Source organism: Guyparkeria sp., assembly GCF_041687595.1.
GTDB lineage: Bacteria > Pseudomonadota > Gammaproteobacteria > Halothiobacillales > Halothiobacillaceae > Guyparkeria.
On record NZ_JAWLBP010000007.1, the window covers coordinates 1 to 48467 of the forward strand.

Here is a 48467-nt window from a genome sequence, read left to right on the forward strand (position 1 = left end):
AGCTGGTTGACGTCGGCGGTGGCGTTGATGATGCGCTTTTCCGAGACGTCGACGCGCCCGGCGTTGGCGTCGATGCCACCCAGGCCGGTCTGGTCGGCGGCTTCGGCCGCGCCGGGCTCGAAGTGGTTCGCGTCGGCCGACTGGCCCTCGTCCCAGGACGTGGGCATGGCGGTGTTCTCGGTTTGCGTGTTCTTCTTCAGCGGGTCGTTCCAATCGAGCATGGTCTTCCTCCGTTCGATTCCGGCGCTTTCGCCGGGCTGGGCCGGGCAGGGTGGCTGCCCGGCTGCTGTCAGATGGTGTTCGGTCGTTCCGTCGTCCCGCGAGGCCTTACTGGCAGGCCTCGCACTCGGGGTCGTCGATCGAGCAGGCCTTGGGGCCGGCCGCGGCGGACGGGTCCGCCGAGACGCCGCGGAGCTTGCCGTCGAGCTTGTTCATGGTGGTCTTCTCCACCCGGGTCTTGGACGCGGCGCGCAGGTAGTAGGTGGTCTTGAGGCCACGGACCCAGGCGAGCTTGTACATGTTGTCGATCTTCGGGCCCGAGGGCTCGGCCATGTACAGGTTCAGGGACTGGGCCTGGTCGATCCACTTCTGGCGGCGCGAGCCGGCCTCGATCAGCCAGCGCGGGTCGATCTCGAAGGCGGTGGCGTAGAGCGTCTTGATCGAGTCGGGCACGCGGTCGATCTGCTGCACCGAGCCGTCGAAGTACTTGAGGTCGTTGACCATGACCTCGTCCCAGAGCCCCAGGTCCTTCAGGTCGCGCACCAGGTACGGGTTGACCACGGTGAACTCGCCCGAGAGGTTGGACTTGACGAACAGGTTCTCGAAGGTCGGCTCGATCGACTGGGAGACGCCGCAGATGTTCGAGATGGTCGCGGTCGGGGCGATGGCCATGGTGTTGGAATTGCGCATGCCGTGCTCGCGGACCTTCTCGCGCAGGGCGTCCCAGTCCATGGTCTGCTCGCGGTTCATGTCCAGGTAGTCGCCGCGCGACTCGGCCAGCAGCTCGATGGAGTCGATCGGCAGGATGCCGCGGCTCCACAGCGAGCCCTCGTAGCTCTCGTAGTGACCACGCTCGGCGGCGAGATCCGCGGAAGCGGAAATCGCGTGGTAGCTGACCATCTCCATGGAGCGGTCGGCGAAGGCCACGGCCTCCTCGGAGGAGTAGGGCAGCTTCTGCTTGTAGAGGGCATCCTGGAAGCCCATGATCCCGAGGCCTACCGGGCGGTGGCGCAGGTTGGAATTGCGCGCCTGCGGCACCGAGTAGTAGTTGTACTCGATCACGTTGTCGAGCATGCGCATGGCGGTCTTGATGGTGCGCTGGACCTTCTCCTCGTCGAGGCCGTTCTCGGTGACGTGCTGGGCGAGGTTGACCGAGCCGAGGTTGCACACGGCGATCTCGGAGTCGTTGGTGTGCAGGGTGATCTCGGTGCAGAGGTTCGAGCTGTGCACCACGCCGGCATGCTGGTTGGTGTAGCGCAGGTTGCAGGGGTCCTTGAACGCGATCCACGGGTGGCCGGTCTCGAACAGCATCGAGAGCATGCGGCGCCACAGGTTCACCGCAGGTATCCGGCGGAAGTTCTTGATTTCACCGCGTTCGGCCTTCGCCTCGTACTCGACGTACGCCTTCTCGAAGGCCTGGCCGGTCAGGTCGTGCAGGTCCGGCACGTCCGACGGCGAGAACAGGGTCCACTGGCCTTCCTCGGCCACCCGCTTCATGAACAGGTCCGGGATCCAGTTGGCGGTGTTCATGTCGTGGGTGCGGCGGCGGTCGTCGCCGGTGTTCTTGCGGAGATCCAGGAATTCCTCGATGTCCAGGTGCCAGGTCTCCAGGTACGCGCAGACCGCGCCCTTGCGCTTGCCGCCCTGGTTGACGGCCACGGCGGTGTCGTTGGCCACCTTGAGGAACGGCACCACGCCCTGCGACTTGCCGTTGGTGCCCTTGATGTGGCTGCCCAGCGCGCGGACGCGGGTCCAGTCGTTGCCCAGACCGCCGGCGAACTTGGAGAGCAGGGCGTTGTCGCGGATCGAGCCGTAGATGCCGTCCAGGTGGTCCGGCACCGTGGTCAGGTAGCAGGAGGACAGCTGCGGACGCAGGGTGCCGGAGTTGAACAGCGTCGGGGTGCTGCTCATGAAGTCGAACGACGACAGCAGGCGGTAGAACTCGATCGCCCGTGCCTCGCGCTCGACCTCGTTGATCGCCAGGCCCATGGCCACGCGCATGAAGAACGCCTGCGGCAGCTCGATGCGGGTGTCGTCGTAGTGCAGGAAGTAGCGGTCGTAGAGCGTCTGCAGCCCTAAGTAGGTGAACTGCAGGTCACGCTCGTGGTCCAGCGCCTGGCCCAGGGCGTCCAGGTCGTACTGCTGCAGGGTCGGGTCGAGCAGTTCGTGCTCGATGCCGACCTTGATGTATTCCTTGAAGTAGTCCGGGTAGATGTTTGCCATCTCGGACTGCGTGCAGGTCGTCACCGGGTTGTGCACGAAGCGCAGCGCCTCGGTGCGCATGGAATCGAGCAGCAGGCGGGCGGCGACCTGGGAGTAGGCCGGGTCGACCTCGATCAGGGTACGCGCGCTCATCACCAGCGCGGTGCTCACCTCGTGCTCGGCCACGCCGTCGTAGAGGTTGCGGATGGTCTCGTCGACGATGCGCCGGTTGTCGACGCTGGCCAGCCCGTGGCAGGCCTCGTCGACCAGGCGGGTCAGGCGCTCGGTGTCGAGCGGCTCCTGCGTGCCGTCATAGCGGGTGACGCGCAGTTCGCTGCGCGGGGCCTCGACCTGGGCGGCCGGCTGCTCGGCGGCACGCTTCTGCGCCTGCTGCTCGCGGTAGAGGACGTAGGCACGGGCGACCTTGTGGTGCCCTTCACGCATCAGCGCCAGCTCGACCTGGTCCTGGATGTCCTCGATGTGGACGGTGCCACCGCCGGGCATGCGGCGGTTGAGCACGCGATCGATGTTGTCGACCAGCGTCTCGACCGTCTCGTGCACGCGGGAAGAGGCGGCCGCGCCACCCCCTTCCACGGCCAGGAAGGCCTTGGTCATGGCCACCTTGATCTTGGACGGATCGTAGGCGGTCAGCTTGCCGTTGCGCCGGATGACGCGGATCTGGCCGGGAGTGGCGGCGGCCGTCTCGATGCTGTCGCCGGGCTGGCCGGACCGGGTGTCGTGGTAGGGAGTGGAGGTGGTCGTCTGTTCGGTGCTCATGCCGCAATCCGTCCTCTGTGGCAGTGGAAACGGTGGCGGTCGCCTCGGTGCTTGTCGGGCGTCCGCTTCCTGGTGTCTGGGTGTCTGTTCGTTCGCATTCGCGGCACCGACGGTGTGTCGGTCCTCTCGATCCGCCCGCGTCGTTCCCTTGTGGCTGACCGGGGTCGCTGTCGGCACGCCGGTCTCGGTCTCGGAACGGGGCGGAACCGGTCGTGGGATCGGGCCGCGAATCGATGGATAGATTGTGGTTCGTGAGGGGGGAAAGTCAACCGCAAAAATGGCGAAATATCACAACCCCATGTACGGTTCGTGCAATTCAGGCACAACATATTGTGGACAGCTGTGTGGGCGACCTGAGGGGAACAAGTGGATCCCGGGTTGAAATCCTGTGGATAAGATTCGGGACAACCGGTCCATGGTCAGTACTGGCGCGCCTCCCGGACCGATCGCGGGTCGGTCATAAGCGGAACGGGGATCGATCGAGAAAATTTTTCTTCTCCCAGCGCTGGTGGTCGAGGCCGTCGCGGCAACCGCCGGCCGGTTGGTTGCCCGGTTGGTTGCCTCGGCCGGCACAGGCATAATCACCCCGGACCGACGGTCGGGCTGGCTCGGAAGGCAATCGGGCCGGAAGGACTTCGCCGGGAAGCGAAGGGTCATCCCCGACGGTCGACCGTTCCCTTACACTGCCATGGAGCACTCATGCGGATTCTGGTTACCGGTGCCGCCGGTTTTATCGGTTCGGCGCTCGCCGCGCGGTTGCTGGCTCGGGGCGACACCGTCGTCGGGCTGGACAACCTGAACGACTACTACGACGTCAACCTCAAGAAGGCGCGTCTCGCCCGCCTGACCGGTCAGGACGGCTTTTCCTTCGAGCGGATGGACGTGGCCGACCGTGCCGGCATGGCCGATCTGTTCGAGCGCATCGGCGTCGACAGGGTGGTTCACCTGGCCGCCCAGGCCGGTGTCCGGTACTCGATCGAGAACCCGCATGCCTACGTCGACAGCAACCTCGTTGGCTTCACCAACATCCTCGAGGGCTGCCGGCACAACGGGGTCGAGCACCTGGTGTACGCGTCCTCGAGCTCGGTGTACGGGGCGAACAGCGAGATGCCGTTCTCGGTGCATCACAACGTCGACCATCCGCTGTCGCTGTACGCGGCCACCAAGAAGGCCAACGAGCTGATGGCGCACACCTACGCCTCGCTCTACGATCTGCCCACGACCGGCCTGCGCTTCTTCACCGTCTACGGTCCCTGGGGCCGGCCGGACATGGCCCTGTTCAAGTTCACCAAGAACATTCTCGAAGGCAAGCCGATCGACGTGTACAACTACGGGCGTCACCGGCGCGACTTCACCTACATCGACGACATCGTCGAAGGCGTGATCCGCACGCTGGACCACACCGCCACCGTCAATCCGGACTGGGATTCGGCCGCCCCCGACCCGGGCACCTCGCGGGCGCCCTGGCGTGTCTACAATATCGGCAGCCACCGGCCGATCGAGCTTCTGCGCTACATCGAGCTGATCGAGGAGGCCACCGGCCGCAAGGCCGAGCTCAACCTGCTGCCCATGCAGCCGGGCGACGTGCCCGATACCTACGCCGACGTCGAGGACCTGAAGAACGACGTGGGCTACGCGCCGGAAACCCCGGTCGAGGAAGGGGTGAAACGCTTCGTGGAGTGGTATCGCGACTACTACGCCCTCTGACCGGCCGACCACGCCTCACGGCAAGGAGCCCCACATGGCCGCGGAACTCTGGGAAATACGGGATTTCATCGCCGGGGTGACGGCGTTCGAGGGGCTGCCCGCCGAAGCGCTCGACAGCCTGCCGCCTCGGCTGACCGTGCGCTACCTGCGTCGGGGGCGCTCGTTTCCGCCCGGGGATGCCGGCCCAGGGCTCTGGGTGGTGCGCAGCGGCGCCGTCGTGGTCCACGATGCCGAGGGGGAACTGGTCGACAAGCTCGGGGAGGCGGACCTGTTTCTCGACGAGGGCGGGGCACAAGGGAATCGACGTACCGAGCTGATCGAGGACAGCCTGTTCTACTTCCTGCCGCGAGAGGCCTTCGAGCAGCTTCTCGGTGCCCATCCGTCGTTCGCCTGGCGATTCGAGCAGTCGCGACGCGAGCGGCTCGAGCACGCCCTCGAACGGCTGGCCGAGCAGCGTGGCCACGCCGACGTGCTGATGGCGACCACGGTCGATTCCCTGTTGCGCCGCGCCCCGGTCACCGCCGGGCCGGACAGTTCCATCCGTGAAGCGGCGGAGCGCATGACCGACGAGCAGGTGTCGTCCCTGCTGATCGTCGAGGACGGCCGGCTGGTGGGGCTGGTGACCGACCGGGACCTGCGCCGGCGCTGCATCGCCGATGGGCGTTCCACCAGCGATCCGGTCCGCTCCATCATGACCGGGGAGCTCGTCACCGTGGCGCCGGGCGCCCTGGCCTTCGAGGCCTCCCTGCTGTTCTCCCGCCATAACATCCACCACCTGCCGGTGGTCGATGCCGATGGGGATCTCGTCGGCATTCTCTCCACCTCGGACCTGCTGCGCCACCAGGGGACGCATGCCGTGCACCTCGTCCGTGACGCGCTCGCCGCCCCCGACTTGGAGGCCATCGCCCGGGTGGGTGCCCGCCTTCCGGATCTTCAGAGCCAGCTGGTGGCCATGGGGGCGGAGGCCGAGCCCCTGGGCGAGGCGATGGTCACCGTCACCGACGCGCTCACCCGCCGGCTGACCGAGCTGGCCGAGCGGCAACTGGGCCCCGCACCGGTGCCCTGGGCCTGGGCGGCGCTGGGCAGCCAGGGGCGCCGCGAGCAGACCGCCCACTCCGATCAGGACAGCGCGCTGATCATCGACGACGCCTTCGAGCCGGACCGCCACGGGGAGTGGTTCGGCGAACTGGCGCGCTTCGTGACCGACGGGCTTGCCGCGGCAGGGCTCGAGTACTGCCCCGGGGAGACCATGGCGGCGACCCCCGCCTGGCGCCAGCCGCTGTCGGGCTGGACGCGCACTTTCCGCGACTGGATCGAGCAGCCCGAGCCGCACTCGCTCATGCTGGCGACGAACTTCTTCGACATGCGGGTGGTCGCCGGCCGAGCGGAGTTGCTCGAGCGACTCTGGGCGGGCGTGCGTCCGCTGGCCGTCAACAACACCATCTTCCAGCGCCTGCTGGTCGGCAACGCCCTGGCGATCCACATGCCGCTGGGATTCTTCCGGCGACTGGTGGTGGTGGACGACGAGCGCCACGACGAACGGCTGGATATCAAGCGCTACGGGCTGTTGCCGATCGCCGACATCGCGCGCGTGCACGCCGTGCGGCTGGGGCTGGGCGAACTGCATACCGTGCGCCGACTGCAGGCGGCGGCCGCGGCCGGCGGGCTGTCGTCCGAGGCCGCGGCGGAACTGGAGGACGCCTGGCGTTTCTTCTACGTGCTGCGCGCTCGCCACCAGGCGGCCCAGGTCCGGCGGGGTGAAGCGATGGACAACCTGCTCGATCCCCGGGTCATCTCGGGACTGGAGCGCGACCACCTGCGTGACGCCTTCCGCGTGGTGGACGACCACCAGCGCTGGATGCGTCGCCATTTCGATATCAGCGGCTCGCGCTGACATGCTGTCGGCCTGGTTCCCGCACCGTTTGTGGCTTTCGTGGCGTCGCCGGCGGCTGCGGCGGCGGGCCCGCGACATCTCGCCGCTGACCCGGCTGCTGGACAGCCCGCTGCCGGACCTGTCGGTTCCCTGGGAAGGACTGGACTACGTGGTGCTGGACTTCGAGACCACCGGCCTCGACAGCCGAGAGGATCGACTGCTCAGCGTCGGCTGGGTGACGATGAAGGGGCCGACGATCGACCTCGGAACGGCGCATCACCAGGTGATCCGTCCCGACATGGAGATCCCGGAGGCCAGTGCCGTGATTCACTGCATCACGGATGACCACGCGGCCGAGGGGATTTCGGAGATCGAGGCACTGGAATCCCTGCTGAACGTCATGGCCGGCCGGGTCCTGGTCGCGCACAATGCCCGCTTCGAGCTGGCCTTTCTCAACGCCGCCTGCCGTCGCCATTTCGGCAGCGCGGTGGCCGTGCCGGTCATCGACACGCTTCACCTGGCTCGGCGCAGTTTCGAGCGGCGTCATCTCGCGCACGGTCCCGGCGAGCTGCGTCTCGACAGCCTGCGCCAGCGTTACCACCTGCCTCGCTACCACGCCCACCACGCGCTGGTCGACGCGCTCGGGACGGCCGAGCTGTTCTCGGCGCTGTGCCAGGATCGTGCGGGGCCGGGCGAGCGGCTGCCGGCCAGCCGGCTACTGAAAGCGCTTTAAGCCTGCCGCGGCGCCCGCGCCACGCGCGGGTCGAGCTTCGATCACGCCGGCTGGTCCTGTCGCGTCGATCCGGGGGCGACCTGCTCGCGGAGCGATTCGCGCAGGGAGAGCAGGGCGGGGATGACCAGCAGCACCAGCAGGGTGGAATAGCCCAGGCCGAAGGCGATCGAGGTCGCCATGGGGATCAGGAACTGCGCCTGCAGCGAGGTCTCGAACAGCAGCGGGGTCAGCCCGCCGATGGTGGTCAGCGAGGTGAGCAGCACGGCGCGCAGGCGGCGGGTGGCGGCTTCCTCTAGGGCGTCGGTCACCGACAGGCCGGCCCGGCGCTGCTCGTTGTAGAAGGCGACCAGGATGATGGCGTTGTTGACCACGATCCCCGCCAGGCCGAACAGGCCGAACATCGACAGGATGGTCAGGTCGAGATTCATCACCCAGTGACCGAAGATCGCGCCGACCAGGCCGAAGGGAATGATCATCATCACGATGAAGGGCGTGGTCCAGGCGGCGAACACCCACACCAGCACGATGTACATCAGCACCAGCCCGAGATAGAGCCCGAACTTCATGTCGGCCATGGTCTCGCGCTGGTCGGCCTGCTTGCCTTCGAAGGTATAGCTGACCTGGTAGTCGGCCATGAGCTCGGGTAGGGCGTCGCGCTCGAGCGACTCGACCAGGTTGTCCGCGGAGGTCAGGCGGTTGTCGATGTCCACCATGACCTCGACGGCCCGCTCGGCCGCGGCGTGTCGGATGGCCTCGAAGCCGCGGCGGGCGTCGAAGTCGACCACCTGGCCAAGGGGAACGAAGGCCCCCTCGGGCGTGCGCACCTGGATCTCGCCGAGCACGGAGAGGCGATCGCGCTCGTGCTCCGGCAGCAGGACCCGCACCTCGATCTCGTCGCGCCCCGACTGGAAGATCTGCACCAGCTCGCCGTCGAAGGCCGCCCGCAACTGCCGGCCGATGTCCACCGTGTTCAGGCCCAGTGATTCGCCGCGGCTATTGAGCGAGTAGGTGATCTGCTCCCGCCCGTAGGGCAGGTCGTCGCTGACGTCGAGCACGCCGGTGACGCCCGCGAGCGTGTTGCTCAGGTCCATGGCCGCCCGCTTGAGATTGTCGGCCGAGCCGCCGGTGAGACGGACGGTCAGGTCCGAGCCCGGCGGCCCCCCTTCGCGCGCGGTCACCGAGAAGCTCTCCAGCCCGGTCGGCAGTGGCGTGTTCTCCTTCCAGCGGGCGATGAAATCCTCGTTGCGCACGTCCCGGTCGTCCGGGGCGACCAGTTCGATCAGCATCGAGCCGAGCTGGTCCCCCGTGGTGCCGGACTGGGCGCCCGTCGTCGCGCCGGAACGGCGGACGGCGTGGGCGATCAGGTTGCCGCCCAGCTCGCTTTCGGTCCGATCGAGGCTCTCGGCCATTTCGTCCAGGAACGTATCCACCCGGGACCGGTCGGTGCCGGCGACGAAGGTGGCATTGGCGTAGAGGATGGTCGGTTCGGGCGTCGGGAAGAACGTGAAGCCGATCCGCCCGCCGGCGATCAGACCGACGGCGAGCAGGATGGTGGCCACCGCCGTGCCCAGGGTCACGCCACGATAGGTGATGGCGAACCGGACGATGTTGCGGAACGGCCTCTGGCGGAAGGCCTCGAAGCCGCGATCGAAACGTCGTTTCACCGCGCCGATGCGCCAGAGCAGGGTCTGCCACCGTGACTGCCCGCTCTGGACGAAGGCGCGCCGGAGGTGTCCGGGCAGCACGAGAAAGCTTTCCACCAGCGAGGCGATGATCACGCAGATCATCACCACCGGGATGTCGTAGAGAATCTTGCCGATGGTGCCGCCCACGGCCAGCAGCGGCATGAACGCGGCCACGGTGGTGGCCGAGGAGGCGACCACCGGCCAGAACATGCGGTGGGCCGCTCCTTCCGAGGCGAGCAGGGGCTTTTCCCCCTGTCGGAAGTGGGCATCGGCGTCCTCGCCGACCACGATGGCGTCGTCGACGATCACCCCCAGGGCCATGATCAGGGCGAAAAGCGAGATCATGTTGATGCTGCCCCCGATCAGCCACAGCACGGCCAGCGCGGCGAGGAAGGCCGACGGAATGCCCACGGCCACCCAGAAGGCGACCCGGGCGGGCAGGAACAGGTAGAGCAGCACCAGTACCAGCAGCAGGCCGCCGGCCCCGTTGTAGACGAGCAGATTGATGCGGTCGCGGATGAGTTGCCATGACTGGTCGTAGACGGTGATCGACAGCGAGTCCGGCAACGCCGGGCGCACGTCTTCCAGCCACTGTTGCAGGGCGCGTGCCGAGTCGAGCGAGTCGCCCTGCTCGGAGCGCTGCAGTTCCAGTTCGACGGCCGGCAGGCCCTCGTAGGTCAGCGTCGTCTGGTGGCGACGGTCCTCGCGCTGGATGTCGGCGATCTCGCCCAGCCCTATCCGGGTCTGTTCGTCCTGGATCAGCGGCAGGTCGGCAAAGGCCTGCGGGTCACGAGCCTGCTCGACCGCGCGCAGTTCCCGCCCGCCGTCCAGGTCGCCGAATTGCCCCGCCGGGAGATCGCGGGACTGCGAGTTGACGACGTCGGCGATCTGGTCGAGCGAGAGTCGGTTCTCGTAGAGCGCGTCGGTAGACACGTGGATGCCGATCTGCTGCTCGGGCAGGCCGTTGACGTTGACGCGGTCGACCCCGTAGCTCAAAAGGTCGCGTTCGAAGCGGTCCACCCATTCGCGCAGGTCATCCCGGTGCACGTCGCCGTAGAGGACGACGCGGGCGATCGGGTCGAACCGGGGGATGCGGTTGACCTGGGGTTTTTCCGCATCCGCGGGGAAGTTGCGGAAGGTGTCTACCTCGTTGCGCACGTCGTCCAGTGCCAGTACCGGGTCGGTGCCTTCGCGGAACTCGATGGTGATCGTGGAAACGCCCTGGGCCGAGGTCGAGGTGATCTCCTTGAGGTTCTCGATCGAGCGCAGACGCTGTTCGAGCGGGTCGGTGATGCCGCGCTCCACGTCCTCCGCCGACGCGCCCGACCACACCACGGAGACGTTGACCACGTCGAGGGCGAAGTTGGGGAAGAACTGGACGTTCATGCGCGAGATGGCGAACAGGCCGCTGACGATCATCAGCAGCATGATCACGTGCGCGGCCACCCGGTGGCGCGCGAAGCGCCCGAGGATGCTGACGTTGCCGTCGCTCATGAATCGTCTCGATCCGCCGCGTCGTCCCTGGCCTCGACCCGCAGCCCGTCGATGGCGTTGGGCAGGTGCGTGGTCGCGATCCGGTCACCGGGGCGCAGGTCCGGCGACTCGACCAGCACCCAGCGGCCTTCGCCGGAGCCCTGGTGATCGCCCAGCACCGAGACCTCGACCCGCTCGAGTCGGCCGTCGACGACGCGGTAGACGCGACTGTTGCCGTAAAGCGCGCTGTAGGGCACCGGGACGCTTTCGCCCCTTGCCGGACGGACGACGTCGAGGCGCAGTACGTCTCCCAGGCGCAGGGAGGCAGGAGACGCATCGAAGGTGAAGATGGCGGTGAGACCCTCTCCGCTGGCCTGGCCGGCGAACCGTTCCAGCGTGAGATCGAGGGTCTGGCCGCCGTGACGGGCGCGGGCGGTGGTGGGTTCGTCGTCGGCGCGGCCGAGCAGTTCGTTGGCGTGGCGGGCCGGGATCGTCGCTCGCAGCTCCAGAGAGTCGAGCGAGTAGATCTCGACCACGTCGGTGTTGGCGGCCACCTGGTCGCCGGCCGTGGCGGTCACGCTGCCGACGATGCCGTCGAAGGGCGCGGTGGCGGTGGCGCGCTCGAGGTCGCGCTCGGCGCGGGCCAGTTCCGCGGCGGCACTCTCGCGGCTGGCCTGCAGCGAGGCCAGCCGGGCCGGGAAGGTTTCGATGGCCTGTTCCCGGCTGTTGCGCGCGAGCTGCGCCTGGTTGAGCGCGTCCCGAGCGTTGTCGAGATCGCTGCTGGAGGCCAGATCCCGATCGGAAAGACTGCGGGTGCGTTCCAGCGTTCGTCGTGCATTCTCGACGATGGACCGTTCCATCTCCAGTGCGGCTCGGTCGAACTCGAGTCCCTGTCGTTCGCGCTCGATCTGGGCCTCGACGTCGGCGAGGGTGGCGCGGGCCGCTTGAACCGCCGGCTCGAAGTCGGCCGGGTCGAACGCCACGAGCAGCTCACCCTCTTTGACCGTCTGGCCGTCGCGCACCGGGAGACGCTCGATACGGGCCGTGGCGGGGGCACTGACCTGCAGGCGGTCCGGCGAGGTGATCTGGCCATGGAGCAGCAGGCGAGGATGGTGCCGGCCGGGTGCCACGTCGATGACGTCGACCTGCCAGACGCGCTCTTCGGGCGTGGCCGGAGGGGGTGTCGGGCGGCTGGACTTCAGATACTGAAACGCGACAACGCCGGCGGCCACGATCAGGATCGGGACCACCCATCCGGCCGTCGTTCGCGCCCATCCCCGGGATCCTGAAGATTGATCGTTTTCCTCGGTCATCGGTGCCGTGCCATCCCGTTGTTGCACCCCGGGCAAGGGGGCTTGCGTCGGAAGTTATGCCTCATCAGCGCATTTTGTGACGGAAGCTGAGCATAGCAGATCCGTTAGCTGCCAAACGAACCTGCGCATCACCCTAGCGTGATCCCAGCATGGCGCGGATCGTCGCCATGGCTTCCTGGGCCGTCGCGCGCGTTTCCTCTTCGCTCTTTTTTACACCGATGCCTTCCCAGCGCAACAGTTGCGGTTCGATCTCCTCGAGGAACCGGCTGGGCGTGATGTCGCGCCACTGGCCATAGCGTCGGCGACGGCGGGTGAGGGTGAAGGTGAGGCTGCGCTGGGCGCGGGTGATGCCGACGAAGCAGAGGCGTCGCTCTTCGGCCAGGCGGTCGTCTTCCTGGCAGTCCTGGTGCGGCAGGAGATCTTCCTCCATGCCGGTGAGGTAGACGTGCGGAAACTCCAGCCCCTTGGCCGCGTGCAGGGTGAGCAGTCGCACCGCGTCGTCGTTCTGGTCCCGGGTCTTCTGCTCCAGGATGCCCAGCAGGCTCATCTTCTGCACCAGCTCGGCCAGTGAAAGCGACTTGCCGGTCTCGGCGTCCTCGGCGATTCGCTCGGTCCACTCGAGCCAGTCCTGCAGGTTCTCCCAGCGTCGCTCGGCGGCACGCGCGCTGCTTTCCTGCTCGCGAAGGTAGCCGAAGTAGTCGATCTCCTCGAGCAGGCGCCGCATGGCATCGACCGCCGGCTCGGAGGCCATGCGTTGCCGTGTGGCTTCCAGCCAGTCGAGAAACTGGTCGAGCTGGTGGCGTACCCGCGGGTCGATCCGCTGTTCGGCGGCCACGGAGCGGGCCGCGGCCGCGAGGTGCATGTCCCGGTCGCGGGCGATCTCGCCGAGCCGTTCGAGGGTGGTCGGCCCGATGCCTCGCCTCGGGGTGTTGATGATCCGCAGCAGCGCGGCGTCGTCCGAGGGGTTGGCCAGCAGGCGCAGGTAGGCCATGGCGTCCTTGACCTCGGCACGTTCGAAGAACGACTGGCCGCCGGTCAGCACGTAGGGGATCGAGAGCTTGCGTAGTTGCTGCTCGATCAGCCGGGCCTGGTGGTTGCCCCGGAACAGGATGGCGAAGTAGCGGTAGGCCGAACCGTCCTTGAAGTGGCGGTGCAGGATGTCGGTGGCGATGCGCTCGGCCTCGTCCTCGGCCGTGTCGCAGACCAGCACGCGGTGCGATTCGCCGGCTCCCACCGCGCTCCAGAGATTCTTGGGCTGCGTGGTCGGGTCGTGGGCGATCAGCTGATTGGCCGCATCGAGCACGGTGGCCACCGAACGGTAGTTCTGCTCGAGCTTGATGGTCTCCAGCCGCGGAAAGTCGCGCTTGAGGTGTTGCAGGTTCTCGGGCCTGGCCCCGCGCCAGGCGTAGATCGACTGGTGGTCGTCGCCCACGGCGGTCAGTCGACCGACCGGACCGACCAGCAGGCGCACGAGCTCGTACTGGCTGGCGTTGGTGTCCTGGTATTCGTCGACCAGCAGGTAGCGGACTCGCCGCTGCCAGCGCTCGCGAGCCTCGGGATCGTCCCTCAGCAGTTCCACTGGCCGCTTGATCAGGTCGTCGAAATCCAGGGCGTTGCAGGCAGCCAGTTGCCGGCTGTAGTCGGCGTACAGGCTGGCGCAGGCGGCCTCGACGGGGTCGTCGCCGGCCGCCTCGGCGGCGGTTTGCGGAGTGGCCAGGTCGTTCTTCCACTGCGATATGCGCCCCTGTGCCTCCTTGGGCTCGAGCAGGCCGGCGGCCTGTTCGTTCAGTTGCAGCAGCGACTTGATCAGGTTGAGGCTGTCTTCGGCGTCGAGCACGGTAAATCCGGGCCGCAAGCCGAGGGTGCGCGTCTCGCGCCGGATCAGGTTCAGTCCCAGCGTGTGGAAGGTGGAGATGTTCAACCCCCGGCGACGCTCGGAGGGCAGACGCTGACCGATCCGTTCGCCCATCTCCCGGGCGGCCTTGTTGGTGAACGTGACCGCCCAGATGCCCCGCGGAGGCAGGTCCCGGTCCTCGATCAGGTGCACGATCTTTTCCACGATCACGCGCGTCTTGCCGGAACCGGCGCCGGCCAGCACCAGCAGCGGCGTGTCGTAGTGGCGAACCGCGGCCTGTTGCTGGGGATTCAGCCCTTGCATGGTGCGGCAAGCTCGGGTTGGCGACGGTGGGCGCTGGCTGCCTCGAGCAACGCGGCACTGAGGATCAGGGCGCCGCCAATCCAGATGTTCAGCCCGTGGACGCGGTCGCCGAGCCAGGCGGCCGAGGCCACGGCGACAAGCAGTTCCAGCGTCATCAGGATCGCGGTGCGCGAGGCGGGCAGTCGCTCGACGGCATACTGCGTGGCCAGTACGGCCGCGAGCAGCATGGTCACGCCGTAGAGCGCGCTGCTACCTACTGCCTCCAGGGTGGGAACGACACCGAACTCGCTTGAGAACAGCCAGGCGACCAGGCCGAGCAGCACGGTCGAGCCCTGCATCAGGGTCAGCTTGATCGGGATGGGCTGCTCGGCGAGGAAGCGGAACAGGGTGTTGGCGGCGGCCAGCGAGAACCCGGCGATCAGCGCGAACCAGTCGGCCGCGAGCAGCCCGTCGCCGAAGTCGGGCCCCAGGATCAGGAAGGCACCGGCGATGGCGCTGATCACCGCGGCGATCCGGCCCGGCGAGAGCGGCTCCTTGAGGAACAGCCGACCGAAGAGCACCCCCCAGGCGGGGATCAGGAAGAAGAGCATCATCGAACGGACGACGTCGCCGTAGACCATGGCCATGGTGAATCCGACACCGGAGACACCGGCTGCGAAGGCAAGGAGCCCGAGCCATTCCCAGTTCAGCCGCGAGATGGCCGGTCGATGCGGATCCGTCCAGGCGCGCCAGGCGAACGGGGCGACCACCAGCCACTGCGCGGCGTAGGCGACCACCGAGAGCAGGATGGGGCCGATGCCGAGTTCGGCGGCGTACTTGAGCCAGATCCAGGTCAGCCCCCACAGCGTGGAGCCCGACATCAGGATCAGGCTGGGCGGGACGCGCTCACCGAAACCGACCCCTGGACCCACGTCAGCCGTCGACCCAGACTCGCGCGTTCTCGAACAGGCGCAGCCACGGGCCGCGATCGGTCTCCGGGTCCTGCATGGCATCCGACCAGCGTGCCGGCTTCCACGAGAACTGGCTGGCGCGCCAGACCCGCTCCGGGTGCGGCATCATGATGGTGAAGCGTCCGTCCTCGGTGGTGAAGCCGGTCTCGCCCGCGGCCGACCCGTTCGGGTTGGCCGGGTACGTTTCCGTGGCGATGCCGTGTCCGTCGACGTAGCGCAGCGCGGTGAAGGCCTGCTCGGCATCCTCGGGCCGGCGGTAGGCCACCCGGCCCTCGCCGTGGGCCACGGTGATCGGCAGGCGGCTGCCGGCCATGCCGGCGAGCAGGATCGAGGGCGACTGCGGGATTTCCACCAGCGACAGGCGGGCCTCGAACTGCTCGGAGCGATTGCGCAGGAAACGCGGCCAGTGCTCGGCACCCGGGATCATGTCGGCGAGTTGCGAGAACATCTGGCAACCGTTGCACACGCCCAGGCCGAAGGTGTCCTTGCGCTCGAAGAAGGCGTTGAACGCGTCACTGGCCCGCGAGTTGTAGCGGATGGCGTGCGCCCAGCCGGAACCGGCACCCAGCACGTCACCGAAGGAGAAGCCGCCGCAGGCGACCAGCCCCTTCATGTCGGCGAGATCGTGCCGCCCGGCGATCAGGTCGGCCATGTGGACGTCCACCGCGTCGAAGCCGGCGGCGGTGAAGGCCGCGGCCATCTCGACCTCGCCGTTGACGCCCTGTTCGCGCAGGATCGCGATCCGCGGCCGTTCGCCCCGGCTGATCATCGGCGCGGCGACGGGCTCGCTGACGTCGAAGGTGGCCTTCGTGCCGGCCAGTTGCGGGTCCGAGAAGTCGGTAGTCGCGCGGTAGGCTTCCTCGGCCGTCGCGGGGTTGTCCCGCAGGGCGCTCATGTGGAAGCTCGTCGACGACCAGATGCCCTTGAGTTCGGCCAGGTCACGGTCGACAACCGTCTTGCCACGCCACTGGACGTGAACGCGCGGCGTTTCCACCGCCTCGCCGAGGTCGATCACAGCCTCACCCAGGCCCGCCTTCTCGAACTGTTCGCGCACGAAGTCCGCGTCGTCGCCCTCGACCTGTATGACGGCGCCGGCTTCCTCGGCGAACAGCCCGGCGAGCGGATCGCCGCCAAGGTCGTCGATGGAAAGCTCCAGCCCGCAGCGACCGACGAAGGCCATTTCCAGCAGCGTGACGATGGCACCGCCGTCGCTGCGATCGTGGTAGGCGATCAGGTGACCCAGTCGGTTGAGCTCCTGGATCGTGTCGAAGAACGCTTTCAGCGGGGCCGGCGCGATGTCAGGCACCTTTGTGCCGGTCGCGCTGAAGACCTGGGCGAGTGCCGAGCCGCCGAGCCGGTTGCGCCCTTCGCCCAGATCGACGAGGAAGAGCCGATTCGGTCGGTCGGCGCGGATCTCCGGCGTGAGGGTACGACGCACGTCGCTGACCGGGGCGAACCCGGTGACCACCAGCGACACGGGCGAGACGACGGCCTTCTCGGTGCCGGCATCGCTCCAGCGCGTCTTCATGGAGAGCGAGTCCTTGCCGACCGGGATGCTGATGCCCAGATCCGGGCAGAAATCCATGCCCACGGTGCGGACCGTGTCGTAGAGGCGGGCGTCCTCGCCGTCGTGGCCGCAGGCGGCCATCCAGTTCGCCGACAGCTTGATGCGATCGGTCGACCCGATCGGCGTGCCGGCGAGGTTGGTGACCACCTCGGCCACCGCCAGCCGGGCCGAGGCGGGTGCGTCGAGCAGGGCGACCGGGGCGCGCTCGCCCATGGCCATGGCCTCGCCGTGATGGTGGTAGAAGTCGGTCGAGGTGACCGCGCTGTCGGCCACCGGCACCTGGGCCGGCCCGACCATCTGGTCGCGCGCCACCAGCCCGCCCACGGAGCGGTCGCCGATGGTGATCAAGAAGCTCTTGTCGCCGACGCCCGGCAGGGCGAGCACCCGCTCGAGGGCTGCCTCGACCTCGATGCCGTCGGTCTCGAGCGCCACCGAGGTGCCGGGAACGCGCTTGACGTCCCGGTGCATCTTCGGCGGGTGGCCGAACAGGGTCTGCATGGGCAGATTGACGGGATCGTTGCCGAAGTGCGGATCCTCGACACGCAGGTGCTGCTCGGCCGTGGCGGTCCCCACCACCGCGAACGGGGCGCGCTCGCGATCGCAGATCGCCTGGAAGCGGGGCAGGTCGTCGGGCTGGATCGCCAACACGTAGCGTTCCTGGGATTCGTTGCACCAGATCGCCAGCGGGGACATGCCCGGCTCGTCATTGGGCACCTTGCGCAGGTCGAAGTGGCCGCCCATGCCGGCGTCGTTGATCAGCTCGGGCAAGGCATTGGACAGACCGCCGGCGCCCACGTCGTGGGCGGAAACGATCGGGTTGGTGTCACCCAGCGCGATGCAGCGGTCGATGACTTCCTGGACGCGGCGCTCCATTTCCGGGTTGGCCCGCTGCACGGAGGCGAAATCGAGTTCGGCGCTGCCGGTGCCGGAGGCCTGCGACGAGGCTGCACCGCCGCCCAGTCCGATCTGCATGGCCGGCCCGCCCAGCACGATCAGCAGGTGACCGGGGGCGATGGGTTCCTTCTCGATCAGACCGGGGCGGATGACGCCGACGCCGCCGGCGATCATGATGGGCTTGTGGTAGCCCCAGACCGTGCGCTGCTCACCCTCGCCGGTGCCCGTCTCGATCTCTAGCGTGCGGAAGTACCCCCCAAGGGCCGGGCGGCCGAACTCGTTGTTGAACGCCGCCGCGCCGATCGGCCCCTCGAGCATGATCTCCAGCGGACTGACGATGCGGTCGGGGCGACCGAGATCCTCGGTGGGCTTCTCCCAGGGCTGCGGGGCGGCCGGGATGCGCAGGTTGGAGACCGAGAAACCGGTCAGGCCGGCCTTCGGCTTGCCGCCCCGGCCGGTGGCGCCCTCGTCGCGGATCTCGCCACCGGCCCCGGTGGCCGCGCCCGGATCGGGTGAGATGGCCGTCGGGTGGTTGTGGGTCTCGACCTTGGCGAGGAAGTCGATGCGCTCGTCGACCGTCTCGTAGTGACCGGTCTCCGGGTTGACCGAGAAGCGCCGCCCGTCGGCTCCCTGGAGGACCGCAGCGTTGTCCTTGTAGGCACTCAGCGTGCCCTCGGGGTTGCGCTTGTGGGTGTTGCGGATCATGGCGAACAGAGAGAGGTCGCGGTCCTCGCCGTCGATGGTCCAGTCCGCGTTGAATATCTTGTGTCGGCAGTGCTCTGAGTTCGCCTGGGCGAACATCATCAGCTCGACATCGGTCGGGTCACGCCCCAGATCGGCGTAGGCCTCGGCGAGATAGGCGATCTCGTCCTCGCTCAGGGCAAGGCCCATACGCGCGTTGGCCTCCGCGAGCGCCCGGCGACCGTCCGTGCCGAGCTCGACGTGCCCCAGCGGGGCGGGGGAGGCATGTTGAAACAGGGCTTGCAGCTGGGCTGGGTCCTGGTAGACGCTCTCGGTCATCCGATCGTGGAGTACCTCGAGCATGGCGGGTGTCCAGTCGAAGGCCCGGGTGTCGAGGTCCTTGCCGGTGACCGTGAACTCGATGCCACGCTCGATGCGGGCCACGGCGTCCAGACCACAGATATGGGCGATATCGGTCGCCTTGCTCGACCATGGCGAGATGGTGCCCGCCCGCGGTGCCACGATGATTGCAGGCCCGTCCTCCGGCCAGTCGGCCGCCGGCTCCCCGTAGTCGAGCAGTTCCTGCAGCCGCTCCTCGGCCAAGTCCGCGCCCGGCTTCTCGTCGACCAGGTGCACGAACCGGGCGTGGACCGCCTCGATCCCGGGATGATGCTCGCGCAGCAGGTCGGTGAGTTTGGCGAGACGGAACGGGGAGCGGGCAGCGTTGCCGGTAATGATTCGCATAGGTCGGTCGGGCGCTTTGCTTTGGTGACGGGTAGGGGTGGGGCCCACGCCGGACAGTGCTTTCAGACAGCGCCCGGGTGGCCGACACGGCAGGCGGGATTGTACAACAGCCGACCGGCAATTCCGCACCGGGCAGAGAGGGACTGCCCGCACTCGACCGGGGTGGCTCAGGCGAGAAAGAGTGCCCGCCAGTCGCGATTGTCGTTGGGCTGATCTTTATCCGCCGGATGGTTCGGCGGGAGCAGCTCGATGCCGAGCTGTGTCTGTCCGTCGTCCACCGGACCCTGCCAGGCTACCTCGCCTGCCAGGTAGAAGGGTTCGGTCATCTCGTCGAGGCGGGCGACGACGTCGACGCGCATCCCGATCTCGATCCGGCCAGCCCAGTCGGCGTTGCAGAACAGGTTGAGGCCGTTGGCGCTGATGTCCTCGATGCGACCACTGCCCACGGGCAGGTCCTCTCCCTGGATGCGCAGCAGGGCCATGCCGCTGTTGGTGAGCCTGGCGAAGTCCCGGCGATCCCGCGGATGCTCGTCCTGCCCGCCCTGGCGCGTTCTTCTAGTTGTCATTGCCTTGTTCCTCCAGCTGTTCGCGCAGCCGTTCCAGGGCCTGGGAGTAACGCGGGTTCTCGAAGACCGGGCGGGTACGGTCGTCAAGCAGGTCCTCGATCACCTGTGCCACGGGCAGCGTCAGCTTGATCTGTCCGGTGCGGTTGGCGAAGTTCAGGACACCGTTCTCCTCATCGAGGTTCAGCATCTTCAGACGGCGCAGCGCGCGGCCGGGACCGGTATGGACCTCGAACCACTCCTCGCCGCGAATCTGGTGCCGGAAAAACGCCTGGACCCCCTCCATCGAGGCCAGCACCAGACCGTCCTGCGGTATGCGGGATTCCGCGTCGGATGCCTCTTCGTCCGTTTCCCTCAGATCCTGCCCGGCGTCCGAGGACGCTGTGCCCTCCGCTTCGGGGAGTTCTCCCTCGTCCTCTTTCCCGGTTCTGGCGGCTGTCTTGTCGTTCGACTCCGGTTCGTCGGTGACCTCGGTTGTGTCGGCAGGCGTGTCCGCTGCCGCTTTCCCCGAGGTGTCGTTCACCGGCGAGTCCGTGTCGAAAACTGAAGCATTTTCCGTGCCGTCAGGTTCCACGATCGACTCGGTCGTATCGGCGTGGTCGTCATCGACGGGGGCATCCAACGCCGCCTTGCGCGGCGTCGGCATGGGGATCGCCTTTTCGGATTGGTGACGCAGATAGGCGACGAAGGTGTCGAGTACCTTGCGCTCCTTGTTCTGCAGCCCCTCGGTATAAGGCGCGTCGAACAGGGTGGCGATGCGGTCCTCCAGTGCGGTGACATCCTGCGGTTCGATGGTCGGATCCATCTGCAGGGTCAGTGCCTCCTCGAGCAGACCCACGACTCCGTTCCAGCCGGCGCTCTGTCGACCCTGGTTGATCATGGTCCGCACCATGAAGGGCGTGAAGAACTTCTCGAGCAACGTGTAGGTCGGTTTCTGAATCGGGAGGTCTTTCGTCTGGGCGGCCAGCATCTTCTCCACCCGGAGACGGCAGCGCTGCTCGACCTGGACGAGGCGGTTTCGGGCCGGGGCGACCTCGTTTTCCGCCACCTGCTCGGCCTTGCCGTGGGAGAAGTCGTGCAGTTGACGGGCTATGAGGTCCAGCTGGTCGGGGTTCTCCAGGATGGCTTCCTGAATGGGCCGAAGCAGCGCCTCGACGGGGCCGGTCTCCCGGTTGAGATCCGGGTCCGACCCCACCAGCGCGATCAGGTTGATGATGTGCCGCAACGGATGGTCGGCATCGGAGAAGAAATGTCGGTTGCCTGCGGCGAAATACAGCACGGCGAGCTGCAGTTCGGCCACGAGTCGCCGGTGGCGGGCATTGATGACCGGGTCGTTGAGCACGTCGCTGAGCGTGACGCCGACCAGGCGAATCAGCTCGCGGGTCTTCGGCAACCAGCTCGAGCGTGGGCGTGAGGGATCGACCTGGTCCATGACGAACAGCGTGAAGTCCTCGGCACGCCAGTCCGCGTCCCTCTGGAAGCGATACAGGTGCCGATCGTCCCCGTCCATGGTGGTGCGCACCATGGGCGCCAGGCGTTCGGTAAGTTCCTGGATCGAGGGACCGGGCTTGACGGTCTTGGGGGCGGCGGGCGTTGTCTTGGCAGGTTCGGCGGCAGGCCGGGCACGGGGCCGCGGCACGTCGGTGGATTCGTCACGCAGGCGCTTGATGCCGGGAAGCACGCCGGCATGGACCAGGTAGTCGTTCAGCACGGCGTAGACAGGGGCCAACGCGAAGAGAGTCCGCTCTGGCCAGCCCTCGATCAGTCGCGTCTTCAGCGATGAGGGGAAATCGCGAATGCTGCCGAGGAACACTCGGGTGATCGCCTCGAGGGTGTACAGGTCCGCCTGGGTCGCCTCGGGGTCATCGGAATGCAACTGGCGGATACGTGCCTCGAACTGGGTGTGCTCCGTGTCGCATAGCTCGTGTGCCCTGGCCAGGGCATCTTCCACGCGAACGCCCGACGCACGATCGCCGGTCAGGACATGCCATTCCCGGTCGAACTCGTCGGGGGGCTGAAGCAACCGCGCCTTGAAGTCCCGCAGAAAGGCGTCCTTGCGTGCGCGGTTGAATGCCACGGCCTGGAAGAGTTCGGCCCGCGTCTCGCCGTCCTGTTCGGCGGCTTCGTCAAAGAGCTCGCGCTCGACGTGGGCGAAAAGCCGTTTGATCCCTTCATCGAGGGGCGATTCCATCAGGCGCGCGAGTTCCCTGCGTGCCTCGACGGGTCGAGTCCGGTTTCGGTTCATCATTGCGTGTCAACGTTCCTTGTCAGCGCGTCGTGATTTCTTCGTAGAGCGAAAGGTAGGAGCGAGCACTGGCATCCCAGTCGTAGTGCTGCGCCATTGCCTGTCGGCGTACGGCGTCAAGCTCGTCGTCCCGATCGAAGAGGCGGATGAAGGCGTCGAATGCCCAGAGGATGGCATTCACGTCCAGGTGGTCCATGACGATGCCGGTGGCCGTGCCGTTTCGCAGCGTTTCCTGGCTTACCGGCGTGACGGTATCGGCCAGCCCGCCGACACTGTGCACGATCGGCACCGTGCCGTACTTGAGACTGTAGAGCTGGTTCAGGCCGCAGGGCTCGAAGCGGCTGGGCATGATGAAGGCGTCACCGCCGCCCTCGAGGCGATGCGCCAGACCCTCGTCGTAGCCGATGCGCACCGCGATGCGTTCCGGGTCCGCCTCGGCCCGGGCACGCAGTGCCTGTTCGAAACGGGTCTCGCCGCTGCCGAGGCAGGCGAACTGCACGTCGCGCTGGTCGAGCATGCTCAGTGCCTGGATCAGCAGGTCGGTTCCCTTCTGTTCCACCAGTCGACCGACGTGCACGATCAGCGGGACATCGTCGCGCACCGGGAGGCCAAGCTCCTTCTGCAAGGCCGCCTTGTTGACCGCCTTGCCGTCGAGGTCCTTGATGGAATAGGGCGTGTGCAGGGCGGGGTCGTGCGACGGATCCCAGTCGGACCCGATGCCGTTGAGGATGCCCACGAGCGCGTCGCGGCGATGCCGCAGCAGCCCGTCGAGTCCGTAGCCGAACGCCGGGGTCTGGATCTCCTGGGCGTAGTTCGGGCTGACGGTCGTGATCCGGTCGGCAAAGACGATACCGCCCTTGATGAACGACATGTTGCCCCAGAATTCCAATCCGTCCGGACGCCACAGGCTCCAGGGAAGCCCGAGCCTCTCGAAGGTGGAACGGTCGAACACGCCTTGGTAGGCCAGGTTGTGCAGCGTGAAGACCGTCTTGATGCTGTCGGCCTCGTGCAGAAGCGCCGGGATCAGGCCGGTCTGCCAGTCATTGGCGTGAACAACGTCCGGCTGCCAGTCCGCGTCGACCTCGGCCGTGGCCAGGGAAACGGCGGCGCGGGCGAACAGGGCGAAGCGATCCGGGTTGTCGTGCCAGGAATTGCCGTCGGGACCCATGTAGGGGTTGCCCTGACGCGCGGAAAAGGTCGGATGGTCGACGAGATACACCATCACCCCGCTGTCGGGCATGACGGTCTGCAGGATGTCGACCGGCTGGCCGAGGACATCGATCCGGGAAACGTGCTCGGTCGTCTGATCCTCCCGCAGGGCGAGATCGCCGTATCGCGGCAACACGATGCGGACGTCCACACCGAGTTCGATCAGGGCCGCGGGGAGCGCGCCGGACACGTCCGCCAGCCCCCCGGTCTTGATCAGGGGGTAGGCTTCACTGGTCGCGAACAGAACTGACAGCGACACGTCGGTATCTCCTCGTTGAGCTGGATGGGACCACAGCGGCGCAGTATCTCACGTTAGGCAAATTTGTGCCGACGAGTGTGCCCGTGTTTTGGCACATTTTGACAAAAACCGCGTGCGGATCCGACAACCGTCCGTCAGTCACCCGCCGGCTTGAGGATGACCGCCGAGAGACCCGGCAAGTCGATCGTCAGACTGCAGGGCTGGCCGTGGAACGGACCGTCCTCGGCCGCGGTGGGGGCGGGGTTGCGTCCCGATCCGCCGAAACCCTCGCTGTCGGTGCTCAGCATCACCTGGTAGCGGCCGGGACGGGGCGCGCCGACGCGGTACCCGGGACGATCGACGGGGGTGAAGTTGAACACGACGAGCAGCGTCTGGAAGTGGCCGTGGCGCAGGAAGCTGATCACGGACTGGTTCCGGTCGTTGCAGTCGACCCACTCGAAGCCGCCGGGCTCGAAGTCCCGTTCGTGCAGGGTCGGCTCGTGGCGGTAGGTGAAGTTCAACTGGTCGACCAGCGCCTGGATGCCCTGGTGGAGGGGGTAGTCCAGCATCCACCAGTCCAGCTCGCGGGCGTGGGACCATTCGTTGCCCTGACCGAATTCCGTGCCCATGAACAGGAGCTTCTTCCCGGGAAAGGTGTATTGCCAGGCAAGGAGCAGGCGCAGGTTGGCGAATCGCTGGTGTTCGTCGCCGGGCATCTTCGCCGGCAGGGCGCGCTTGCCGTGGACCACCTCGTCGTGCGAAAGCGGCAGGATGAAGTTTTCCGAGAACGCGTACAGCAGGCTGAAGGTCAGCAGGTTGTGGTGGTGGGGGCGATTGATCGGATCCTCGCTGAAGTAGCTCAGCGAATCGTTCATCCAGCCCATGTTCCATTTCAAGGAAAAGCCGAGGCCACCCATCTCCGGCGGTTTCGACACCATTGGCCAGGCCGTGGACTCCTCGGCCATCACCAGCGTGCCGGGGTTGCGCGAGAGGATGGTGTGGTTGAGTGTCTGCAGGAACTCGATCGCCTCGAGATTCTCCCGACCGCCGTGCTGGTTGGGCAGCCAGTCGCCGGCGTTGCGCGAGTAATCGAGGTAGAGCATGGAGGCGACGGCATCGACGCGCAGCCCGTCGACGTGCAACTGTTCGATCCAGTACTGGGCCGAGGCGATCAGGAAATTCTGCACCTCGCGGCGCCCGAAGTTGAAGATCAGCGTGCCCCAGTCGCGGTGTTCGCCGCGCCTCGGGTCCTCGTGCTCGTACAGTGCGCTGCCGTCGAACCGGGCCAGGGCGAACTCGTCGCGCGGGAAATGCGCCGGCACCCAGTCGAGAATCACCCCGATGCCGGCGGCATGCGCCCGGTCGACGAAGCGGCAGAACGCGTCCGGGCTGCCGAACCGGCTGGTGGGGGCGAAGTAGCCCGTCGTCTGGTAGCCCCACGACCCGTCGAAGGGGTGTTCGGTCACGGGCATCAGTTCGATGTGGGTGAAGCCGCGCTCCTGGACGTAGGGGATGAGCTGGTCGGCAAGCTCGTCGTAGCTGAGGAAGTCCCCGTCCCGTCGACGCCATGAGCCCAGATGCACCTCGTAGATGGAGAGGGGCTGCCGGTCCCATTGCCAGTGCTCGCGGCGGTTGAGCCAGTCCTCGTCGCTCCACTCGAACGGGTGGAAGTCCGGCACGATCGCGGCGGTGTCCGGACGCATCTCGAACGCCCGGCCGACCGGGTCGGTCCGCAGGGTCGTCTCGCCGGTGAGCCGGCTGTGGATTTCGTATTTGTAGAGGTCTCCCACGGCCAGGCCGGGGATGAAGATTTCCCACACCCCGCTGCCGCCGAGCACCCGCATCGGGTGGCGTCGGCCATCCCAGTCGTTGAAGCTGCCGACGACGCTGACCCGTTCGGCATTCGGTGCCCAGACGGCAAAGCGCACGCCGACCACGTCGTCCACCGACAGGACCTGCGCGCCGAGCATCTGCCAGAGCTGCAGGTGTTTACCCTCGGCGAACAGGTGCAGGTCGAGCTCGCCGACGGTCGGCATGAAGCTGTAGGGGTCGACGATCTCGTAGGTGTGTCCGTTAGGCAGGCTGATCTCGAAGCGGGGATGGTCCGGCACCCAGTTCCGCGGGAGCGTGGCCTGGAAGATCCCCGGAAAGTCGGTGGATGCGCTCAGCGAGATGCGTTCCCCGTCGCGATCGAAGGTATCCACGCCGGTGGCCTGCGGCTGGTATGTCGTCAGGCGCAGATTTTCGTCATCGACGGCATGCACGCCGAGGACACGATGGGGGTCGTGATGGCGTGATTCGATTATGGCTCGCAGGTCGTTGTCCATGCTGTTCTGATCCATGCTGTCTGGTGGTGCCCAATTGCTTCCGGCTCGGAGCGCCACAGGGTGTGGAGACAGCCCGACTATGGCACAGGCACTGATGCCTCGCGAGCCTCGCAAGCCTCGGGAGGCGACGGGCCTGTGCAGAAGATCGTGTCGCAAAATTGTTACGTGACGGTAAGACGATTGAGCTACGCTCTGTGTCGTCTGGTCGCCTGCGCCGAGACAGGGCGGGCGGCCCGTGAACGAGCTGACTCAAGGTTGAGGAGTTTAAGGATGATCGTCGACAGCCCCAAGCGTCTGGTAAGCCGCATCACGCGCGACACCCTGGCCCTCGTGCTGGCCGGGGGGAGGGGGTCGCGGCTCAAACAGCTGACCGACTGGCGGGCCAAGCCGGCGGTTCCCTTCGGCGGCAAGTTCCGCATCATCGACTTTCCCCTGTCGAACTGCGTCAACTCGGGCATCCGCCGGATGGGCGTGCTCACGCAGTACAAGGCCCATTCCCTGATCAAGCACGTCCAGCTCGGTTGGGGCGGGAACCACGTCGCCCGTGGCGAGTTCGTGGAGCTGCTGCCAGCCCAGCAGCGCATGAACGACCAATCGTGGTACGGCGGCACGGCCGACGCGGTCTACCAGAACATCGACATCCTGCGGGCCCACGAGGCGGAATACACGCTGATCCTTGCCGGCGACCACGTCTACAAGATGGACTACGGCCCCATGATCGCCTACCACGTGGAAAAGGACGCCGACCTGACCATCGGCTGCATTCAGGTGCCCGTGGATCAGGCCCGCGCCTTCGGCGTGATGGGGATCGAGGAGGGCGGCCGCATCGAGTCGTTCGTCGAGAAACCCGACGACCCGCCCACGATTCCCAACTCGCCGGGCGAGTCACTCGCCTCCATGGGTATCTACGTGTTCCGGACCGACTTTCTGTTCGAACAGCTCATCCGCGACGCCGACGATCCGGATTCGGAGCACGACTTCGGCAAGAACGTCATCCCGCGCCTGATCGAGGAGCACAAGGTCTACGCCTACCCGTTCCGGGAACCCGGGGCGGATGTCCAGTCCTACTGGCGCGACGTGGGCACGATCGATGCCTACTGGTCGGCCAACCTGGAGCTGATCGGCGTGCAGCCGGATCTCAACCTCTACGATACCCAATGGCCCATCTGGACCTACCAGGAGCAGCTGCCACCGGCCAAGTTCGTCTTCGACGAGGACGGACGTCGCGGCATGGCCATCGACTCGATGGTCAGCGGCGGCTGCATCATTTCGGGCGCCATCGTCCGGCATTCGCTGCTTTTCTCCAACGTCATGGTCCGTGAGCAGGCCTATGTCGAGGACTCGGTGGTGCTGCCCAACGTCCAGGTCGGCGAGGGCGCGGAGGTACGGCGGGCGGTGATCGACAAGGGCTGCATCATCCCGCCGGGCATGACGATCGGGGTCGACGAGGTGGCCGATCGGGAACGCTTCGAGGTCAGCCCCGGCGGGGTGGTGCTCGTCACCCCGCAGATGCTGGGACAGAAGCTTCACATGGTGCGATAACCCGGGGCCCGATGGCCCCATGACCACCGGCCCGGCCGGAGGTGGACCCGATGGCAGCAAAACTTCCCGTGGTGCTCTGCTGGCACATGCACCAGCCCGAGTATCGTGATCCCCGCGACGGGGTGTTCCAGCAGCCGTGGACGTACCTGCACGCCATCAAGGACTACGTCGACATGGCGGCCCACCTCGAACGCTGGCCCGCGGCCCGGGCGGTGGTCAACTTCGTCCCCATCCTGCTCGAACAACTCGAGGACTACGTCAAGCAGATCGATGCCTACCGGCGCGATGGCAACGTCAGCGAGCTTCGTGATCCGCTGCTCATCGGCCTGATTCGCCCGGGAGACCTGCAGGGGGAGGCGAGGGTCGAGCTCGCGCGGGCGCTGATGCGGGCACAACGCGAACGACTCGTCGAGCGTTTCGCGCCCTTCGCCCGGCTGGTGCACGCCACGGAATCGCTGCTCGAACACGAGCATGCCGCAGACTACTTGAGCGATCGGCTGCTCGCGGACCTGGCGGTCTGGTATCACCTCGCCTGGTCCGGCGAGACCCTGCGCCAGGACGACCCGCTCATCCGTGGCATGCTCGAGCGCGAGGGCGGCTTCGAAGCCGACGAGCGCGAGGCGCTGCTGATCCGCATCGGCGAGCTGACCGGTTCGGTCTTCGGTCGTTACCGTCGACTCGCGGAAGCCGGCCAGGTCGAGCTTTCGATGACGCCTTACGCGCATCCGATCATGCCCTTGCTCCTCGATCTTCGGGCCGGAACGGAAAGCGAGCCGTCCGATCCCCAGCCGGACCGGGCGGAGTATCCTCAAGGCGAGGAGCGGGTCCGCTATCACATCGAGCACGGTCTCGCGGTCTTCGAGCGCTTCTTCGGTCGACGCCCGGCCGGTTGCTGGCCCTCCGAGGGTGCGATCTCCGAGGCTACGCTGTCCTTGCTGGACGAATACGGCTTCGAGTGGACTGCCAGCGGCGGGCAGGTTCTGAACAACAGTCTGAACCACGCTCGCCAGACCCTGCATTGTCCGCACCGTGTATTCCGGCACGGCGAACGGGACCTGAGGCTCTTCTTCCGTGATGACGGCCTGTCCGACCGGATCGGCTTCGATTATCAGAACTGGCACGCCGACGACGCGGTGCTCGACCTCTGCAACCATCTGGTGTCGATCGCCGAGACCTGCGATCACCTCGGCGCGGAACATCCGGTGGTCCCGATCATCCTCGACGGCGAAAACGCCTGGGAGCATTACCCGGACAACGGCTTCTGGCTGCTCGACGGGCTCTACAAGCGGCTCAGTGATCATCCGGCCCTGGAGTTGGTGACGTTCGGGGAAACCCTGGAGCGTGAACCGGAAACGGTCGAGCTGAAATCGCTGGTGGCCGGCAGCTGGGTGTACGGAAACCTGACCACCTGGATAGGCGAGCCGGCGAAGAACCGTGCCTGGGAATGGCTGGTCGACGCTCGCCAGGCCTACCTCGAGGCCGAAGCGGGTGGGCAGTGGGGGCCGGAAGTTGCAGGGCGCAATGCCCAGCAACTGGCCGTCTGCGAGGGGTCGGACTGGTTCTGGTGGTTCGGTGACGAGAATCCCGCCGATGCCGTGCGCGACTTCGACCGGCTGTTTCGGCTCCAGCTCCGCCGCCTGTACGAACTGATCGAGCGGCCAGCACCAGCGGCTCTCGACATGCCGGTCTGCGAGCCGGTCGCGGGGGAGGGTCAGGTCGAGGCCGGCGGCGTCATGCGGCGTGGTCGGGCATGAGGGGGGGCACCGAGTCCGCACCGACCGCATTCCTGCCCTGCGAGGCACCGGCAAGCGTTCGTCGCGCCGGGCTGCTGCTGCCTGTCTTCAGCCTGCCGCGGCCGGGATTCGGTGCCGACGCACGCTCGGTCATCCGCTTCCTCGAGCGGGCCGGTCTGACCGTGTGGCAGGTGTTGCCGCTCGGTCCTACGCACGCCGACGGCTCTCCCTACCAGTGCCTGTCCTCGTTCGCCCTCAACCCGGTCTTTCTTGACCTGGAGGATCTCGAACACGACGCATCGTTCCGCAACGGTGTGCCGGCCAAGGCTCGACGGCGAGGTGTCGGGGCCAGCGGCCCGTTGCTCGAGGCGTTCGAGGCTTTCGCCCGGGCCGAGTCCGGCTGGCTGGACGACTACGCGTTGTTCATGGCGATCAAGGCGGAGCAGGGGGGCGACGATTGGACCGGCTGGCCCGCACCCTTGCGTGACCGGGATCCGGAAGCTTTGCAACGGTTCCGGCAGATCCACGAAGAGGCGGTGCAGCGCATCGCCTTCGAGCAGTTTCTCCTCGATCGCCAATGGCAGTCCGTCCGCCGTGAGGCGTCGGACCGCGGCATACGCCTGTTCGGCGATCTGCCCATCTTCGTTGCCGGCGACTCGGCCGATGTCTGGGCCAACCGCGACCAGTTCCGCCTCGATGGAAAAGGGCAGCCCAAGGTCGTGGCGGGCGTGCCGCCCGACTACTTCTCCGAGACAGGTCAGCGTTGGGGAAACCCGCTGTTCGACTACGAGCGCATGGAGAACGACGGCTTTTCATGGTGGAAAATGCGCTTCGCCCGTCACCTTGAAATCTATGACTGGGTGCGCATCGACCACTTCCGTGGCCTCGAAGCCTACTGGGAGATCGACGCGACGGCAGAGACCGCATCCGAGGGACGCTGGGTTCCCGCTCCGGGAGATGCGATCCTGGCAACGCTCGAGTCCACGGCCGACGGTCACCTGCCGCTGGTGGCCGAAGACCTTGGCGTGATCACGCCTGAAGTCACCGCGCTGCGGGAACGCTTCGGCTTGCCTGGCATGAAGATCCTGCAGTTCGCCTTCGACGGCGGAGACGACAATCCCTACCGGCCGAGCTGCCACGAACCGCTGTCGGTCGTCTACACCGGCACGCACGACAACGACACCACACTCGGCTGGTGGCGGGGTCTGGACGAGGGGAAACGGCATCAGGTTCGGTCCGTGCTGGCCGACGAGCAGGGCATCGATCCGACCATGCAAATGCCGGACGCCCTCGTCGAGTCGGCGCTGGCCTCGCGGTCGGGATTGGCCGTGATACCGGTGGCCGACTTCCTGCGGTTGGGCAGCGAGGCGCGTATCAACGTGCCCGGCACCACCGAGGGCAATTGGCGCTGGCAGCTCGCCGAGGATGCGCTGACCGACGCGCTGGCCGATCGAATACGTGACACTCTGGCCAACCGGGACCGCCTGCCAGACCACTGAGAAGTTCTTCCTCGGCATGAAAAAGGCCACGGGGTCACCGCGGCCTCTTGGTCTCGTCTGTCTGGCCCACGTCAGCCGGTATTGCGCATCCCGGCCGCGATCGCGTTGATGCTCCGCAGCAGCGGCGGCAGCCATTTTTCCCGATCGGCTTCTGGTACCGATTCGTCGCGGTGGCGTCCGAGCAGCGTGATCTGGATGTGGTTGAGCACGTCCAGGTAGGGGTTGCGCCGCTTCATGGAGGTGCCGATGTACTCGTCGATGTCGACCAGCGAGTCGACCCGGGCGACATGCAGCAGTTCCTCGACGGTGCGCTCGTACTCCTTGCGGATCAGGGAATAGACCTCCTGTGCCTTCTCCTGGTCGGAGACCAGCCCGGCGTACTCGCGCGCGATGTTCATCTCGCCCTTGGTCAGTGAGAGCTGGGTGTTCCGCAGCATGCTGTGGAAGAACGGCCACTGCTCGAACAGTTCGTTGAGCGTGTCCTCGCGCTCCGGGTTCTCCTCGCGCCAGCGGCGGAGTGCCGAACCGATGCCGTACCACGCCGGCAGGGTATGGCGCGACTGCGACCAGCCGAACACCCAGGGGATCGCCCGGACGGAGGCCTTGGAAAGGTCGCCCTTCTTGCGCGACGCCGGGCGGGAGCCGATGTTCAGCAGGCCGAGTTCACGGACGGGGGTGGCCTCGTGGAAGTAATGGAAGAAGAACGGCGTTTCGTCGGTCAACTCCCGGTAGGCCTCCTCGCCGAATCGGGCCAGGTCGGAGACCACCTCCTCGAAATCCTCGGGCACCTTGTCTTCCGGGACGACCTGGTGACGGGTGGCCTTCATCAGGCCGGTCGCGCCCATGGTCAGTTCGTAGATGGCCGTCTCGTTGTTGCTGTACTTCGAGGACAGCACCTCTCCCTGCTCGGTGAACTTGATCTGGCCTTCCACGGTTCCCTGGGGCAGGGAGAGAATCGACTCGTGGGTCGGGCCGCCGCCGCGGGCAACGGTTCCGCCCCGGCCGTGGAACAGGCGACACTCGATGCCGTGGCTGCGGGTCAGGCGGATCACGCGTTTCTGCGCGTTGTAGAGATTCCAGACGGAGGCGAGTGAACCGCCGTCCTTGCAGGAATCGGAATAGCCCAGCATGGCTTCCTGCAGGTCACCCGAGACTCGCAGCAGGGCACGGTAGGTCGGGTTGTCGAACAGCGTGCCGAGGACGTGCTCGATGTGCTTGAGATCCTCGATGGTCTCGAACAGCGGCGAGATCTGGATATCGGAGAACCAGCTGCCGTCTTCCTTCTTTCCGGCCAGGCCGGTGAGCGAGGCCAGGTACATGACCTCCATCACGTGGCTGGCCGAATGGGTCATCGAGATGACGTAGGTGCCGAAGCACTCGCGGCTGATCAGGTCGATCAGCTGGCGCTTGACCTCGAGGACCTTGATCACCTCGCGGGTCTTGTCGGACAGTCCTTCGCCGAGCGCATCGGCCCGATGCTGGCCGGCCTCGATGAGTTCGCCCAGCACGCGGGTGCGGTCGTCTTCCTCGAGGTTGGCGTAGTCGATTTCCGGGGCCAGCTGTTCGAGAACTTCCGTGACCGCGGTGGTGTGCTCCGTGGATTCCTGGCGGATGTCGAGGCGCACCAGGTGCCAGCCGAAGGTCTCGGCCAGGCGGATGAGATCCTTGAGCTCACCCTCGGCCAGCAGGCGGTCGCCGATGCCCACCAGCGAATCGCGCAGCCGGTACAGATCGTCGAGGAACGCTTCCTTGCTCTGGTAGGCGCGTGGATCCAGCGGTTGGGGTGTGCCTTCGAGTTCGCTCTCCACGTAGGCAAGGTTGTACCCCAGTCGCTTGCGAATCGACTTGAGCTTCAATCGATAGGGTTCTTCCGGGTAGAACTCGCCGTCGCGGCTGTTCGACGCGATCAGGTCCAGCGCCTCGGCATCGTCGCGCAGGCCGAGGGTGCGGCAGTTGATTTCCGGCACCAGCGCCAGGGAGTGGGTCAGGGTGCCCTTGAGAGACTGCAGGCGCGCGAGATATTCCTTGAGGATGGTCTGCGAGGCCGTGCAGACCGCGTAGATGGTGACGTCGTGCGTGACGAAGGGGTTGCCGTCACGGTCGCCGCCGATCCAGGAGCCGAACTTGAACAGGCTCGGCACCCGGACCGGCTTGTCCGGGTAATTGTCGTTGTAGTTCAGGCGCACGGCGCGCTCGAGGTAGCGATAGGCCTTGGGCACGGCCGCGAAGATCGAGGTGCGGAAGTAGTACATGCCCAGGCGGATCTCATCGTGGACCTCGGGGCGGGTGGTCCGGACCTCGTTGGTGCGCAGCAGCGCGAGGATGATGGCCTTGACCTCGTCGAGCAGCCGCTCGCGCTCCACGCCGGTGGACTCCGGCCGGTCGAGTTCGCCGCAGAGCAGGAAGATCCGCCGCTGCAGGTCCATGACGGTGCGGCGCTTCGCTTCGGTGGGGTGGGCGGTGAACACCGGCATGTAGACCAGGCGGTCGAGCAGGTCCTGGAGCTGTTCGGGAGTCACGCTGTCGCGGTGGAATTCGCGGATGGTGTCGTAGAACGAACCACGCCACAGGCGCAACCCGCGACGGATCTGCCGCCGACGATGCTGGTGCGAGTAGTCCTCCTCGGCGATGTTGACCAGGTTGAAGTACAGGCCGTAGGCGCGCACGACCAGATTGAGGCTTTCCGCGTCGAGGCTCTCGATCTCGTCCATCAGTTCGCGGTACAACTCGGGGTCGTAGCTCTTGCGCAGGCGGATAAAGCCGCGCCGCAGGCTTTCCACGGTATCGAAGACCGATTTTCCCGCCTGTTCACGGAGCACTTCGCCGAGCAGGTTGCCGAACAGGCGCACACGGGCGCGCAGTGCCTTGTCTTTATCGTTGCTTGTCGTCATCGCGTCAGGAATCTCGCGGATTGTTGTATGGCGGCTCGGGCCGGCCCACGGGCCAGTCGGAAGATGCCGGTCCGGCTGCTGGACAGGCCGGAGACGCCGGGCAAAAACGCGGCCATTATATCGTTTTCTGTCGTGTCTTGCCGTCGTCGAGCGCGGAGCGGGTCGGAAAACGGCGGAGAGCTGGGCTCCGGGCGCCACGGGGCGACATAAAATCCTCATGTTGATGGACTACCCTTTCATGGAGAGTATTCCTGAGGCCCGAAATGCCCCGGTGCACCGTGTACGGTCCGCGGTTACGCCGGTCATGGCGCGGGTCTTGATACTTCTGGTTCATCTGCAAATCATTCGGGGACATGGAACATGAGACTGGCTATCTTCGGACTGGGACGGATGGGTGCAAACATGGTGCGCCGGCTGTCCCGCGGCGGAATCGAGGTCGTGGCCCACAACCGTAGCCCCGATCCGATCGACGCGCTCGTCGCGGACGAGGCGAACGTCATTCCCGCCTATGACGAGGACGAAATGTTCCGCCAGCTCGAGGAGCCCCGGATCATCTGGCTCATGCTGCCCGCCGGCGCGGTCACCGGGCAGACCATCGAGCGTCTTCTGCCGCGACTCAAGCCGGGGGACGTGCTGGTCGATGGCGGTAATTCGCGCTACACGGAGACTATCCGCCACGCGGCGCGCGTCGAGGAGGCCGGAGTCCATTTCCTCGATTGCGGCACCTCCGGTGGCGTGTGGGGGCTGAAGAACGGTTACAGCCTCATGGTAGGGGGCTCGCGTGAGGCCTTTTCCGTGATCGAGCCGGCCATCCGTGTGCTGGCCCCGTCGCCCGACAGCGGCTGGGGTCACGTCGGGCCGGTGGGCTCGGGGCACTTCACCAAGATGATCCACAACGGAATCGAATACGGGATGATGCAGGCCATGGCCGAGGGGCTGGCCGTGCTGCGCCGCAAGAAGGAATTCGATCTCGACCTGGCCCAGATCACCGAGCTCTGGCGCGAAGGTTCCGTGGTGCAGAGCTGGCTGCTCGACCTGACGGCCGAGGCGCTGCGCTCGGAAGGACAGGAACTCGACCAGATCCGCCCCGTCGTGGCGGATTCGGGCGAGGGCCGCTGGACGGCCATCGAGGCCATTGATCTGGGCGTCGCCGCCCCGGTGATGACCCTGGCGCTGCAGATGCGCTTCGCCAGCCAGGACGACGAGGGATACGGCAACCGTGTGCTGGCGATGATGCGCAATGCGTTCGGTGGCCATGCCGTCGAACGTGGTGGCTCGGAGGAGGGCTCGTGATCACCTCGCCCCGGTCAGGTTCCCGTTCGTCGAGGGAGGACGCCGATGCGTAAGCGGAAAAGCCTGGATTCGCCCGCGCCCGTGACAATCGTGATCTTCGGCGCCACGGGCAATCTCGCCCGCTCCAAGCTTTTGCCGGCGCTCTATCAGCTCGAACGGGCCGGTCAGCTGGCCGACGACACCCGGATCATCGGGTTCGGGCGCCGCGAATGGAACGACGTGGAATGGCAGGAGGACGTGCGCCGCATGTGCCTGGCGGGTGGCGAGGACGACTGCCCGCATGACGAGGCCATCGACAGGCTGTTGCCCCGCCTCCATTTCCACGCGGGGGATCACAACGACCCCACCTGCTTCGAGCGGCTGGCCGAGCAACTCGAGCGCCCGGAATACCCCGACTGCGTGATGTTCTACTTCGCGGTCTCGCCCCAGGCCTTCGGGGCGATCTGTCACAACCTCGCCGGAGCGGGCCTGACCGACGAGGCGACCGGCTGCCGCCGCGTTGTCATCGAAAAACCCTTCGGCCACGACATCGACAGTGCCCACGCCCTCGATGGCTTGCTACACCAGCATTTCGAGGAACGGCAGATCTTCCGCATCGACCATTACCTCGGCAAGGGCACCGTGCAGAACATCATGGTGATGCGTTTCGCTAACCTGCTGCTCGAACCGTTGTGGAACCGGAACTACATCGACCACGTGCAGATCTCCCACGCCGAGGAGCAGGGCATCGAGGGGAGGGGAGAATACTACGACTCCGCCGGCGCCCTGCGCGACATGGTCCAGAGTCACCTGATGCAGATGCTGGCGCTCGTCGCCATGGAGCCCCCCGCTTCGATGGATGCGGAGGCGGTTCGCGACGAGAAGGTCAAGGTACTTCGTTGCATCCGCCCGATTGCGCATCGTGGCGTGCACGCCCAGGCGTTCCGGGCCCAGTACGCCCGCGGGGTGGTCAACGGCGAGAACGAGCGCGGCTACCTGGACGCACCGGGCGTTCCGGGAGACTCGGTCACGGAAACCTATGCGGCGCTCAAGCTCTACATCGACAACTGGCGCTGGCGCGGGGTCCCGTTCTACCTGCGTACCGGCAAGCGGATGGCAAAGACGCACTCGCAGATCTCCATTCGCTTTCGCGAACCACCGCAGCAACTGTTCCGCGAGACGCAGATCGCGCATACCGTACCCAACTGGCTGCTCATCGGCATCCAGCCGGAGGAGAACTTCCGTTTCGAGATCCAGATCAAGACCGAGGGGCTGGAGATGCGCACCCGCACCGTGCAGATGGACGCCAGCTACACCGGTCCGCAACCGCAGAAGCTCGACGCCTACGCCGCGCTGATCCTGGACGTGATCAACGGCGACCAGACGCTGTTCCTCCGGTATGATGAAGTGTCCTGGGCCTGGCGGGTGGTCGACCCCATCCTGCGCAACTGGGCAGTCGAGCGTGACTACATACCCACCTATCCCGCCGGGTCCTGGGGTCCGCCGGAGGCGGATCGTCTGTTCGACGACGACTCGCATCGCTGGCGAAACAATCTGAAGATTCCAGGGGAGGACTGATGCAGCACGAACGGTATGTCGGCCGGATGAGCCCGGTATGGCAGATTCTCGAGGTCAAGGCGACCGAACACATGCGCCGGCATCCCAGCAAATGGTTCGAGGCCGACCCCGATCGCGCCGAGCGTCTCAGCGGCTACGCCGCGGGGTTGGCGATCGACTACTCCAAGCAGCGCCTGACCGACGACGTGATCGACGCCCTGCTGGCCCTGGCCGAGGAGCGCGGCGTCCTGAAGACGCGCGATGCCATGTTCGCCGGAGAGCACATCAACGGCAGCGAGGACCGCGCCGTGCTGCACGTGGCCCTGCGCAACCGCAGCAATCGTCCCATCGTCACCGACGGGCAGGACGTGATGCCCGAGGTCAATGCCGTTCTCGAACACATGGAGCGGTTCGTCGATGCCGTGCATTCCGGCGAGTGGCGGGGCTACGCCGGCGACCGGATCACCGACGTGGTCAACATCGGCGTGGGCGGCTCGGACCTCGGTACCCGCATGGTCTGCCGCGCGCTGGGCTCTTATGCCGATACCGGCATTCGCGCGCACTTCGTCTCCAACATCGCGCCCAGTGATCTCGCCTCCAAGCTTGCGGTTCTCGACCCGCGGACCACGCTGTTCGTGGTGTCCTCCAAGAGCTTCGGCACGCAGGAAACGCTGGCCAACGCGCGCTCGGCGCGCAAGTGGTTTCTGGAGACCGCGCCTGACGAGGAGGCGATCAAGAAGCACTTCGTCGCGGTGTCCACCCACACCGAGCGGGTGCATGACTTCGGCATCGATACCGACAACATGTTCCCCATCTGGGACTGGGTCGGCGGACGTTACTCGCTCTGGTCGGCGATCGGCCTGCCAATCGCCCTTTACCTGGGCATGGACCGCTTCAAGCGGCTGCTCGACGGCGCGCATGCGATGGACGAGGAGTTCCGTACGCGGGAAGGGCGGGACAACCTGCCGCTGATCCTTGGCCTGATCGACGTCTGGAACGCCGACTTCCTGGGCTCGGATTCTCTGGCCGTGTTCCCCTACGGTACACGGCTGGGCTTCCTGCCGGCTCACCTGCAGCAGCTTATGATGGAGTCGAACGGCAAGCGGGTGCGCATCGACGGCCAGCCGGTCGACTCGCATACCAGCGCCGTGCTCTGGGGCGGACTGGGTACCAACGGCCAGCACGCCTTCTACCAGTTGCTTCACCAGGGCACCCGCCTGATCCCGTCGGACTTCATCTGCTCGGTACGGACGCATTCGCCCATCGACAGGCAGCAACGGCAGTTGCTGGCCAATTTCGTCGCGCAAAGCCGCGCACTGATGGTCGGTCGCAGCCAGGAAGAGGTCGAGGCGCAGATGCGCGAGGAGGGCGCTGACGAACAGACCATCCAGCGCATCGCGCCGCACCGCGTCTGCCCGGGTGGGCAGCCTTCCAACACCATTCTGTTCCCGGAAATGACCCCGGAGGCGGTCGGGGCGCTACTGGCGCTGTACGAACACCGGGTTTTCGTCGCCGGCGCCGTCTGGCAGATCGATTCCTTCGACCAGTGGGGCGTGGAACTGGGCAAGCAAATGGCGAACGAACTGGAGCCCTACATCGGCGAGGGGCCCGATCATCGTCCGTTCGACGGCTCGACGCGCTTGTTGCTCGACGAGATCGCGCGACACTGGTCACCCGAGCAGGACGGCGAGTCGATGCGGTAGAATCCGCGCGTCGTTGTTTTCGTTGCCTCGACCGGCGCGAACGTCCCTACAGGTGCCTGCTTGAACATCCTCTATCTTGACTCCTCGACCGAGGCCTGCACTGCCGGCGTGGCAGTGGACGGGCGGACGGTCTCGGCATTCGAAGTCGCCCCCCGAGGGCACGCCCGACTGCTGCTGCCGATGGCCGAGGATCTGCTCTCCTCGGCGGGAATCGGTTTTGCCGATCTCGATCTTGTCGGTTTCGGCCGCGGTCCCGGGTCGTTCACCGGGGTACGCATCGCGACGGCCATGGCGCAAGGGATCGCCATCGCGCGTGATCTGCCGCTGGTGCCGGTCTCCTCCCTCGAGTGCCTGGCTGTCGGGGCCCGGGAACGTTTCCGGTCCGAATCCGGTGCAGGTCACGGGACTGCCGGCATCGAGATACGTGTGGCGATCGATGCTCGAATGGGGGAAATCTACCGTGCCAGCTACCTCGCGGCGGACGAGGCGACGATCGAGCCGATCCTCGCCGAGGCCGTGGTCGAGCCGGGGTTCCCGTCCCCCGAGTTGGATCGGGTGATTGCCGCGGGCAGCGGGTTCGGTCGCTATCCGGAACTGCTGGACATTCCCGGTCTGCTCGCCGGATACGACGATGCCCTGCCGCACGCGGAAGATGCGCTACGGCTTGTCGCGGCCACCGACCGTGAGGCCTGGATCGCGCCCGACGAAGCCGTGCCCCACTACCTGCGCGACAACGTGACCGGACCCTGACCGCCACCTGTGAGCCCGAACGTCGCGAAACGAGAAACCCCCGCCAAAGGGCGGGGGTGGAAGGCCGGAAGGTGCCAGGCGGTTACTGGATGTTGCCGCAGGCAACCACCGCATCGCCGTCGTAAATGGCGACCGAATGTGGCTCGGTCATCATCCCGTCGGCCGTCATGTTGATGGAGCAGGTGGACTTGCCGTCCTCGATGTCATCGAGCTGGGCCAGCGGTTCGGGGCTGAATGCCAGCATCTCCGGAGCACCCTCGCTGTCGTTCGAGTAGCGGCAGAGACCCGTGTGAATGCTTGCCTTCAGACCATCGGCATTTTCCGCGGTCAGGCGAACTTCCATGGTGCCATCATCTTGCGGCACGAAGATCGCCGTGCCCGAGACCCCGGAACCCTGTCGGGCGTCGATCGCGGTCTGATACTGTTCATAGGTCTCGGCGGCTGAAGCGGTGGTCACCCCGGCCATGCCGAAACCCAATCCGGCCATCACGCTAGCGAGCAGAACCTTTTTCATGTGTTCTCCTTCTCTTGCTTGGATTGAAAACGGCCTCTCCGACGTGTGGCATCGTCGGGATCCTTCGCGAGGACCCGTGACCGCCCGTTCGTGCGGAGTTGTCTTGAGCTTAGGACAGATGCGTGGGGTTGCAAGCGGGGAGGGTGCAGTGCCCGCGGTACGTGGTAGCCTGCGCCTACGAGTTTTCACCCTCACATGCAAGCAGGATCGCCGCAGTTCATGAAGCTCTACCTCCTCGTGGGTCTGGCCGGTGGGTTCGGCGCGATGGCACGTTTCGCCCTGACCTCGTGGCTGGCGTCGACCGCCGGGCGAGGCTTCCCCTGGGGCACTCTCAGCGTCAACGTCATCGGGTCCGGACTGATGGGCTTTCTCGGGATCTGGCTGATGACACGCTGGCAGTTGCCGATGGAATATCGCCTGGCCATCCTGACCGGCTTTCTCGGTGCATTCACGACCATGTCGGCGTTCTCGATCGACGCGCTTGCCCTGATGCAGCGCCAGGCGTGGGTGCTCGCGGCAATCTACGTCGTCGGGACCATACTGCTCTGCCTGGTCGCGGCCCGCGGCGGGATGCTTCTGGCCGAACGGCTGGCCTCCTGATTCATGGACCCGCTCGAACTCAAGTCGGCGATTCGGGAGTGGGCTCTGGAGCTCGGCTTCACGGACCTCCGCGTCTGCGACACGGACCTTTCCGCCTACGAGGCGGGATTCCTTCGCTGGCTGGAGGCCGGCAACCAGGGGTCGATGTCCTACATGGACCGGCACGGGCTGTTGCGCTTTCGCCCGGACGAACTGGTACCGGGCACGCGGCGAGTGCTGATGGTCTCGCGCGATTACCTGCCGCCGGAATCGACCGGGCCGAGCGAGGTGCTGCGAGATCCGGGCAAAGGATACGTCAGCCGCTACGCGTTGGGTCGTGACTACCACAAGGTGGTGCGCAAGAACCTGCAGCACCTGGCCCGCCGCATCAGCGAGGAGACCGGCCCGTTCACCTATCGCGCCTTTTGTGATTCCGCGCCGGTCTACGAGACCGGGCTGGCCGAGCGCTCGGGGCTCGGCTGGAAGGGCAAGCACTCGCTGGTGCTCAACCGCAGCGGCGGGTCGTGGTTCTTCCTCGGCACCCTGTTCGTCGACATCGAGCTGCCGGTCGACAAACCAGTCTCCGCTCACTGCGGCAGTTGCACCGCCTGCATCGACGTCTGCCCGACCGGCGCGATCATCGAAGACGGCGTGGTCGACGCCCGGCGCTGCATCTCCTACCTCACCATCGAGGCGGACGAGGACATCCCCGAGGAACTGCGTCCATTGATGGGCAATCGCATCTACGGCTGCGACGACTGCCAGCTGGTCTGCCCCTGGAACCGCTTCGCGCGGGTGACCGGCGAGGCCGACTTCCACGCGCGGCACGGACTGGACGCGCCCGACCTGCTCGATCTGTTCGGCTGGGACGAGCGGACATTCCTGTCACGCACGGAAGGATCGGCCATCCGCCGGATCGGCTGGCGTCGCTGGCGACGGAATCTGGCCGTCGCAATCGGCAATCTGCCGTCGGATCATCCGCAGGTCGGGCAGGCCGTGAGCATGCTGGAAGGTGCGTTGGGCGAGGCGGGCGAACAGGTCGACCGGCACATACGCTGGGCATTGCGCCGATTGCGCCGGCCCTGAAAGGCAAACGGCGCCCCCCGCGAGGCAGGGGACGCCGTTCTTTCTCGCAGCAGGTGGGCGATCAGATACGCCGGGCCATCTCCTCGGCGTTGCCGATATAGTCGCCCGGCGCCATGGCGGCAAGGCGCTCGCGCGCCTCCTCGGGCAGTTCCCGAATGCCATGGATGAACTCGCGCATGGCCGGTCCGTCGACCCGCTGGCCACGCGTGAGCGCCTTGAGCTTCTCGTAGGGCTTCTCCACGCCGTGGCGGCGCATGACGGTTTGTACCGCCTCGCCCAGCACTTCCCAGTTGCCGTCGAGTTCGGCGGCCAGCCGATCGGCGTTGATCTCCAGCTTGGACAGGCCCTTGGCCAGCGAACGGTAGGCGATCAGCGAGTGCCCGATACCCACGCCGAGTGTGCGCAGCACGGTGGAGTCGGTCAGGTCGCGCTGCCAGCGGCTGATGGGCAGCTTGCGCGCCAGGTGCCCCATGACCGCGTTGCCCACCCCGAGGTTGCCCTCGGCGTTCTCGAAGTCGATCGGGTTGACCTTGTGCGGCATGGTCGACGAGCCGACCTCGCCCTCGACCAGCCGCTGCTTGAAGTGGCCCAGGGCGATCTGACCCCAGATGTCGCGGGCAAAGTCGATCAGGATCGTGTTGGCCCGCTCGATCGCGTCGAACAGCTCGGCGATGTAGTCGTGCGGCTCGATCTGGATGGTATAGGGGTTATGCGCCAGACCCAGGCTCTCGACGAAGCGTTTCGAGAACGCCGGCCAGTCGACTTCCGGGTAGGCGGCCAGGTGGGCGTTGAAGTTGCCTACCGCGCCGTTGATCTTGCCCATGATCTCCACCGCGGCGATCTGCTTGCGTTGGCGGGACAGCCGGGCGACCACGTTGGCGATCTCCTTGCCGATCGTCGACGGCGAGGCCGGCTGGCCGTGGGTCCGCGAAAGCAGCGAGACGGCCGCCCACTCGTGGGCCATGCCGCGCAGGGTGTCGATCAGGCCGTCGATCTCCGGGAGGACCACTTCCTCGCGGGCACGGCGCAGCATCAGGCCGTAGGCGAGGTTGTTGATGTCCTCGGAGGTGCAGGCGAAATGGAAGAACTCGCTGAGACGCTCGAGGGTGGCGTGGCCCTCGATCTGTTCCTTGAGGAAGTATTCGACGGCCTTGACGTCGTGGTTGGTGGTCGCCTCGATCGTCTTGACGCGGGCGGCGGCCTCGACGTCGAAACGCTCGACGATGCCGTCCAGTACCGCTCGATCCTCATCGGCCAGCGCCGGTACCTCCGCGATCTTCGGCTCGTCGGCCAGTGCCTTGAACCACTCGACTTCCACCAGCACCCGGTACTTGATCAGGGCGTACTCGCTGAAACACTCGGTCAGCGCCCGGGTGTGGCGGGCATAGCGACCGTCGAGCGGCGAGATGGCGGTCAGGGCGAAAGCGGCTTGGGTGGTGTCGGTCATGGCTCATCCTGTGGAAAAGACGGTTCGGCGAGGCCGCCTGAGCTGCGGCCCTGTCCTGCGAATTCGTGGCAATTATCCGATGGCCGGCGCCTGCGGCCAAATCGTCGACGGATCAGGTGGCCTTGGGGCGCTCCAGAGCGTCGCGCAGCCGGGCGGTCAGCTGCCGCAGGACATCGAGGGTGAGGCGCTGTTCGGCTTCCAGGCGGGTGGCCGGGTCATCCAGGCCGTCGTCGTCGAACTCGTCGTCCAGCGTTTCCAGCGCCTTGACCTTGGTCAGGGCGCCATCGGCGCGGATGGTGAAACGTAGCCGGTCACGCCAAACCAGTTCGAGCTGTTCGACGGTCATGCCGTCGCGCAGGTGGGCCAGCACGTTGTCATCGGGCAGCCCCAGGCGGGTGACGGTGATGCTGCCGCCATCGCGCGGCTCGAGAAGCTTGGCCGAGTCGCCCAGTGCGAAGTCCGCCGGCGGCCCCTCGAGCAACCAGCGGGAAAGTCGGCTGCCGTGCTCTTCGCTGCCGAAGGCCGGGACGATGCGCCACTGCCCGAGCGTTTCGCGCAAAAGCGAGCTGATCTGGCTGTTGCGTTTCTCCGCCGCGTTGGCGAACCACACCTGCTTGTTGCGCCGGTCGATCAGCACTCGCGTCTCTGCCTGGCGGGGGAAGGCCTGCGGCAGCAGTTCGAGCAGGGCGGCTTCGCGTGCCTGCCGCAGTTCGTCACGGGAGGGCTCGCGTTCCCCCTCCTGCTCGGCGAGCATCCGGGCGGCATGGTCGCTGACCACCCGTGGCGGCACCGACCGTTCCTCGCGGCGGAAGAGCAGACCGACGGCCTCGTCGGTCTCCAGCAGCAGCTGGTCGTCCACTACCGGCGCCCAACCCATCGATTCGACCTGCTGCGACAGGGTGGGGGCGAACGGCTTCTCGGCCAGTTGACCGGCGAGCGCCTGGTATTCGGGTTCGGACCAGTCGGAAAGGTCGAATGCGGCGATCTGCGAGAAAAGCATGCGTTGGCAACCCTCGTGTTCCTGCAAGCCCGGGCAGCACCCGGATCCATGAAAAGCAAAGCGGGGCGCATTATGCCTGATGGGCGGCCTGGTTGCTCGGATCACGGCAGACGGTATGGTGCCCGTTACTGCTATGCTTGACGGCCCCGGCGGTCACCGACCGTCCGTGTGCCCGGTGATGACTGCCGGCACGTGCCGACGCCATGCCTGTCCAACCCAAGCCCTGAGCGAAATGACTGAACAAAAGCCGAACATCGTCTGCCTGAAAGACTACCGCGCGCCCGATTACCTGATCGACGACGTCGAACTGACCTTCGAGCTCGCCCCCCGGGATACCCGAGTGACTTCCCGGCTCCATGTCCGTCGCAACGGGGATCACGGCAACCCCCTGCGACTCGATGGCGACGAACTGCGGCTCGAGTCGGTTGCCATCGACGGCGCGGCGCTGGCGGGCGACCGCTACTCGATCGACGCCGACGGGATGACGATCGAGTCGGTGCCCGAATCGTTCGTCCTGGAGATCGTCAATCGGGTCGATCCGATCGACAACACCGCGCTCGACGGTCTCTACCAGTCTTCGGGCAACTTCTGCACCCAGTGCGAGCCGGAAGGCTTCCGCCGGATCACCTACTTCCCGGATCGTCCCGACGTTCTCAGCCGCTACCGAGTGACGCTGGTCGCTGACCGGGTGACCTGCCCGGTGCTCCTTAGCAACGGCAACCCGATCGAGCAGAAGGACCTGGGCGACGGTCGCCATCAGGCTACCTGGGAGGATCCGCATCCCAAGCCGTCGTACCTGTTCGCTCTCGTCGCCGGGAAGCTCGAGGCGATCCATGACGAGTTCACCACCCGCTCGGGGCGAAAGGTGGACCTGGGCATCTACGTCGAGCCGCACAACATCGACCGCTGTGACCACGCCATGCGGTCGCTGATCAAGTCGATGCGCTGGGACGAGGAGACCTACGGCCGGGAATACGACCTGGACGTGTTCAACATCGTCGCCGTCGACGACTTCAACATGGGGGCGATGGAGAACAAGGGGCTGAACGTCTTCAATTCCAAGTTCATCCTCGCCCGCGCCGAGACAGCCACGGACCAGGACTACGACGGCATCGAGTCGGTCGTCGCCCACGAGTATTTCCACAACTGGTCGGGCAACCGGGTGACCTGCCGTGACTGGTTCCAGCTCTCGCTCAAGGAGGGCTTCACGGTCTTCCGTGACCAGGAGTTCTCCGCCGACATGGGTTCCCCGGCGGTCAAGCGCATCGAGGAGGTGAACCTGCTGCGGCAGGTCCAGTTCGCCGAGGATGCCGGCCCGCAGGCTCACCCGGTCCAGCCCAAGGAATACCAGGAGATCAACAACTTCTACACCGCCACGGTCTACAACAAGGGGGCCGAGGTGGTGCGCATGTGGCACAACCTGCTGGGCTGGGACCGCTTCCGCCAGGCCACCGATCGCTACTTCGAGCGCTTTGATGGCCAGGCCGTGACCATCGAGGATTTCATCGACACCATGGCCGAGCAGGCCGATTTCGACACCGCCCAGTTCCGCCGGTGGTACGACCGTGCCGGGACGCCCGTGGTTCGGGTGAACAAGGAACGTGATGGCGAGCAGGTGCAGGTGGTTCTCGAACAGGAAATCCCCGCGGTGGCAGGCCAGGAAGACAGCGATCCTTTCCTCATGCCGCTGCGCATCGCGGCATTCGACGGTGAGGGCAGACAGCTGCCGCTGGATGCCTCCGGGTCGACCGAGGAGACACTCATCCTGAACGACAGCCGTACCACGTTCGCCTTCCCCGTCGCGGCGGACGTGGACCGGGTGGTGCTCTCGCTCAACCGTGGCTTTACCGCGCCGGTCAAGATCCAGCATGCCTACGACGCCGGCGATCTCACCCTGCTGGCGCGTTGCGATACCGACGAGTTCAATCGCTGGGATGCCTACCAGCGCCTGGTGCTCAAGACACTGGTGGGGCGCATCCGCGAGGCCGAAGAAGTCGGGGAGTGGCCCGAGACGGCGTTGCCCGAGGGGCTCAGCGAGGCCTTCGGCAGCGTGCTGCATGCGGCGAACAACGGTACGGATGCCCGTTTCGTGGCTGAATGCCTGGCCCTGCCGTCGGAGCCATACATTGCCGAGCAGTTCGAACGTGACGTGCCGGTCGATGCCATTCATCGCGCCCGGGTCGAGCTGCGAGCGCAGTTGGGCAACGAGTGGTCGCAGTCCCTGATGTTGACCTACAAGAACCAGGCAGTGGAAGGCTCCTACGCGTTCGATGGCGCGGATGTCGGCCGCCGGGCCTTGCGGGCCCAGTGCCTTTCCTACCTGAACGCTCTGGACCACCCGGCGTGGCGACGTCTCGCGGTCGAGCAGATTGCGGAGACAGACAACATGACCGAGCGTTTCAATGCGCTCCAGGCGTTGTGCGTGCGCGAAAGCGTCGAGCGTGACGAGGCCCTGGAAGGATTTGCCAAGCAGTGGGCCGATGACCCGCTGGTAATGGACAAGTGGCTGTCTCTGCAGGCCCGGATCGTGCAGCCGGACGATAAGGACACCCTGTCGAGGCTGGAGGCGCACCCGGCGTTCTCGATCCGAAATCCGAACCGGGTCCGGTCACTGGTCGGGACCTTCTCTCGTGCCAACCCGGTGGCCTTTCACGCCGCGTCGGGCTCCGGCTATCGCTGGGTGGCCGACAAGATCATCGAGGTCGATGGCTTCAATCCGCAGATCTCGGCGCGAATGGCCACGGTCTTCAGCCGCTGGCGTCGGTACGATGGCGCCCGAGCGGACCTGATGAAGGAACAGATGACCCGCATGCTCGATCGCCCGGATTGCTCCACCGATCTGGCCGAGATCGTGGGCAAGGCATTGGCCTGAAGGTTCGCCGCGAACGGATGGTTGGGCCCTGACGGGCCAGCCGTGCGGGATTGGGCGTGCAGAAACAGAAAAGCCGGCTCGAGGCCGGCTTTTCGTCATTCTCCCGAAGGGAGAGCGCTTTAGAAACGCGGGCGGAAGCCGCCGCGATCGTTGTTGCGCTCGCGCGGACGCGCCTCGTTGACACGGATGTTGCGGCCATCCATGTCCGAGTCGTTCAGCGCTTCGATGGCCTGCATGCCGGCGTCCTTGTCGGACATCTCGACGAAGCCGAAGCCCTTGGAACGACCGGTGGCCATGTCCTTGATCACCTTGGCGGATTTGACTTCGCCGTAGGCCTCGAAGACGGACTGGAGCTCTTGGTCATCCGCGGAGTAGGGCAGGTTGCCCACATAGATATTGATCATCTCGAAAACAAACTCTCAAAACAGTGCTGATCTGGCGACTGCTCGGGGTGTTCAGCACTCAATCTCACCCTGCGCAGATGAAGCGGCACCGCGGACAACCGCGTTGAAAGCGCACCTCATGCTTTGGACAGTAAACCATTCCGGCAGGAACGCAAGCAGCAATTCCGTTGCCGGGGCAGAAATGCGTCGTACTGTGGTATCGATGCAGCGGAATCGGCCCTGGCGGCCCGTTCCGGACACCTTTGTAAGGAGCGAACGAATGTCGGATCTGATGGTGGTGGCCGTTCTGGTGAGCCTTGTCGTGCTGGTCGTGCTCGGTCAGTGGCTGATGAACCGCCGGGCCGGACTGGCGCGCGGTCCGGTGCCCGAGTCCCTGCGAAAGCGGTGTCCGGAGGCGGTCCTCGTCTACTTCCATTCTCCTCGATGCCGGGCGTGTGGTCGCATGCAGCCTTTCATCAGCGGGCTGGCCGAATCCCACCCGGGCAGGGTCTGTCTGATCGATATCAGCGAGGTGCCGGAAATCGCCCGTGATGCACGGGTGATTGGCACGCCAACGTTGATGACTATCACCGCTGGCCGCATACGGGATGTTCGGCTTGGAGACGTCGGCCCGGGGACCCTCGAGCGGATCGCCAGCGATCTGGGGTTGCACGAGAGCAACACGCCGTGCTGAAAAAGGATGACGGTGGTCTATGCTCGCCCTGTCATGGATCCAACCGTCGCTGGCAGACAGTCGGCGCCTTTTTCAGGGAGCGTGAATGCCGCTGAGCGTGTCGTCATTGCCGGGAGCCATTGCACCATCCCGATGGGGGCGGACGGTGGTCGGCATGGCGCTGTTCTGGTTGGGAACCGGCGCCGTGTCGGCCTCCGATGGCTGGGTCGATCGTCGAGGGGAACCGGTGGCGGAGGCGGCCGTACTCGAGCGGCTGGAGCGCTCGGACATCATCCTGCTCGGGGAGGTTCACGACTCGGCAGACATCCACGCCAGACAGGTCGAACTGCTTGAGTCCCTGGGTAATTCGCCACTGGTGCTGGCTCTCGAACAACTGGACCTGGATCGGAAGGCCGAGCTGTCTGCGCAAGACGGGGTGGTGCACGTCGACGGACGCGAGCTGGCCGAGGCGGCCGGCTTTGACGATTCGGGCTGGGGCTGGGAACACTATGGGGCCATCTTCTCCCTGGCCGCCCGGCAAGGCTGGCCCCTGCGGCCGATCAACCTCTCCCGTGAGGCGGCGCGGGAAATCGCTCGGGACAGTGTCGACTGGCGGTTGGCCCTCACCGCGGAGCAGGTGGACGTCCTCGATGCGTTCGCCCCGGGGCTTTCCCTGCCGCAACGCCACCAGGAGGCCCTCGTCGCGGACCTGATCGAAGTCCATTGCGGCGACCTGGACCGTTCCTTCGCGCGGCGGATCGCGCGCGCCCAGGTGGCCCGAGATGTCCTGATGGCCGATGCCATCCTTGCGGCACGAGAGGAATTTCCCGGGCGGCGGATCGTGGCGATCATGGGCAACCAGCATGCCCGTCTGGATCGGGGGGCGGGTTACTGGATCGAGCAGATGGTGACTGACCGAATGCCCGCATCACGCCCGACGACGATCTCGGTGGGTATGTTGCCCCTCGGAAAGGAAAAGGCCGAAGAGCTCATGGGGCGGGTCGGTGACCAGTATGACCTTCGCCTGCCGACGGAAGCGGTCGATCGACCCCCAAACTGCGACGAGGAGCCGGTCTCCTCTTCGTCCCCGAACACCGGTCTTGTCCCGGCTGATACCGCATAGGGGGACTTGATGCCCATGTTAGGGTTTTGGAAAAGAGTCATGACCAGACTTGTCGAGTGATAACCAACGAAGCAAGGAAGAGGGAGCCAAGATGAAGAAAAATCTACTCGCCGTATCGGTTGCCGCCGCGCTTGGGGCCAGTTCTCTGGTGCCGACCATGGCCATGGCGGATGACATGACTACGCAGCAGATCCTGGACGAGATCGAGCAGCTCAAGCAGCGAGTGCAGACCCTGCAGACCGACTTGGAGAAGGAGCGCGCACGAAACGACCAGTTGGCGGAAAA

Annotated in this window: 31 protein-coding genes and 1 pseudogene; 16 read left to right on the forward strand and 16 right to left on the reverse strand. The window is 66.2% G+C overall.

Annotated features, from left to right (window positions below; all coding sequences use genetic code 11):
- Both ACESL5_RS02345 and ACESL5_RS02350 read right to left on the reverse strand, forming a co-directional pair.
- Window positions 1-221, reverse strand: a pseudogene (locus ACESL5_RS02345) (ribonucleotide-diphosphate reductase subunit beta); the annotation flags it as partial.
- Window positions 222-327: 106 nt separating this feature from the next.
- A complete protein-coding gene (locus tag ACESL5_RS02350) occupies window positions 328-3198 on the reverse strand; it encodes a ribonucleoside-diphosphate reductase subunit alpha (protein WP_372591175.1) in 2871 nt (956 codons plus the stop codon).
- Between the two features lie 699 nt (window positions 3199-3897).
- Between ACESL5_RS02350 and ACESL5_RS02355 the strand changes: the two genes are divergently transcribed.
- From ACESL5_RS02355 to ACESL5_RS02365, 3 genes are read left to right on the forward strand one after another with little or no spacing between them, the layout of a single operon-like run.
- A complete protein-coding gene (locus ACESL5_RS02355) occupies window positions 3898-4905 on the forward strand; it encodes an NAD-dependent epimerase (protein ID WP_372591176.1) in 1008 nt (335 codons plus the stop codon).
- Between the two features lie 34 nt (window positions 4906-4939).
- Entirely contained in the window at window positions 4940-6799 is a 1860-nt protein-coding gene (locus ACESL5_RS02360; RefSeq protein WP_372591177.1) for a DUF294 nucleotidyltransferase-like domain-containing protein, read from the forward strand.
- Between the two features lies 1 nt (window position 6800).
- Window positions 6801-7511, forward strand: a complete 711-nt coding sequence (locus ACESL5_RS02365) for an exonuclease domain-containing protein (RefSeq protein WP_372591178.1) — start codon at window positions 6801-6803, stop codon at window positions 7509-7511.
- A gap of 41 nt (window positions 7512-7552) precedes the next feature.
- Here ACESL5_RS02365 and ACESL5_RS02370 read toward each other — a convergent pair whose 3' ends face one another.
- From ACESL5_RS02370 to glgB, 9 genes are all read right to left on the reverse strand, one after another.
- Complete coding sequence (locus ACESL5_RS02370) at window positions 7553-10690, reverse strand: efflux RND transporter permease subunit (protein ID WP_372591179.1); 3138 nt, start codon at window positions 10688-10690, stop codon at window positions 7553-7555.
- On the reverse strand, window positions 10687-11982 hold the full coding sequence (locus ACESL5_RS02375; protein ID WP_372591180.1) for an efflux RND transporter periplasmic adaptor subunit: 1296 nt from the start codon (window positions 11980-11982) through the stop codon (window positions 10687-10689). Before ACESL5_RS02375 ends, ACESL5_RS02370 begins: the two co-directional genes overlap by 4 nt.
- 133 nt (window positions 11983-12115) lie before the next feature.
- Complete coding sequence (locus ACESL5_RS02380; protein WP_372591181.1) at window positions 12116-14140, reverse strand: UvrD-helicase domain-containing protein; 2025 nt, start codon at window positions 14138-14140, stop codon at window positions 12116-12118.
- On the reverse strand, window positions 14128-15051 hold the full coding sequence (locus tag ACESL5_RS02385; RefSeq protein WP_372591182.1) for a DMT family transporter: 924 nt from the start codon (window positions 15049-15051) through the stop codon (window positions 14128-14130). The genes ACESL5_RS02380 and ACESL5_RS02385 overlap by 13 nt, the downstream gene beginning before the upstream one ends.
- A gap of 1 nt (window position 15052) precedes the next feature.
- Window positions 15053-18976 carry a phosphoribosylformylglycinamidine synthase gene (gene purL / locus ACESL5_RS02390; RefSeq protein WP_372591183.1) on the reverse strand — a complete coding sequence of 1308 codons (3924 nt, stop codon included), beginning with the start codon at window positions 18974-18976 and terminating at the stop codon, window positions 15053-15055.
- 167 nt (window positions 18977-19143) lie between these two features.
- Window positions 19144-19542 carry a PilZ domain-containing protein gene (locus ACESL5_RS02395; protein ID WP_372591184.1) on the reverse strand — a complete coding sequence of 133 codons (399 nt, stop codon included), beginning with the start codon at window positions 19540-19542 and terminating at the stop codon, window positions 19144-19146.
- Window positions 19532-21787 (reverse strand): DUF1631 family protein, encoded by a 2256-nt coding sequence (locus ACESL5_RS02400; protein ID WP_372591185.1) that lies wholly within the window; start codon window positions 21785-21787, stop codon window positions 19532-19534. Before ACESL5_RS02400 ends, ACESL5_RS02395 begins: the two co-directional genes overlap by 11 nt.
- 19 nt (window positions 21788-21806) lie before the next feature.
- Window positions 21807-23246: a glycogen synthase GlgA gene (glgA, locus tag ACESL5_RS02405; protein ID WP_372591204.1), complete on the reverse strand. Its 1440-nt coding sequence runs from the start codon at window positions 23244-23246 to the stop codon at window positions 21807-21809.
- 140 nt (window positions 23247-23386) lie between these two features.
- The gene (glgB, locus tag ACESL5_RS02410; protein WP_372591186.1) at window positions 23387-25573 is read right to left on the reverse strand and encodes a 1,4-alpha-glucan branching protein GlgB; all 2187 of its coding nucleotides are present in this window, start codon (window positions 25571-25573) and stop codon (window positions 23387-23389) included.
- Between the two features lie 255 nt (window positions 25574-25828).
- On the opposite strand from glgB, the gene glgC reads away from it, so the two are divergent.
- From glgC to malQ, 3 genes are read left to right on the forward strand one after another with little or no spacing between them, the layout of a single operon-like run.
- The gene (gene glgC, locus ACESL5_RS02415; protein WP_372591187.1) at window positions 25829-27100 is read left to right on the forward strand and encodes a glucose-1-phosphate adenylyltransferase; all 1272 of its coding nucleotides are present in this window, start codon (window positions 25829-25831) and stop codon (window positions 27098-27100) included.
- A 50-nt stretch (window positions 27101-27150) separates the two neighbouring features.
- The gene (locus tag ACESL5_RS02420; RefSeq protein WP_372591188.1) at window positions 27151-28854 is read left to right on the forward strand and encodes a glycoside hydrolase; all 1704 of its coding nucleotides are present in this window, start codon (window positions 27151-27153) and stop codon (window positions 28852-28854) included.
- The gene (gene malQ / locus ACESL5_RS02425; protein ID WP_372591189.1) at window positions 28851-30332 is read left to right on the forward strand and encodes a 4-alpha-glucanotransferase; all 1482 of its coding nucleotides are present in this window, start codon (window positions 28851-28853) and stop codon (window positions 30330-30332) included. Before ACESL5_RS02420 ends, malQ begins: the two co-directional genes overlap by 4 nt.
- Before the next feature lie 71 nt (window positions 30333-30403).
- Here malQ and ppc read toward each other — a convergent pair whose 3' ends face one another.
- A complete protein-coding gene (ppc, locus tag ACESL5_RS02430; RefSeq protein ID WP_372591190.1) occupies window positions 30404-33223 on the reverse strand; it encodes a phosphoenolpyruvate carboxylase in 2820 nt (939 codons plus the stop codon).
- Window positions 33224-33583: 360 nt separating this feature from the next.
- Here ppc and gnd point away from each other — a divergent pair, with 360 nt between their 5' ends.
- From gnd to tsaB, 4 genes are read left to right on the forward strand one after another with little or no spacing between them, the layout of a single operon-like run.
- Window positions 33584-34516 (forward strand): phosphogluconate dehydrogenase (NAD(+)-dependent, decarboxylating), encoded by a 933-nt coding sequence (gene gnd / locus ACESL5_RS02435; RefSeq protein WP_372591191.1) that lies wholly within the window; start codon window positions 33584-33586, stop codon window positions 34514-34516.
- Between the two features lie 45 nt (window positions 34517-34561).
- Window positions 34562-36073: a glucose-6-phosphate dehydrogenase gene (gene zwf / locus ACESL5_RS02440; RefSeq protein ID WP_372591192.1), complete on the forward strand. Its 1512-nt coding sequence runs from the start codon at window positions 34562-34564 to the stop codon at window positions 36071-36073.
- Window positions 36073-37755 (forward strand): glucose-6-phosphate isomerase, encoded by a 1683-nt coding sequence (pgi, locus tag ACESL5_RS02445; protein ID WP_372591193.1) that lies wholly within the window; start codon window positions 36073-36075, stop codon window positions 37753-37755. Before zwf ends, pgi begins: the two co-directional genes overlap by 1 nt.
- Window positions 37756-37815: 60 nt before the next feature.
- A complete protein-coding gene (tsaB, locus tag ACESL5_RS02450; RefSeq protein ID WP_372591194.1) occupies window positions 37816-38505 on the forward strand; it encodes a tRNA (adenosine(37)-N6)-threonylcarbamoyltransferase complex dimerization subunit type 1 TsaB in 690 nt (229 codons plus the stop codon).
- Window positions 38506-38587: 82 nt separating this feature from the next.
- On the opposite strand, the gene ACESL5_RS02455 is transcribed toward tsaB, so the two are convergent.
- On the reverse strand, window positions 38588-39019 hold the full coding sequence (locus ACESL5_RS02455) for a hypothetical protein (RefSeq protein WP_372591195.1): 432 nt from the start codon (window positions 39017-39019) through the stop codon (window positions 38588-38590).
- Between the two features lie 195 nt (window positions 39020-39214).
- Between ACESL5_RS02455 and crcB the strand changes: the two genes are divergently transcribed.
- Both crcB and queG read left to right on the forward strand, forming a co-directional pair.
- On the forward strand, window positions 39215-39619 hold the full coding sequence (gene crcB / locus ACESL5_RS02460; RefSeq protein WP_372591196.1) for a fluoride efflux transporter CrcB: 405 nt from the start codon (window positions 39215-39217) through the stop codon (window positions 39617-39619).
- A gap of 3 nt (window positions 39620-39622) precedes the next feature.
- On the forward strand, window positions 39623-40684 hold the full coding sequence (queG, locus tag ACESL5_RS02465; RefSeq protein ID WP_372591197.1) for a tRNA epoxyqueuosine(34) reductase QueG: 1062 nt from the start codon (window positions 39623-39625) through the stop codon (window positions 40682-40684).
- 61 nt (window positions 40685-40745) lie between these two features.
- Here queG and purB read toward each other — a convergent pair whose 3' ends face one another.
- Window positions 40746-42131 (reverse strand): adenylosuccinate lyase, encoded by a 1386-nt coding sequence (gene purB, locus ACESL5_RS02470; RefSeq protein ID WP_372591198.1) that lies wholly within the window; start codon window positions 42129-42131, stop codon window positions 40746-40748.
- Window positions 42132-42243: 112 nt separating this feature from the next.
- Window positions 42244-43131 carry a recombination-associated protein RdgC gene (rdgC, locus tag ACESL5_RS02475; protein ID WP_372591199.1) on the reverse strand — a complete coding sequence of 296 codons (888 nt, stop codon included), beginning with the start codon at window positions 43129-43131 and terminating at the stop codon, window positions 42244-42246.
- A 232-nt stretch (window positions 43132-43363) separates the two neighbouring features.
- Here rdgC and pepN point away from each other — a divergent pair, with 232 nt between their 5' ends.
- Window positions 43364-46003 (forward strand): aminopeptidase N, encoded by a 2640-nt coding sequence (pepN, locus tag ACESL5_RS02480; RefSeq protein WP_372591200.1) that lies wholly within the window; start codon window positions 43364-43366, stop codon window positions 46001-46003.
- A 119-nt stretch (window positions 46004-46122) separates the two neighbouring features.
- Here the strand turns inward: pepN and ACESL5_RS02485 are convergent, their stop codons facing one another.
- On the reverse strand, window positions 46123-46404 hold the full coding sequence (locus ACESL5_RS02485) for an RNA recognition motif domain-containing protein (RefSeq protein ID WP_372591205.1): 282 nt from the start codon (window positions 46402-46404) through the stop codon (window positions 46123-46125).
- A gap of 262 nt (window positions 46405-46666) precedes the next feature.
- Between ACESL5_RS02485 and ACESL5_RS02490 the strand changes: the two genes are divergently transcribed.
- From ACESL5_RS02490 to ACESL5_RS02500, 3 genes are all read left to right on the forward strand, one after another.
- A complete protein-coding gene (locus tag ACESL5_RS02490; protein ID WP_372591201.1) occupies window positions 46667-47080 on the forward strand; it encodes a thioredoxin family protein in 414 nt (137 codons plus the stop codon).
- Between the two features lie 154 nt (window positions 47081-47234).
- Window positions 47235-48182, forward strand: coding sequence for a ChaN family lipoprotein (locus tag ACESL5_RS02495; RefSeq protein ID WP_372591202.1), 948 nt, complete (start codon window positions 47235-47237; stop codon window positions 48180-48182).
- 91 nt (window positions 48183-48273) lie between these two features.
- Window positions 48274-48467, forward strand: a 194-nt coding sequence (locus tag ACESL5_RS02500) for a hypothetical protein (protein ID WP_372591203.1), incomplete at its 3' end; no start/stop codon positions are given.

Coding starts and splice junctions, on each gene's coding strand:
- crcB (WP_372591196.1), top strand. CDS start 39,215: ATGCAAGCAGGATCGCCGCAGTTCATGAAGCTCTACCTCCTCGTGGGT.
- ACESL5_RS02365 (WP_372591178.1), top strand. CDS start 6,801: ATGCTGTCGGCCTGGTTCCCGCACCGTTTGTGGCTTTCGTGGCGTCGC.
- pgi (WP_372591193.1), top strand. CDS start 36,073: ATGCAGCACGAACGGTATGTCGGCCGGATGAGCCCGGTATGGCAGATT.
- ACESL5_RS02350 (WP_372591175.1), bottom strand. CDS start 3,198: ATGAGCACCGAACAGACGACCACCTCCACTCCCTACCACGACACCCGG.
- queG (WP_372591197.1), top strand. CDS start 39,623: ATGGACCCGCTCGAACTCAAGTCGGCGATTCGGGAGTGGGCTCTGGAG.
- ACESL5_RS02495 (WP_372591202.1), top strand. CDS start 47,235: ATGGCGCTGTTCTGGTTGGGAACCGGCGCCGTGTCGGCCTCCGATGGC.
- glgC (WP_372591187.1), top strand. CDS start 25,829: ATGATCGTCGACAGCCCCAAGCGTCTGGTAAGCCGCATCACGCGCGAC.
- zwf (WP_372591192.1), top strand. CDS start 34,562: ATGCGTAAGCGGAAAAGCCTGGATTCGCCCGCGCCCGTGACAATCGTG.
- ACESL5_RS02400 (WP_372591185.1), bottom strand. CDS start 21,787: ATGATGAACCGAAACCGGACTCGACCCGTCGAGGCACGCAGGGAACTC.
- ACESL5_RS02370 (WP_372591179.1), bottom strand. CDS start 10,690: ATGAGCGACGGCAACGTCAGCATCCTCGGGCGCTTCGCGCGCCACCGG.
- gnd (WP_372591191.1), top strand. CDS start 33,584: ATGAGACTGGCTATCTTCGGACTGGGACGGATGGGTGCAAACATGGTG.
- purL (WP_372591183.1), bottom strand. CDS start 18,976: ATGCGAATCATTACCGGCAACGCTGCCCGCTCCCCGTTCCGTCTCGCC.
- ACESL5_RS02375 (WP_372591180.1), bottom strand. CDS start 11,982: ATGACCGAGGAAAACGATCAATCTTCAGGATCCCGGGGATGGGCGCGA.
- glgB (WP_372591186.1), bottom strand. CDS start 25,573: ATGGATCAGAACAGCATGGACAACGACCTGCGAGCCATAATCGAATCA.
- ACESL5_RS02355 (WP_372591176.1), top strand. CDS start 3,898: ATGCGGATTCTGGTTACCGGTGCCGCCGGTTTTATCGGTTCGGCGCTC.
- ACESL5_RS02395 (WP_372591184.1), bottom strand. CDS start 19,542: ATGACAACTAGAAGAACGCGCCAGGGCGGGCAGGACGAGCATCCGCGG.
- ACESL5_RS02380 (WP_372591181.1), bottom strand. CDS start 14,140: ATGCAAGGGCTGAATCCCCAGCAACAGGCCGCGGTTCGCCACTACGAC.
- malQ (WP_372591189.1), top strand. CDS start 28,851: ATGAGGGGGGGCACCGAGTCCGCACCGACCGCATTCCTGCCCTGCGAG.
- ACESL5_RS02455 (WP_372591195.1), bottom strand. CDS start 39,019: ATGAAAAAGGTTCTGCTCGCTAGCGTGATGGCCGGATTGGGTTTCGGC.
- purB (WP_372591198.1), bottom strand. CDS start 42,131: ATGACCGACACCACCCAAGCCGCTTTCGCCCTGACCGCCATCTCGCCG.
- rdgC (WP_372591199.1), bottom strand. CDS start 43,131: ATGCTTTTCTCGCAGATCGCCGCATTCGACCTTTCCGACTGGTCCGAA.
- ACESL5_RS02420 (WP_372591188.1), top strand. CDS start 27,151: ATGGCAGCAAAACTTCCCGTGGTGCTCTGCTGGCACATGCACCAGCCC.
- ppc (WP_372591190.1), bottom strand. CDS start 33,223: ATGACGACAAGCAACGATAAAGACAAGGCACTGCGCGCCCGTGTGCGC.
- ACESL5_RS02490 (WP_372591201.1), top strand. CDS start 46,667: ATGTCGGATCTGATGGTGGTGGCCGTTCTGGTGAGCCTTGTCGTGCTG.
- pepN (WP_372591200.1), top strand. CDS start 43,364: ATGACTGAACAAAAGCCGAACATCGTCTGCCTGAAAGACTACCGCGCG.
- ACESL5_RS02360 (WP_372591177.1), top strand. CDS start 4,940: ATGGCCGCGGAACTCTGGGAAATACGGGATTTCATCGCCGGGGTGACG.